The following is a 57,671-nucleotide window of genomic DNA, read 5'->3' as shown; positions in this document are numbered from 1 at the left end:
GCTTTTTCTTTACCAGACTTGTATTCTTCAACCATTTTTTCATTGGCTGCAAGTACTTCTTTAATGATTGCTTCAATTGCCCCAGTGTCAGTTTCTTGCTTCAAGCCTTTTTCCGCAATAATGTCATCGGCAGATTTACCTTCCGATTCCCACATAAAGCCAAAGACTTGTTTCGCAATCTTACCGCTAATAGTGTTGTCGATAATACGCGCAATCATGCCGCCAAGCTGTTCAGCAGAAATAGGAGAGTCAGCCAAATCTAGGTTTGCTTTGTTTAACGCGCCTGAGAATTCGCCCATCACCCAGTTTGCAGATACTTTACCTTGTGCAGCACCGCCCGCAGCAGCCACAACAGCTTCATAGAAGTCTGCCATTTCGCGTGAGAGCGTAAGTACATGTGCATCGTACTCAGTTACGCCAAAGTCTGCGATAAAGCGTGCACGGCGTGCAGCAGGTAGCTCTGGAAGTGCAGCACGAGCAGCTTCAATTTGCTCATCTGCAATAATCACTGGTAACAAGTCTGGATCTGGGAAGTAGCGGTAGTCATTCGCTTCTTCTTTAGAACGCATTGAACGCGTTTCCATTTTGTTTGGATCGAACAAACGTGTTTCTTGGTCGATGCTTCCGCCGTATTCCAAAATTTCCATTTGGCGTTCAATTTCAACATTGATCGCTTGTTCAATGAAACGGAATGAGTTGAGGTTTTTCAACTCACAGCGTGTACCAAATGGCTGTCCCGGACGACGTAAAGACACGTTACAGTCGGCACGGAATGAACCTTCTGCCATGTTGCCGTCAGAAATACCTAACCAACGTACGAGCGTGTGAATTGATTTGATATATGCTACAGCTTCTTCAACCGAACGCATGTCAGGTTCAGACACGATTTCAAGTAAAGGCGTACCAGCACGGTTTAAATCGATACCTGACATACCTTCAAATTGGTCATGGATCGATTTACCTGCATCTTCTTCAAGATGAGCACGAGTCACGCCAATGCGTTTTATAGTGCCATCTTCAAGTTGAATGTCGATATGACCCAGGCCGACAATCGGATTGTCCATCTGGCTGATCTGGTAGCCTTTTGGAGAATCAGGATAGAAGTAGTTCTTACGTGCGAATACAGAGGCTTGATCGATATAGGCATCGATACCCAAACCAAAGCGAATCGCAAGATCAACCACTTCTTCGTTCAAAACAGGCAACACGCCCGGCATTGCCAAATCAACAAGACTGGCTTGTGTATTCGGGTCTTGACCAAATTCAGTCGATGAACCTGAGAAGATTTTAGATTTTGTTGCAAGCTGAGTGTGGATTTCAATCCCGATAACGACTTCCCAACCGTCAATAAGCTTTAACTTTTGAGCTTCAGTCATTATGCATTCTCCTCAGCAATTGCCGCACGTTTGGTATGCCAGTCTGTGTTTTGTTGATATTGATGCACAATCGACAACAATTGTGATTCTGACCAATAGTTACCAATCAACTGTAAGCCCACTGGCAAGCTGTCTTTGTCAAAACCAACAGGTGCATTGATTGCTGGTAGACCTGCCAAGTTCACAGCAAGGGTATAGATATCACCTAAATACATTTCAGTCGGGCTGAGATTCGCTCCGATCTTATAGGCTGTGGTTGGAGCAGATGGAGCAGCAATCACATCAACATTTTCAAATGCTTTCAAGAAGTCTTGCTGAATTAAACGACGTACTTTTTGTGCTTTGACATAATAGGCATCGTAATAACCTGCAGAAAGGGCATAAGTACCAATCAAAATACGACGTTGTACTTCTGCACCAAAACCTTCTGAACGTGAACGTTTATACAAGTCCATCAAGTCCACAGGATTTTCACAACGGTAGCCGTAACGCACGCCATCAAAACGTGACAGGTTTGAAGATGCTTCTGCAGGTGCGATCAAGTAGTAAGTTGGTACATAGGCTTCAGTCATGTTGAGATCAATCTCAACCAAAGTTGCACCCATTTCTTCCAACTTTTTCAATGACTCTTCAACGCGTGCTTTTACATCAGCATCTAAACCAGCCACATTGAAGTATTGCTTTGGAATACCAATGCGTAAGCCTTTCACTGCTGTACTGTTCAAGTTAGCCACGTAGTCATCAACTTCTTTATTGACTGAAGTTGAGTCTTTGGCATCATGACCCGCGATCACATTCATTAAATATGCACAGTCTTCTGCAGAACGTGCCATTGGACCACCCTGATCCAGTGATGATGCATACGCAATCATACCGAAGCGAGAAACGCGACCATAAGTCGGTTTTAAGCCAGTTAAGCCACAGAATGAAGCTGGTTGGCGAATTGAACCACCTGTGTCTGTACCCGTCGCAATCGGTGCTAAATCAGCAGCGACAGCCGCAGCCGAACCACCTGATGAACCACCTGGTACATGATCAAGTGCCCAAGGGTTGCCCGTTGCGCCGACATAAGAGCTCTCAGAGGTTGAACCCATTGCGAATTCATCCATGTTCACTTTACCCAGCGTTACAAGACCAGCTGCTTTGGCTTTTGCCACAACAGTTGCATCGTAAGGTGAAATAAAGTTGTCGAGTATTTTTGAACCAGCAGTGGTTTTAATCCCTTTGGTACAAAAAATATCTTTATGCGCAAGTGGAATACCTGCAAGTGCATGTGCATTGCCTGCTTTAAGCGCAGTATCAGCAGCATCGGCTTCAGCTAATGCTTGTTCTGCTGTAACCGTCACATAACTCTTTACTTTTGCGTCAATTTTGGCAATACGTTTTAAATAATGTTCAGTCAATTCGCGTGATGAAAATTGGGCTTGTTTTAAGCCTTCAGAGAGCTCACGGATGGATAAACGATGTAAATCTGTCATATGAAAAATTTCTTTACATTCTAAATATAAAATATGAGTTAATTGAATAAAAATTATTCAATTACGCGAGGTACGAGGTATAAACCTGCTTCTGTAGCAGGGGCTACCGCCTGATATTCATCACGGTGATTGTTTTCAGTCACCACGTCTGCGCGTAAAGGCTGAGGGTTGTCAAATGGGCTCTTTAAAGGCTCAACATCATCGGTATTAATGCCTTTTAAGCTTTCCATCATGCCAAGGATTTTATTTAAACTTTCAGCATATTCAGCTGATTGCGCCTCGTTTAAAGATAAACGAGCAAGGTGTGCAATCGCTGAAACGGTCTGTGCATTTAAGTCCGTTGTCTGCTGAGCATCTGATGATGTAGACATAACTTTACCTAATTCAGTATCAAAAAATTGCAAAATATCGTGCGTTATAATAAGCGATTGACTTGTTCAAAGCATCACATTTCGTTAAAGTTGCCACCTTGCATCCATACAAAGTTTAATTGGGAACGTCCCCGTGATTCTAAAACGACTAATTGGCCTGTTTTCGCCGGATTTAGCCATTGATTTAGGTACTGCAAATACGCTTATTTATGCACCAGGCCGTGGCATTATATTAAATGAACCTACTGTTGTGGCGATTCGTCATAGTGGTTCGCAAAAAATTGTTGCTGCTGTAGGTCTTGATGCTAAACAAATGTTAGGTCGTACACCAGCGAATATCTCTGCAATTCGTCCGATGAAAGACGGTGTGATTGCTGATTTCGAAGTAACTGAGACCATGTTGAATCAGTTCATCGGCAAAGTACATGAAAAGCGTTTGTTCCCGCCAGCGCCGCGTGTTGTAGTTTGTGTACCATGTAAATCGACTTTGGTTGAGCGCCGTGCTATTCGTGAAGCCGTATTTAATGCTGGCGCACGCGATGTCCGCTTAATCGAAGAACCTATGGCTGCTGCGATTGGTGCTGGTATGCCAGTTGAACAAGCGTGTGGTTCGATGGTTGTTGATGTTGGTGGCGGTACCACTGAAATTGCAATCATTTCATTACAAGGTTGTGTATACGCTGATTCTTTACGTATCGGTGGTGATGTATTTGATGAACAAATCATTAACTACGTTCGTAAAGCACACGGTTGTGTTATTGGGGAAACCACAGCTGAAGTGATCAAAAAAGAAGTAGGTATGGCTGTTAACGACGGTAAAACACTTGAAATCGAAGTGCGTGGTCGTAACTTGGCAGAAGGTGTACCTCGTGCAATTACTGTGACTTCTGACGAAATTACCCAAGCGATTGCTGACCCATTACAAAGCATCGTAAGCGCTGTTAAATCAGCACTTGAACAAACACCTCCTGAGCTATCTTCAGATATCGCTGAACGTGGTATCGTGTTGACAGGTGGTGGTGCATTACTTCGTAACTTGGATAAGTTACTCGCACAAGAAACTGGTTTACCAGTGATTGTTGCTGATGATCCTTTAACTTGTGTCACTCGTGGTGGCGGTAAAGTTTTAGAATTCTTTGACAACCCAAATCACGACATGCTTTTTGTTGGTTAAATCATAAGGACTAGGCGGTGCAACCGAATCTTTTTTCAAGACAACCGCCATCTTTTCGCTCATTTGTCATTGCGGTCATTACATGCTTGGTTGTGCTTTTCTTTGATTGGCGCATGCCTTATGTAGTCAAACCAGCAAGGGATGTGCTTTATGCAGCGTATAATCCAATTTATGCGCTTGCGAGCTATCCTGTACTGTCGCGAGAATGGCTCAACCAACAAACCAAATCAGAAGCTCAATTGCGCCGTGAAAACACCGCAATGCAAGCTGAGCTATTACAAGCACAAGTCCGTTTACAAAAGCTTTCTGAGCTTTCAGCTGAGAACAATCGCTTAAGAGGTTTATTAGATACGCCATTAATTATCGATGGTCGTATGCAAATTGCCGAAGTGATTGGAACGGATGCTGATCCATTACGCCATATCATTATTATCAACCGCGGTGCAGTCGATCACTTAAAAGTGGGGCAAACTGTACTGGACGATAAAGGGATCATGGGGCAATTGGTTGATGTTTACCCGCATAGTTCTCGTGTCATGCTTCTTTCGGACAAAGAACACTCTCTATCTGTACGGTTAGAACGAACTGGAATGCGCGCTATTGTTTCTGGAACAGGTGATCTAGGTCAGCTGAAGATGGATTATGTTGCAACCAGCGCCAACGTCAAAGTGGGCGATAAAGTTTATAGCTCAGGTCTAGGTGAACATTTTCCAGCTGGTTATTTAGTGGGTACAGTGTCTAAAGTGAGTCGCCATACTTCAGGTGAGTTTGCTGAAATTGATGTTAAACCTGCGGCACAACTTGCCAGTGGTCATCATGTTGTCGTGTTATTCTCAGAGTCTTTAGCGCAGGAGCAACCTTATGCCGATCGCTAAATTAAACTACGAGAAACGTAAAGATCCATTATTGATGATCATTATATCGATCATAGCAGGGTCTGTGCTGATGGTGTACCCAGTGTCATATGAGACAGCGGGTTGGCGGCCTTCTTTCATGTTAATGATCTTATTGTTCTGGATACTTTACCAGCCTATTTGGTGTGGTGTCTGGTTTGCATTTGGTATGGGTATCTTTGTTGATCTACTTTTGGATGCACCATTAGGGTTAAATGCGCTGAGTTTTGTACTCATTACCTTTGCAACACGTTATTTTATTCGTGAGCGACGAATTTTGACTTTTGGTAATTCTTGGGTGATTGCTGCATTGGCTGTCATCGCACACATTTTATTTTTATGGGTGAGTCAAACCATTGCCGGTACTCATTTTTCGATTGCGCGACATTGGCAACCCGTGATGAGCAGTGTATTAGCATGGCCATTGGTTTATTATTGTTTACATAAATGGCGCATATAATTTTAGCTTCGAGTTCACCTCGTCGCAAAGAACTCCTTAAACAATTAGGGCTAGTATTCGAAACCTTTAGTCCTGATGTAGATGAGTCTGTTTTAGTGGGTGAATCTGTTGAAATTTATGTTGAGCGTTTAGCACGTCTTAAAGCTGAAACTGTGTTAGAAAGTTACCCTGATGCTATTGTGATTGCTGCTGATACAAGTTTAAGCTTTGCTGGACAGATTATTGGGAAGCCTGAATCAAAACAACATGCTTTTGATATTTGGAGACAATTGTCAGGACAATGGCACGATGTTTTTTCAGGTGTTTGTGTTGCAACAACGACGGAAAGACGAAGCATTGTCGTTCAAACACAAGTACAGATGATGCAATTAAGCCCAATAGAAATGGAAAAGTATTGGGCAACAGGTGAGCCAGTCGGAAAGGCTGGTGCATATGCGATACAAGGAATAGCGGGGCAATTTATTCCTCAAATTCGGGGGAGCTACAGCAATGTTGTTGGCTTGCCTTTGTATGAGACAGCACAGTTATTAGAAAGCGTTAAAGCATCAAGCTGACACTTTCGGGTATAAGAATTTTTATAAAGTTTTGAGTTTGTTATGGCAGAAGAGTTGCTGATTAACGTCACGCCGATGGAATGTCGTGTGGCTTTGATTGAAAATGGTACGGTCAATGAACTATTTGTTGAGCGGACTGTAAAACGTGGTTTAGTGGGAAATATTTACAAAGGTAAAGTTGTACGCGTACTGCCGGGTATGCAAGCTGCTTTTGTTGATATTGGTTTATCTCGGACAGCTTTTCTGCATATTAATGATATGGTGTGGCCACGTTCGCAGCCCACGCCGAATGTTTTTGAACTCCTGCATCCGGGGCAGACGCTCACCGTTCAAGTCATGAAAGACATGCTAGGAACGAAAGGGGCTCGGCTTAGTACAGATCTTTCAATTCCTTCTCGTTATCTTGTATTGATGCCTTATGGTAATCATATTGGTGTTTCTCAGCGTATTGAACAAGAAGAAGAGCGTGATCGTCTCCGTGGCATCATTGAGCGTATTCAGTCTGAACATAATTTACCGGGCAGTGTCATTGTTCGTACTGCTGCTGAAGGTGTGGATGAAGCATCTATTGAACAAGATATGTGCTATCTCAGTAAGCTTTGGGAGTTTATTCAGCGTAAGCAAAAAGAAGTTGCAACACCTGAATTAATTTTTGAAGAATTGCCTTTACCTCAGCGTATAGTTCGTGATCTTGCGAGTAATGAAACTGCGAAAATTTATGTCGATTCACGTGAAATTCACGGAAAATTAAGCGAATTTGTGGATGAGTTTGTCCCAACAATACAAAATCGTTTAATCCATTATCCGGGTGAAAAACCACTTTTCGATTTATATAACGTCGAAGAAGATATTCAAAAAGCTTTACAAACACGAGTTGCGCTCAAGTCTGGTGGCTATCTGATGATAGACCAGACTGAGGCGATGACGACGATTGATGTCAATACTGGCTCTTACGTCGGCGGGCGTAGCTTAGAAGACACTGTATTTAAAACCAATATGGAAGCAACTCAAGTGATTGCGAGACAACTACGTCTACGTAACTTGGGTGGAATCATTATTATTGATTTTATTGACATGCAGGAAGCTGAGCATCGTGAAGAGGTGATGCGTCAGTTTGAAAAAATGCTTGAACGAGATCATGCGAAAACTAAAATCACTCAGGTTTCTGAGCTTGGTTTAGTGGAAATGACACGTAAAAGAACGCGTGAATCATTGGAACATTTGCTTTGTGAATCATGTCCGACCTGTCAAGGACGTGGTTATGTCAAAACAGCAGAGACAGTATGTTACGAGATATTTCGAGAAATCTTACGATATGCGCGCGCATTTGATTCCAAGGGTGGCTTTACTGTCGTTGCTCATCCAGCAGTGATTGATCGCCTATTAACAGCAGAAGCCCCAGCTGTCGCGGATTTAGAACATTTCATCAATCGTGTGATTAAATTCCAAGTGGAAAATCTGTATACGCAAGAGCAATACGATATCATTTTAAGCTAAAGTTGTAACAAGATTTCGCTTAAGCCTTGTTACAACTGAAATTTTACTTTCTATCACGAATTTTAAATACTAGATCTATAGAATTAGCCACAGACATCTTTTGAGTGTCTTAGCGAAAATATAATGAGGTATATAATTATGAATGTTAGTGAAAGATTAGTGAATCACGGTTTTAAACATGTGTTGGACAGCAACCCTGTGAATACATGTTATATGGTTGATAGCCAAGGTAAAGAAGTTCAAATTACCACTGCAATGATTCGCTCTGCATGTCATCAGCTCTTACAGCGTTGTCGTACAATTAAGAAGTAAGGGGCTAACGAAAGCCCCTTAATTTTTTCTCTATCAATTTGCTACTTTTTCTCGTGGCAATTCAGAGATAGCAAGTTCAAAACGTTGAATCTCTTCTTCCAAGTGTGTCAGTAAGTTTTGCATCTTTGGTAAAGCATTACGACATGCAATCAAACCGACTTCTAACTTGTCCAAATAACTAGTCATCGTGATATTCAATGCCTGACCGTCCATTACGATAGAGGCAGGATAGAGTGCATCTAGCTTCGCACCATTCCAGTACAGGGGTTCACGCGGGCCAGGAACATTTGAAATGACAAGGTTAAATGCTTGACGCTTAGGTAACATACCTGACGCAATATTCAATCCCGCTGGTCCATAAACAACTGCACTGTAGTTGAGAATTTCATTTGCAGTCATTCGGCTAAAACGTTGCTTCGAGTTTTGCACGCTACGACGAATAATCTCTAAACGTTCAATAGGATCTTCAATGTGAGTTGCTAGATTTGCCAGAATCATAGTAATACGGTTGCTGACATCAGAATCATCAGTACGTAAGGAAGCAGGTACCATCGCGATTAACGGTTTTTTCGGCAGACTATCTTGATTGATAAGATATTCACGTAATGCACCAGAACAAACTGCTAATACAACGTCATTAAGTGTTACGCCAAGTGTTTTAGCGATTAGACGAAAACGTTCCAACTCAAAAGATTGTGCTGCAAAACGGCGAGATGAACTAACACGTTGATTTAAAATTGAAGGTGGTGCTTGGAAGGTAGAAACATAATCAGGGTTTTTACCAATTTCTTTGAAGATGGTCTGAGATAGTTCTTGCATGACTTTAGGTGCAACTTCAAGCTGAGACTTGATACCATCCATAATGCCTTTGATTTTACTTACTGTTGGCGGCTTTGGTGCTTTTAAACGTTTGCCACGTTTTCCTTCTACACACCACAACGGTACAACGTGTTTTTCATTTGGATCTTTTGAGAGAGACTTTTCAATCAGGCGCATACCTGCAACGCCATCTACCATCGCATGATGGATTTTAAAATACATCGCAAAACGATTGCCTTCGATACCTTCAATGATATCGCAAGTCCACAATGGTTTTGCACGGTCAATTAGAGAGCTATGTTGTTGAGAAATATAGACTAATAATTCACGAATACGCCCTGGATTCGGTAATGCAATATGACGAAAATGATGATCAATATCAAACTCTTCGTCTTCTCCCCAAAAGAGGCCGTTGAGTTGATTATTAAATGGAGGAACAGGAATACTTTTAGATTGGCGAATATCCTGAACGAGATCATGTACGAACGTTGATGATGCATTTTCTGGAATCTCGAATAAAAACAAGCCACCTACATGCATAGGTTGTTGCCTTTTCTCTAAAGACAGAAAAATAAAATCAATAGGGTGTAAAGGGCGCATAGCAGATATAGCCTCTCATTGCATTTTTTATAAGATACTTGTAGGGTCTGATGACGTTTCAACTATGCCTTGCGTTATAGGCTAAAACCACACAAATGAGGCATGAAATGCAGGCAATGGCGATTCCCTTGTCAAATTTCATAACGAAGTTTGGGGCAGTTTTAGCCATAACCCTATGGGACAGGGATATTTTTTGCCGCTACTGCGTTATGTCTTGCTCATTTAGAATGGTTAAATTTCGCAAAACATGCCTTGTATCGTCTAAAAATATCCTCTGTCGCAAGCATCTGTGAAATGTCAGCAGACCCTATAATTCTTATTAGAATTATTGAACCGTGCTTAGAAGTATATACGGTTTAGTCTGGTTAAAATATGGCTTTGTACACAGCAGTCAGGAAAAATAAAACCACTGATGTTTCAGTGGTTTTTAAATATTAAAGTAATAATCTATTATTTTTTTAGGTTTCCAACGTGCAATCCGCATTCCTTATGCGTCGCTTCTTCCCACCACCAGCGACCTTCACGCTCATGCTGATTTGGTAGGACTGGACGTGTGCAAGGCTCACAGCCAATTGAAATAAAACCACGCTCATGCAAAGGGTTATATGGAATTTCCATCATGCGGATATAGCTCCATACATCTGCGCTACTCCAGTTTGCTAGCGGATTGTATTTGATTAGTTGCTTACCTTCACCTGAAAACCCTACATCAGCTTGTACGACTGGCACATCGCTACGCGTTGGGCTTTGGTCTTTACGTTGACCTGTAATCCAGCCATCAAGTGTTGCAAGTTTTTTGCGTAAAGGTTGTACTTTTCGAATACCGCAACACTCTTGATGACCATCTTCAAAGAAACTGAACAAACCTTTTTCATTTACAAATTGTTGAACGGCGGCAGACTCGGGGAAGCAAATTTCGATATTGATCTTGTAGTGCTTACGAACTGTTTCGATAAATTGATAAGTTTCAGCATGTAACCGACCTGTATCTAAACTAAATACACGAAAAGGTTTACCGATGCGAGATGCAATATCAATGAGTACAACATCTTCTGCACCTGAGAATGAAATTGCAATTTCTCCCTCTTGATTGAGTGCGAGTTCTAAAATTTCTCGTGGTGATTTGTCTGCATATTCAGCAGCGAGTGCATCTACATGGTCAATAGTCGGAATAACAGTCATGGATGTTCCTGGCGATAGGCTTGGGCACAATTTTAAATCATTCTAAGCAAATCAGTTTGCTTGTTCTTGATTTTAATCTTGCAGAATAAAATGATTTTATTCAACAATAGCGCAAAAATTGAATAATCTTAGTGCTATGATACAGCAATTTTTAACCAACATTGGAAGCATTCATGGAAATCGTATGCCTAGATCTTGAAGGGGTGTTAGTTCCAGAAATCTGGATTAATTTTGCTAAAAAAACAGGAATTAAAGAACTCGAAGCGACTACACGTGATATTCCTGATTACGATGTGCTAATGACACAGCGCTTAAATATCTTGAAAGAGCATGGTTTAGGGTTAAACGATATTCAAGCGGTGATCGCTGATATGGGGCCATTTGAAGGTGCTAAAGAGTTTGTGAATTGGGTTCGCACGCACTTTCAATTGATTATTCTTTCTGATACGTTTTATGAGTTTGCTCATCCGTTGATGCAGCAATTAGGTCAACCAACGATTTTCTGTCATAAGCTTGAGACAGATGAAAATGGCATGATTACGGCTTATAAACTACGTCAACCAGATCAAAAGCGTCAGGCAGTAAAAGCATTACATGGTTTAAATTTCCGTGTGATTGCAGCAGGTGATTCTTATAATGATACAACGATGCTCGGGGAAGCGGATCATGGTTTTCTGTTTGATGCACCAGATAATGTGATTGCAGAATTCCCGCAGTTTCCAGCATTGCATGGCTATGAAGTATTAAAACAAGCGATCCGCTCTGTTTCTCAGCGTAATATTCCAGAATAATGAGTTTTCCCTAGCTTTCTCGTAAGAGAATGAATGGGAAATTAAAAATAAAAGGCGCTTGTAGCGCCTTTTATTTTTAGATGAAAATTAGAATTTATATCCAATTTTCAAACCATAAGCGATCGCATCATTATTTTTGAATTCGGCAACATGCTCTGGTGTATTAAACTGAGACCCAGACTGAGCTTTCGCATCTCCTAGCCAGAAGTACTTTACACCACCCGCAATAAAGTAGTTTGGCGCAGGGCTATATTGCACGCCAACACCAACATTCCAATAACCTTCTGTTGGACCAAGTGTTGTAACAGGGTTGCCAGCACCAGAATCCCAACCTACAGATATATTACCGGCCCAATGATCATTGACCTTACGACCTACACCTGCAGTGACTGAATATTGATCGTCAGTATAAGCTACAAGGTCAAAACCGTCTTTTTTCCCTGTTTTATTAACGATAGGAGGTAGAACGGAAGCGGCGCCAAACTTATAAGGACGAATTGCAAAGTCTTTCCAGTTCACCCACCGAACGTTTGCGAACGCAACAGTATTTCCCATGATTCCCGTTTGAAAATCGAGGTTAACCGATTGAGGTGTGGTGATTTCAGTTGTACCTTGAGCATTGTTAATTTGATTTAACATCGCATCAAAAACGGGACTGCCTGTAAAACCTGTAATTCCATGATTTTCATATGCATTCATTTCATGCTTGATTTTGGCACGGTAAGTTAAAGAGGTTTTTAGTGCAATTTCAGGAATTTGATAAGCAATACCTGCTAACCAGCCAACTGCTTCGTCCCGACCTGTTTTAAAATCGTAACCACTATAAGCACTATAGCTTTCACCACGTAATAATACTGTTGCATCAAGTGTTTGATAAACTGCACCTGCATATAGGTTCCAGTTTTGATTTGGTTGATAACCAAAAAGCAAGTTTAGGTTTTCAGTATCAACAGTTACAGAAGTTCCACCTTGAAAGGGCAACGGTCTGCTTTCAATAAAGTTACTTTGACCCCTGTATTGAGCATCTGCACCGTATGGTTGGTCGTAAATAAGGCCGATAGAAAAATGTTCCGTGGCTTGAATTTTTAAGGCTGCATTTGGTGAGTAATAGTGATTTGCCATATCACCTGTGTTGTTTTGAGAGATGTCTTTACCAGAAACATTTGGATCAAGTACGGTAATACCTGCTTCAAAATAGTTGTTTGGCTGCAAGAATGCTGCAATTGATTGTCCTGAGCGATCCAGTGCTGCGGCAAACGTTGTCGTTGTTGGAACTAAGCTAAGTAGAAGAGCCGTTTGAATAGCATTCAGCTTCATTAATATGTTCTCTCAAATCACTTTGTAACAAGATTGGCGCGAAAAGTAACATAATTTTTATTCGCTTAAATATTTTACAAATGTCAATAAATGAACTGATGAAGTCACGAAAAATGCTTGAGTGATAGGTGTTTATATTGAACGTATGGGAAATTAAGGATGAAAGGATATAAATATTCAGATTCTAATGCTATTCAAAAAATCTAAAGGTAATTAGGTACTTTGAACATAAAAAAAGACCATCAAATGATGGTCTTTTTTGGAAAGCTTTACTTAGAAGCGATAACCAAGTTTCAGACCGTATGCAATTGCATTGTTGTCTTCAAAATTAGCTACATATTGATTGCTGCCTGCTTGAGCACCAGTTTGAGCTTTGGCATCACCTAACCAAAAGTACTTCACGCCACCAGCGATGAATGTTGCTGGAGTTGGGCTGTATTGAACACCTACACCAACGTTCCAATAACCTTCTGTAGGGCCGAGTGTTGTCACTGGGTTACCAGCACCTGAGTCCCAACCAACTGACACATTACCAGCCCATTGCTCATTCAACTTGCGGCCTACACCAGCATTTACAGACCATTGGTCATCAGAATATTCAACCAAGTTGAAACCATTTGGACGACCAATCAAGCCACCAACTTGTTTTGACAACACACCGAATTTGTACGGTTGAATTGAGAAATCTTTCCAATTTACCCAACGTACGTTTGCGAAAGCAACTGTGTTTGCCATGATGCCAGTTTGGAAATCAAGGTTTACAGATTGTGGTGTAGTGATTTTTGTTTTCTTATCTTGTGCAAGACCTGCTGCAAGTTGATTTGGATCTAAACCTAAACCAGCTAGTACTGCTGGTAGCGCAGGGAATGCTAATAATGAAAGATCTTCTTGAGCTTTAACGTCGTGATCAATTTCAGAACGGTACGTCAACGATGCTTTCAGTGCAATCTCTGGAATTTGATATGCAGCACCTGCTAACCAGCCTACACCAGTCGTTTCTTTGATTTTTGCATCATAACCGTTATAAACGCTATAGGCCTCACCGCGAAGACTTACATTACCTTTAATGGTCTGAATTGCTGGACCAGCGTAAAAGTTAAAGTTTTCAGTTGGTTGGTAACCAAAAACTAAAGATAGGTTTTGAGTATCTACTTCTACCTGAGTGTTATTTGAACCAGTACTAGAGCCTAAGAACGGTTTGGCCGCATTTAAAGCGCCAGCTAATTGTTGGAATTGAGCACTTCCTTGAACTTGAGCTTTTGCTATAGCAAGTGATTCTTCTGTTACAGGAGTGTTACTAGCTTCTAATGCTTGAATTGCGCGTTGTGTTACGATTCCATCAATAGATTTTGCTGACAAAACACCATCATTTGAGTTTGCAACAAAAACATTGTCTCCTGAGTATTTTGCATCAGCACCAAAAGGTTGATCGTATAGTAAACCAAAAGAAATTTTATCAGTAAGTTGAAGTTTTAAAGCTGCGCTTGGGAACATATAGTCATCGCCCATATCGCCGATTTTGCGTTGAGTCGCAGTATCACCAGCCTCTTGACCTTCAACTGTAGGATCTAGAACCGAAAGACCAGCTTCAAAATAGTTACCTGGTTGTAAAAAAGCAGACATAGATTGACCTGAACGGTCTAACGCTGCTGCAAAAACTCCAGTTGCAGGTAGCGTTGCTAAGATCATGGCAGTGCTAAGATGTTTTAATTTCATTTTAAATCTTTCCTTGAACTTCAAGATTTTTTAAGTGAAGAAGCTACGATTGGCTTGCCAAACTGATTATTAAATGTATTTGGCTATAACTTCATGTAACAAAAATACCATAATTAAAATAAGAGTAAATGTTCTAAATGAACTATTCAGTACGATTGATTACATGAAAATGACTAAAAAAAATGCTATAAATATTTATATACATATGTGTTTTTATTGGTAAAATAATGAAAAATATAAATTATTAATTTAAAAGCCGAGATGGTTTTTTTGGCTTTTTTGTAGAAAATAATTTTTTTAGGGTCAAAGATTTTTTGTAAAAAATGAGATTTTTTCCTCAATTATTTGCACAAAGTAATAATTAGGTACTTATGCGGTCTATCTTTTAATCCATTGGTTATATTTTATTTATGCATACTTTTAGCAAGAAACATCAACGGTTTTAAATTTTTATTCTTACATTCAAGAGATTTGAGAAAGGATAGAGAGTTTTTATCTCTATCCTGATGTACCTATCTTATTTTAGGTTTGGATCGCCTTTCTTCAAGAAGAAACTCAATGCGAGTTTTTGTACCCATGTGCCGTAAGGAGGGTAAAATAATTGTGTTGGGAAGAAACGGTGGCGAATAAATACTGTTTTTGCATGAGATAGCTCTTTAAAGCCTTCTTCTCCGTGGTAAGTGCCCATACCTGAGTTGCCAATTCCGCCAAATGGCGCATCGTGATTAACAACATGCCATCCCCAGTCATTGATTGTGACGCCACCTGAATGTGTTTGTTTTAAAATGTAATCACGTTCATTGCTGTCATGGGTAAAGCAATAAAGTGCCAATGGTCGTTCACCATTCTGAATATAAGCAATTGCGTCATCTAGGCTGTCATATGCAACCACTGGAAGTACTGGACCGAATAATTCTTCTTTTAAAATTCGCATTTCTGGGGTGCAGTTGAGAACGATGTGCACAGGCATGCGACGTGCATCTTGTTCAATATCATATTTTCCACAAGGGATAACCACAGCACCTTTTTGTTCAGCGTCCTCAAGTATTTCAAGCAGACGCTTAAAATGTCGATCATTCACAATAGAAGTGTAGTTATTATTTGAATGGATATTTTGACCATACATCGCAGTGAAATTGGTTTTACATGCTTCTGCAAATTCACTCACTTTTTCTTTTGGAACAAGTGCATAATCAGGTGCTACGCAAATTTGACCACAGTTGGTCGCTTTGCCATGTAAGATTCGCTTAGCCGCATCTGCAAGTGGGTAGTTTCGACTTACAAGAGCAGGCGATTTACCGCCTAGTTCTAGTGTAACAGGTGTAAGATTTTCAGCGGCAGCACGCATTACCACGCGACCGACTGCGGGTGATCCTGTAAATACAATATGGTTAAAGGGTAAAGTGGTAAACAATGATGGATCAGTAATTTCTTCTCCAAAGACGGCAACTTCATCTTCTTTAAAGACTTCAGCAAGCATTCTTTTGATCACGGCATTGGTTGCAGGTGTGATTTCTGGAAGTTTAATCATCACTCTATTGCCTGCCGCAAGTGCAGCTACCAATGGCCCTAAAGCGAGATAAACAGGAAAATTCCAAGGCACGACAATGCCTACTACACCTTTTGGTTGATATTGAACGCGAAGGCGGTTAGATAAAAATAATAATTCAGTGCTGCGTTTGCTTGGACGCATCCATTTGCGCAAATGGCGAATAGCATGTTCAGCCTCCAAAACAGATCCAAGTAAATCGAGAAGTTTTGATTCATCAATTGACCGTGAGCTAAAATCGGTATTGATTGCTGCTGCGATGACATCTTGATAGCGAATAATTTGTTTTTTTAGATTAAAAAGTTTGCTTCTTCTTGAGTCCAAATCAGGGTAAGGCAGTGCATTGAAGGCGGCACGTTGCTGATTGAAGATAGTCTGTAAAGATTCACTTTCTACTTTTTCAAATTCTGTGGAGTGTGGATAATTCATTTTTCATTCCTTCCATGCTTTCTGTAACTTGATTTTTCTTGAGTTAAGGATGAGATCACAATCAATTATGACATAAGGTCTAATCTAAGCAGAGTATGTCGAACAATTTTCTTAATGATATTGAAAAAATGTAAATAATTCAGGTGCTTTTTGAGTGTTTATTTAAATATGGGAATCCTGAATTATAAAAATATATGAATTTCATATTATGTTTATTTTTTAGTCTTTATCTTGAGGTGATTTATTTTAATTATCTTGATCGCTATTTTCTAATGAATAATATTTTCAAAATTAAGAAGATTTTAAAGTTTAATAAATAATAATCATTATATTTTTATATTTATTTTTCTAATTATATATATTGATTTAAGTATTTAATTCTAGTTTTTGCTACAAAAATAAGCGTTTTTTGCACCATGATATTGCATTGTTCTTATAAATATATGGCATTTTTTTACGTGATTTTAACTTATATTTTATCTTTTGGTCTAAGTGTATACATACTATATTCATATAAATCATTTGGTTGTCAGTGTTGTTGTGATTTCTTAAAATTGTTTCATTTTTCATGTGAATGGTTTTTGTGATTATTATAATTAAATTAAATGAATTAATTAATTTTAAATCGCATAGAATCTCGGCTGGGTTAGGAATTAACCAGTCTTAAAATATTATGCTAAGGATTGCTTAAAATGCTTACTTTTTTAGGTATTAGCATGATCATGTGCTTTATGTACTTGATTATGTCGAAACGTCTTAGTGCATTAGTTGCATTAATTTTAATCCCATTTTTATTTGCAATCATCGCTTGGGGATTAGGTTTTTATTTCGATAGTTTGAGCCATATTCAATTAGCTGAACTCGGAAATACCATGCTTGATGGTATTAAAAAACTTGCTCCGACTGGCGTCATGTTGCTGTTTGCAATTTTATATTTTGCATTAATGATTGATACAGGGTTGTTTGACCCGTCTGTAAGATGGATCTTAAAGAAAGTAAAAGGTGATCCACTTAAAATTACTCTAGGAACAGTCTTCCTTACTTTGCTTGTCTCTTTGGATGGTGATGGTTCTACAACTTACATGATTTGTGTAGCGGCGATGATGCCTTTATACAAACGAGTCGGGATGAATCCATTGATCATGACTTGTTTGATGTTGCTATGTAGTGGCGTGATGAATTTAACCCCTTGGGGAGGTCCAACAGCGCGTGCTGCAAGTGCATTACAAGTTGATGCGAGTGAAGTCTTTATTCCGATGATTCCCTCTATGGTGATGGCAGCTGCTTGGTTATTTTTCTTGGCATATTTATATGGCATGTATGAGCGTAAACGTTTAGGTGTAATTGAGCTTATTGATATTAGTCATGCGGATGATATTTCGATTTCTAAAGATCCAGAGGCGCAACGTCCACATCTGCGTTGGTTTAACGGTATTTTAACTGTCGTGTTGATGGCATCTTTGGTAAAAGGGATTTTACCGATGTCGATCTTATTCATGCTGGGTTTCTGTATTGCTTTAGTGGTGAACTATCCATGTGTGAATATGCAGAAGAAGCGTATCGCAATGCATGCGGATAGCGTATTAGCTGTTGTGGGTGTAATTTTCGCGGCAGGTGTATTCACAGGTATCTTGTCTGGCACAGGTATGGTTGAAGCCATGTCTAAAGGCTTCGTGGCTGTGATCCCACAAAGTATGGGACCTTATTTAGCACCCATCACTGGTCTATTGAGTATGCCTTTGACGTTCTTTATGTCTAATGATGCATTCTATTTCGGTGTGTTGCCAATTTTAGCAGAAGCCGCTTCTCATTATGGTATTCCTGCGGTTGAGATTGCGCGTGCATCAATTATTGGACAGCCAGTTCATTTGCTATCTCCTTTAGTACCTTCAACCTACTTGCTCTGCGGTCTTGCTGCAGTAGATATGGGCGATCATCAGAAATTTACATTGAAGTGGGCATTTATCACATGCTGTGTACTCATGGGTAGTGCATTAGTGTTCGGTGTTTTTCCATTTTATAGCATGTAAATCAAATTATTACGGTGCTTTTGCATAATTTAAGAATGTAAAAGTACCCGTATCTTTGTTCAATTTAATACACATTTTTAATTTCTGCTTTAACCAGCAGGGAGTTTCTTTTTTTAATTTTTAGATGGTTAGGATGACTAAAATGAAGATGAAAATTGCATTGGCAACTATGTTAAGTATTGCGACAGCTTCTACCTTTGCGGCACCAAAGTTTTATGGAGAAATTGATGCAAGCTTGGATTATTTACCTGAAATAAATGCAAATTCAGCCAATCATGATGTTTGGAAGGTAAATAGTAATAGTTCTTATCTTGGAATTAAGGGGGAAGAAAAATTAACCGAACATTTAAGTGCAGTCTATTTAGCAGAATGGGCATTTTACGCGGATGGAGACAAAACAGATTGGTCGCAACGAAATCGTTTTATTGGTTTGAAAGATGAGCGATTCGGTACGGTGAAGCTGGGTAAGCACAATACACCGTTAAAAGAATTATCAAGTCCTGTAGATGGCTTTAATAATTACATCAGTAATAAAGCCGATATTACCAGCATCATGGCGGGTGAAAATCGGGTCAATAATGTTGTGGTCTATGATTCACCAGAGTTTCACTTGAATGGTGGAAACTTAGAAGCAACAGTATTGCTCGCATCTGGTGAGAGTCAAGGTATAAAGGATGATGGGCATGGTGGTGTTAATGTTGCTGGCCGTGGTTTAGGTGATGCTTGGTCGGCTGCTTTAAGTTATACGCATCCGTTATTTTTGATTGGTTTGGGTTATGACAAAGCGATTCCAAGTGATTTCTTGGGAGATGGTTTACTGAATTCTAAAGATCGAGAAACACAGGTGGATGAGGTTTTTGCTGCTGCAAATACAGTTCGATTAATTGGTCGTCTGAAGCCGATGCAAGGCTTAACTTTAAAAGCATTATTTCAAAATTCAAAAGTTGCGGACAAGCAGGGGAATGATCAAGGCGCAGCAAATATTGATGATTCACAAGGTTGGTTAATTGGTGCAGAGTATAAACTTCCTCAGCATGCGAAATGGACCGTTAAAGCCCAATATAGTCAGAACTCGACGAGCTTTAAAAATGATGATGCTGATTATGATGCGAAGCAGTTAATGGTTGGTACGGATTACGCATTTAACAAACAAGTGAAGCTGTATGGATACGCTGGTTATTCAACCTTTGAACAAGCAAATGCTAAAGATAAGCAGCCTGTTGTTGGTAGTGGGTTAGAATTTAAGTTTTAAGCGCACAGTTGATTATCTCCGTAAATAGAGGAAATATGCTCTATTTACGGAAAGATTTTGTAATTTTTTCAATGTTTAATACAAATTTTGGTGTAAGAAAATAATAGGAAAATTAATATATTATAAATTCATAAAGTTTTAATCTTTCTTACCTAGATTGTTAGCAATGAACTCGTCCTAGGGAAAAGGGATAAAGCTGATGAGCTTTGAAGATTTAAATATTTATTTATTCCATAGCGTTAACTCCTTTGCAACACACTCATTAGCTTTTGATAAAGTAATGATATTCCTCGCAAATGACCTGAATACTGTTTTTATTAGTTTTCTGGTGTTTCTATTGGTTATTCAATGGAAAACGTATCGCTTATTGTTTGCTAAAACCTTATTTATCGTTTTGTTATCAATTGCTTTTAGTGATCTGATTGAGATGTTCTATCACCATCCACGTCCGTTTCAGTTGGATTTGGGGCATAAGCTGATTGGTCACGGGTCAAGCTCTTCTTTTCCTAGTCAGCATACCCTCACAATTGCCGTGATTGCATTTACTTATCTGATAGCTGGTTATAGGGCGATTGGTATTGTGGGGCTATTTGTTGGTGTGATTGTTGGATTGGCTAGGGTTTATGTAGGTGTGCATTTTCCTTTCGATGTGATTGGATCTTTTTTGATCGGTTTCTTACTGGTTGTATCTACCAATTATGTCATCAAAGGCTTATTACTTAGACGACGTAGAATTAATTTGGCGGTTGAATAAGGTTTTATTATTCGGAGAGTGATCAATGAAATCTTTTGAAATCTAGTGCTACTATTTTTTAGGGAAAATGCTGTAGTTCAAAATTATCTTGATCAGATTGTTTGGAGTTAATACTCTAAAGTGTATTGACAGTATGCGTGTGTAGGCTATAACTTACTATTAGTTTTAATTTGGAACTTACTTAAGTCTATATGTGAATTTCATAGTTTAGGCGATTGTTTGATTGCCAATAATGCGAAATATGAGACTTGGTCTGTGAGCAAGTTACAATGATATTGTAATCGCGTGCTAAAGTTTTATCAGTAAGGAAAGCCATGATGTCAAAACAAGTGAATACGATTACTGTGCGTCAAACGCAATTCAAACCTGAGAAAATTAAAGCGCATTATACTGAATCGACTTTGATGTCTCATTTTCTCACAGCATTATCAATGAGCTTTCCACAAGGTGAGCGATTTTTTGTAGAAACTGTTCGAAATGTACGTGATCAAGTGAGTGATGAACAACTTCAAAAAGACATTTCAGGTTTTATTGGTCAAGAGGCGCATCATGCACGTGCCCATGAACAATTCAATCAACTGGTACAAAACAGCGAATATCATCTAAAAAAATTTGAAAAAGCGTATGAGCAGGAAATGATTCGTTTGCGAGGGCTGAGCCAGCGTCGCCAATTGGCTGCAACCGTTGCTTTGGAACATTTTACTGCGATGATGGCGGGGTATATGCTTAAGTATCCTGATGTTATGTTCAAAGGTTTATCTGAAAATATGAAAAATCTTTGGCTTTGGCATGCTGTTGAAGAAATTGAACATAAACATGTGGCATTTGATGTATATCAACAGGTTTTTGATAATCTAGCTCAGCGCCGTCGAAGCATGAGAACCATTACCTTAGGGTTTATCAGTAGTACTGTAATTATGACAAGTCATCTAGTATGGCAAGATCGTCGAAATACACTGTATCGGCCAAAACAAATTATAAAGAATGCGCAAACGCTAGTCGGTCTAACACAAATGATGTGGCGTTTATTACCTGATTATTTGGCATTTTATAAAGCTAGTTTCCATCCCTTAGAGATTGATCAACAGGACTTGTTGAGCAAAGCGAGAGAATTGTTGGTGGTTTAATGTTTAAATAACACATTTTTAGAAAGTAATTAAAATCTCCTACTTACAGTGAATGTGATTATTTTAAAAAAATTAGATTCGAATTAACTTGTTAAAGTGATTTTATATATATTTGATATATAAAAATTATTCTAATAAAAGTAATATGGTACTGATTGAAAATAGTAATAAGATAAATGAAAGTCCGAGAATCATTTCTTTTTTCATGTTGTTAATTAACCTTTTCATTTTGTGCTCTACTAGATGTATTTTTTATAAAATGTTCAATTTGTACATATTAATTTGTATATATATTGCATGTCAAGTTGCGAGCCAATTCTAATAAAAATATATTTAAAAATTAGTATATTAGTAAAAATAAATTTATATGTGTGTTGAAGATTATGCAATTCAAAGTGGTAATACCAAGTCAAAAAACCGAACGCTCTTAATTGTTAGTTTAGAATTGTGAAAAATTTAACGTATGGTCTAGGTTTTTATGATTTTTAACTTAATTATTTGATTTGTATTGGATTTTTTTAAGTTTTGATGATAGGGGTGTCATGAAATTTAAGTTTTTTAAAAAAAAGGCTACAATCATAATTATAGGCGCTTATAAATTCAGTTAGAATAATCAGGATGTTATTTAAAATTGTTGTGCAGTTGAATATTGTGGAGTAGATATGGGGAAAGACACATTAGCTCTAAATGCTTCGGGTGAGAAACTATTGTCTCATGATACCGAAACGACGTTAGAGCATGTCGTCAATATTATGCCCCAGTTGATTGGTTGGCTGATCAAATCTGGTATTGGCTACAACGAATTTACCAGTGCCCTTAAAGTTTTATTTTATAATGAAGCTCTCAAAGAGTTGGATGCCATCAAGCAAAAGAAAACTGATTCTGCAATTAGTTTATTGGCAGGGCTGAATCGTCGTGATGTAAGAAGTTTTTGCCAAACTTATGGTGAATACACCCTTATTGACCAGTTTAATCTACAGTTGCCGATTAGTGTCCCTGCGCGAGTGGTCGGGATGTGGATCAATCAAAAACTACCTCAACAAATTCCTTTTCAAGGTGAGGAAAATAGTTTTGAAAGCTTGGTTAAGCAAATTTCATCAGAAAAACACCCTAAGTCAATTTTATTAGAATTAAAGCGTTTGGGAATTGTCATAGAGAAAGAAGACCAAATTATTTTGCAAAATTCTAGTTTTACACCAAATCCACAAGCTGATGAAAGTAAACAGCTTTTTACGCAAAACATTTCAGATCATATGTCTGCAGGTATAAGTAACTTAACCAACAGCACAAATTTTTTAGAGCAAGCTATTTTTGCAGATGAATTGAGTCAAGAATCTATTGAGAAATTAAATCAACTGAGTGTAGATTTATGGAACTTGATGTCTAAAGCAATTGTTTCAGCTGCAATCGACTATTGTAAAAATGATGAGGGTGATGCTGATGCAAATAAACGCTTTAGATTAGGTGTGTATCAATATAATCAATAACAAATTAAAGTCATTGTATTTAGCTATTCTGTTTTTTTATTCTTCCAATTTTGCTTAAACCTCGCCAAAGTATTGAATACGAAATCTTATAACCAAACTTTTGCTCAAATGGTTCGAGCAAATCTTGAATGTGTTTATAAGGTGTTGTGTCGACAAACTCCTCAAAACTTTTTAAATCCTTGATTGTAAAAGGTCGACCATTGCGAACTGCTGGTAAGGGCCTGAGATCTTTTGTTTTTTTTTCTAATGAAATCCATTCGTCCAAGGTGGATCTTGCAATATTAAATTGCTTGCAAACTTTAGATTTATTTTTGGTCTGTAAGTATGCTGCCATGACTTTCTTTCGAAGATCTAATGAATATGCTCGCATAAAATTTACTTGCTATTTCCTTTTCGAGAACTGGTAAGTATTACGTATCAAAAAATAATTTAAGTTCCTATCAAATCGTATGGCTTTTGATACGGTTTCAATTAGCCGATTCAGACTTTGACAGGCGAAATGTATCACTAAAATCAAATAATGTACATATTGAACATATTTATAAAATATTTTTATTTCAAATCAAACAGTTTTTACGTGGTTTTTATTAGAATATTTAAATTAATCAGTTATTTATTGTTATTTTTAAAGATGTAAATCTAACGTTGTGAACTATTGCACAGCCAATAACTATATGTTAGCTTTTTAAATATGTGCAAAATACACATTAAATATTTATTTTAATGAAGCATACCACAGAATACATAAATTCAACTTTTATATTGTTAAAAAACCTATTTTTATCAACAAGTAATGAGTTTTAAAAAGGACGATGTAATGAAAAAAACTTTTCAATTATCAGTAATTGCAACGGCATTATTGACTGCAAATGCATATGCGGCAGTAACAAATATTGGGACAGGAAATACTGCGACTGGACCAGATACGACGGTTGTTGGTACTAATAACGCTGCTGCGAATACAACAGTAGTAGGTACAGACAACAAAGGAACAGGCACGGAAGGCTTTGTGGGAGGGGTAGGTAATACTGTAGACGGTTTTGGTTCTGCCGTCATCGGTAATAACAATACGACCAATGATCAGTATGCTGTTGCTGTGGGGAGTAATAATGAGGTGACAGGCGCTGGTGGTACGGCTGTAGGTAATAATATTACGATTCATGATAGCCAAGCTACAGCAGTTGGTGGAAATATTGATGTTAAAGGGCAGTATGCTAGTGCATTTGGAGACTCTGTTACGGTCGATGGTACGGGTGCAACGGCAGTCGGTTCTACATCGCAAGCCACAGGTCAGTATGCAACAAGCCTTGGTTATGGTGCGCAAGCAACTGCTGATAATGCAATTGCAACAGGAAGCAATTCAGTTGCGAGTGGTTTGAACTCAATTGCAATTGGTAATAATGCTGAAGCGAGTGTAGAAGGTGCTATTGCATTGGGGAATGGCGCAAAAGCAACGGCAAAAAACTCAGTTGCAATTGGCGCCAACACTGTGGCTGATGAAGAAAATACTGTAGCAATGGGTGATCGCCGTGTGACTTGGGTTGCTGATGGTATTGGCGATAATGATGCAGTGAATGTCAAACAATTAAAAGATGCACTTGCGAGTGTTGATACTGCACCAAGCCAAGCAGACCTAGATGCGATTAATGATAAAATTACTGCCGAAAAAGCAGCACGTGAAGCAGGTGATGCAGATCAAGCCAATAAATTAGCGGCAGAAAAAACTGCGCGTGAAGCTGGTGATGCAGACTTGCAAGCGAAGATTGATAACGAAGCACAAATTCGTGCGCAAGCTGATGCCGACGAAACAGCTGCGCGTACTGCTGCAATTAATAATGAAGCTCAAATTCGCGCAAATGCAGATGCAACTGAAAAAACAGAACGTATTGCTGGAGACGAAGCTGAAGCGACAGCGCGTATTGCAGGTGATGAAGCTGAAAAAGCAGCGCGTATTCTAGCGATTAATACAGAAAAAGATGCGCGTATTGCGGGTGATGCTGCCGAAGCTCAAGCGCGTGCAAATGCAGATATTGCTTTAGGTAATCGCATTGATACTGAAACAGCAACACGAATTTCAGAAGTAAGTCGTTTAGATCGTCGTGTTGACCAATTAAATACGCGTTTAGATCATGTTGAAACTACTGCAAATCGTGGTATCGCAATTTCTTTAGCAACTCAACAAGCCATTCCAAGCATTCAACCAGGGCAAGTCGCAGTCTTTGGCGGTATGGGTTATTACGAGGGTGAAGCCGCAGGTGCATTCGGCGTCGTAACATCGTTCAGTGATCGTTTCTCTGGAAGTGGCGCAGTTGGTGTTGCTGATGGCGGAAAATTTGGTGGTCGTGCGGGTGTCGCTTATGTCATCGGAGGGAACTAAGTTGGACTTAGCAGGTTTAAAAACTGAGTCAAATTTAGTCACAATAAGAAGGATGATGTAATGAAAAAAACTTTTCAACTATCAGTAGTCGCAGTTGCCTTAATGGCAAGTCATGCGTATGCCGCACCTGTATGGGAAGGTCCAACGGGAACAGGTACGGGTCTCAGTAATGCAATGGGGGGACAAGGGAATTATGCAAATGTTGACCCCTCAGCCAATGGTATTATTTTAGGTCAACTTAATGATGTTGATAATACCAGCATTGGGATAGGTTATAACAGCAATGCCATGGGAGCAGGAAGTTTTTCTGCTGGGTCAGCAAATGATGCCACAGGTGATTCCTCTGTTGCTGTAGGCCGTGTCACGAATGCCAATGGAGATAATAGTATTGCGCTTGGTGCCACAGTTACAGCAGGAGGTACAGATAGTGTAGCTGTGGGTAATAGTCAAACAGTTAACGGCGATAATGCAACAGCGGTTGGTCGTGGCAGTCTCGTTAATGGTAGCCAAGCTAGCTCTTTGGGACACGTTGCTTGGACGGGTGGTGATGGAGCAACTGCGATCGGTAGTGAAACATGGGCAAATGCTAACAATGCAACGACGTTAGGTTTTAATGCAGAAACAGGAGGTGAAAATGCACTTCGTATAGGCGCTCAATCTTCTGGTTCAGGTTTGAATTCTGTGGTGATCGGTAGTCATGCAACTGGTACGGCTGAAGATGTGGTATTACTCGGTTCAGGCGGTATGACAGATCCGAGAAATGTTGGAACAGCAATTGCTGATGACAAAAACTCAGTTGCGATAGGCTATGGTTCTGACACACAAGGTCAGGCTGGCGGTAATGAAAATACAGTGAGTGTTGGTGGTTTGCTTGGTGGTGCAATTCGTCGTATTACGCAGGTGAATAACGGGGTGAATGACCAAGATGCTATTAATGTATCTCAGCTCAATGATGCTGTTGGTAGCCTGACCTCAGGTGCTGAATTGATTGCACACGCAGATGGATTACTGACGATAGAAAAAGATCAACGTATTGCAGCAGATGCAGCGGCATTCAATGCAATTGCCGCGGAGGCTACAGCACGTGCAGCGGGTGATGCAGCTTTGCAAAATGCATTAAATGATGAAGCTCAAAAACGAGCGCAGGCAGATGCTGATCAAGTGGTTGCTCGTACAGCAGCAATTGATAATGAAGCACAACTTCGTGCTGCGGCAGACGCAACTGAAAAAGCAGCGCGTATTGCAGGTGATGAAGCTGAAGCTACAGCACGTATTGCAGGTGATGCAGCCGAAAAAGCAGAACGTACGACAGCGATTAATGCTGAAGCGCAAGCGCGTATCGCGGGTGATGTAGCAGAGGCGGCAGCTCGAGCTGATGCAGACCTTGCTTTATCAAATCGTATAAATGTAGAAGCAGCAACACGCACAAGTGAAGTGAATCGATTAGATGGTCGTCTTGATCAAGCAAGTCGTCGTTTAGATGATTTTGAGAAAAGTGCTTATCGTGGTGTAGCGATTGCATTAGCAGCACAACAAGCTGTTCCGAACATTCGTTCAGGTCAAGTTGCATTATTTGCAGGTGTTGGTCATTACGAAGGTGAAACAGCAGGTTCTGTCGGTGTAGTGACTTCATTTATTGCCAATCGTATTTCTTTGAGCGGTGCTGTAGGTTTCGCTAGTGGAAATGAAGTTGGTGGACGAGTTGGTATCAGTTATTCATTCTAGATGATTCATGGTTCGAATAAAGATTTAAAATAAGAGCGTTTAAGATTTAGATTGGCAAAGTTTTGACTTAAATGCTCTTAGATTAAAGCTCCTCTTGGGTTACCTTTTTTCAGCATGGAGGTAACCTTTTTTTGATTGAATCAATAAATTTAATTTATAGATTTGATATATCTGAGTAATTTAGTTGGTTTATTTGTCTGTTAAAATAATAGGGTGGAGTAATTCAAACAGGTGATAGGAAATCATTTGTTAAATATAAAAAACTTATCGGGGTAGTATGAATGACATATTTACATTCTAGACTTTACTTAATTTTATTAGGGACTTTAGTTTTTACTGGGTGCGAGGACGAAAATGGTAATTTCAATGTTGGAGTAAGTTTGGGTGGGACTGGAACCGGTGGAATTTCAGTGGGAACGGAAAGCCCTGTACCAAAACCACAACCTGATATTAATCCAGAAAGACTAGAGGAAGATGGTTTGTTATATGCTGTAGCATATCCTAATCCTATCATCCAAAACTGTAATGGAGTGGAACGAAGCATCCAATTTGTTCGCCACTACTTCCCACACACTCCAATGATGATGGGAGATCGAGTCGATCTATTTGGAATGAAGGATTCATTCCGAATACGTTTTAAGCTTCAAGTTGTCGTTAAAAATACTAATCTTTTCCCAGTTTACGAATATATAAATAGTTGTAAATCAGCTTTTCAGATAACTGGATCGAAAACCGCTAAGACAACACAAACAGATTATTGTTTAAATGATGAAACTGTAAGTGTCTATCAACCAAATGAATCAAAGACTTTCTTTTATACCTTCAATTTGCCAAATATTTTGCAAAATTGGACTGCAAGTTATAATGCTGAATATTCAAAAAAATTCTATGCAGAGAGTTTGGGTTCAATATATGATGATGAAAGTATTAAAGAAAGAACACAATGTGCTCCTCTTAGTACAAAGTTACTAATTGATGAGTATCCATCAATTAAAGATGGTTTACCACCAACTTCAAACAATCAAAATGGAAATAGTACAGATTCTAATAATGACGAGCCAACTGACTCTTCAGAACCACCAATTTTTGGAGGCTTTGATTTAGAGGAGAATGATACAGATTCTCCTATGGTTGGTAATTTCGGTTTATAAAATAGCTATCATACTTTTGAATTTTAGAAACCATCTACTGATGGTTTTTATTTATAGTGAATTATAATTTTTCTAAATTGAATATTTATAATATATTAATGCTGATAATTGGTACGCCCTGCGGGACTCGAACCCACGTCGGTCGCTTAGGAGGCAACTGCTCTATCCAGTTAAGCTAAGGGCGTATAATTTAATGATTATAAACAAAAAAGTGATTGCCTTAGCAATCACTTTTTAATAAATCGATCAATTATTTAGTCAGTTTTCTTTTTATTTAAAACATTAAATAAAATAAACATGAGCACAATCCAGATCGGAATCATCAGTACAGATTCTTTAAAGCCTTGCTGCCACATGATGTATAGAACAACTGCAATAAATGCTAAAACTAAATAGTTACTCAAAGGAGACCATAATGCAGGGAAACTGGTTTTTAAACCTTTCTCTTTCGTCATTGCTTTGAATTTTAAGTGCGTTAAGCTGATCATCGCCCAGTTCAGAACTAGAGCACCCACCACGATATACATCAAATGACCAAGAGCATCTTCTGGAACAAAGTAGTTCAATAACACACAACCAAAAATCAATAATGCAGAAAGCAAGACAGCTGGTACAGGAACACCTTGCTTATTTACTTTTGCAAAAACTTTCGGTGCGTTACCTTGTTCAGCTAAACCAAACAGCATACGGCTATTAGCATACATACCACTGTTATAAACCGAGAGTGCAGCTGTTAGAATAATAAAGTTAAGTAAATGCGCAGCCCAACCAATCCCCATTTGACTGAAGATCATCACGAATGGGCTCTTGTCTAAACCACCTAAATCAAGCTGATTCCAAGGCACAAGCGATAATAAAATTGCGAGTGAACCGACATAGAAAATTAAAATACGAACAACAACTTGGTTAATCGCTTTTGGAATTGTTTTCTTTGGATCATTCGCTTCAGCTGCTGCCATACCAATTAGCTCAATACCACCAAAGGCGAACATGAGGAAGGCAAGCATATAGAATAGCCCATCAAAGCCATTCGGGAAGAAACCGCCGTGTGACCATAAGTTGCTAAATGACGCTGTTGAGTTTGCATCTGCGGTAAACAATAAATACAAACCAAAAAGAATCATAGCAACGACAGCCGTGACTTTAATGATTGCTAACCAAAACTCAGATTCACCGTAGAATTTCACATTGGTGAGGTTGATCGCAGTAATGATGACAAAGAAGAATAATACTGACTGCCAAGCCGCAATATGAGGCCACCAGTAGTTGATATATTTCGCTACCGCCGTGAGCTCACTCATGGCAACGAGAATATATAAAACCCAATAATTCCAACCTGATAAGAAACCAGGAAATTTACCCCAATATTGATAGGCGAAATGGCTAAATGAACCTGCTACAGGTTCTTCAACGATCATTTCACCGAGTTGACGCATGATTAGAAAAGCAATCAAGCCGCCAATCGCATAACCCAAAATAATAGATGGTCCAGCAGACTGGATGACTTGCGCAGAACCTAAAAATAAGCCCGTACCAATAGCCCCACCCATCGCGATGAGTTGGATATGGCGGTTTTTTAGTCCACGCTGAAGTTTAGAAGAATCGTTGTTCAAAGGACTGAGCTCGACGAGGAATAAGTGGATTATTCTAATAGATTGAAAGATTTTCGCCTAGTAAAAGTACAGATGAGCTATGACTGGAAAGTTGTTTTTAAAATTCATTTAAAATCTTATATTTGAGTGAATAGTAAACTAAGGGCTGTATTTTATTTATACACTTAAATGAGGGCTTTGTTTAATTAACCTTGTTTAGTCGTTTAAACGCCATTGTTAAATTTACAGAATAGACTCAATATCAAAGACATATTTTGTTCACGATCGATGATCTAAAATCAATTGGTCGTATGGCATTTTCGATTGCTGTGCAGTAATTTAGACTCAAAATTTATTTGCACCAAGTACATGATAGAAGGATGAAATTGACATGAGCTCAGTACCGCAAATTAAAGTCTCTGCAACCTATATGCGTGGTGGCACAAGTAAAGGTGTATTTTTCAAATTAGATGATTTACCTGAAGCGGCACAAGTAGCAGGCAAAGCTCGTGATCAACTTTTACTTCGTGTAATTGGCAGTCCTGATCCTTATGGTAAACAAATTGATGGAATGGGCGGTGCAACCTCTAGTACCAGTAAGACGGTGATTTTGGCAAAAAGCACGCAGCCAGAACACGATGTTGACTATCTTTTTGGGCAAGTTTCAATTGATCAGCCGTTTGTCGATTGGAGTGGAAACTGCGGTAACTTAACTGCTGCAGTGGGTTCATTTGCGATTTCTAATGGTTTAGTTGATGCTGATCGTATTCCAGAAAATGGCATTTGTACGGTGCGTATTTGGCAGAAGAATATTCAAAAAACCATTATCGCGCATGTACCAATAACCAATGGGCAAGTACAAGAAACAGGTGATTTTGAGCTTGACGGTGTGACATTCCCAGCAGCAGAAGTTCAAATTGAGTTTTTAGATCCAGCAGATGATGGCGAAGAGGGTGGCGATATGTTCCCTACCGGTAATGTCGTCGATCAGCTTGAAGTGCCTGAAGTTGGTTCATTCCAAGCCACCTTTATTAATGCAGGCATTCCAACGATTTTCTTGAATGCTGAAGATATTGGTTATCAAGGTACAGAATTACAAGACCATATCAATGGTGATTCGGTGGCATTAGCGCGTTTTGAAAAAATTCGTGCTTATGGCGCAGTGCAAATGGGCTTGATTAAAGATATTTCTGAAGCAGCAGCACGTCAACATACACCTAAAATTGCATTTGTTTCAAAACCAAAATCATATACATCTTCAAGTGGAAAAGCTGTTGACGCTACAGATGTTGATTTACTGGTTCGTGCGCTTTCAATGGGTAAATTACACCATGCTATGATGGGCACAGCTGCAGTTGCAATTGGAACGGCAGCAGCGATTCCCGGAACTCTCGTTAATTTGGCTGCTGGCGGTGGCGAACGTGAAGCTGTTCGTTTTGGTCATCCATCTGGAACGTTACGTGTAGGCGCTCAGGCTGACTTGATTGATGGCAAATGGTCAGTGAAAAAAGCCATTATGAGCCGTAGTGCGCGGGTATTGATGGAAGGTTGGGTACGCGTACCGGGTGATACGTTCTAATCAAGATTTATAGTCGATAAAACCTCCTTTTTAGGAGGTTTTATTATTTTGAATGGATTAAAAATACAAACACAATTTAGTGAGATAAATAGTGTTATGATGTCGCCACTTTGGCAAGTTCTGTCATTTATTCTTCCATTTAAATTCCAGAGGCAATCGTGTCATCTATTTCTCAAGTTAATGCGGATGTTTTAAAACAAGCTCAACAACGTATTCAACAAGATTTATTGACAGCATTGGCTGCATTTTCGATTCCAGAACCCTTAAAAGCCGCAGTACACCACGCGGTAATGTTAGGTGGAAAGCGAATCCGTCCAGCACTGTGTTATGCCGCAGCTGCATTAAAACCAAATCCTCATTTTGCTGCTGCTCGACGTGCTGCGGTTGCAGTTGAATTGATTCATTGTTATTCACTGGCACATGATGATTTGCCTTGTATGGATAATGACTTGCTGCGTCGTGGTCAGCCGACTTGTCACGTTGCTTTTGGCGAAGATACCGCTTTATTGGCGGGTGATATTCTGCAATCCATGGCGTTTGAGATTCTAGGTAGCCGTTTATTCGATGAACAAGGGCAGGGCACTGATCCTGCAATTGTACTAAAGCAGATGCAAATTTTAGCGACAGCCAGTTCAAAAATGGTTTGTGGACAGGTTTTGGATTTACAAGCTGAAGGCAAACAGGTCGATCAAGCCGAACTTGAAAATATCCATCGCAATAAAACAGGTGCATTAATCCAAGCGGCAATTATGATGGGTGCAGTCACGGTTTTCGCTGGAACTGATCAAGCAATTCCAAAGCTACGCCAGTTTGGGCAAAGTATTGGCTTAGCGTTCCAAGTTCAAGATGACATTTTAGATATTACGGCAAGCACCGAAACACTCGGAAAAACTGCGGGTAAAGATGAACAGGTGCAAAAATCTACCTATCCTGCGTTAATGGGATTAGCGCAAGCACAAGCTTATGCGCAAACATTACATGATCAAGCCTTTGAAGCTTTGGCATTCTTTGGTGAAGACGCAAAAGATCTCACTGCAATCTCTCAATTTTTATTGGCACGTCAAAGTTAATTTAAGGCATGTTATGAATATTCAATCTTTACGTATTGTTGGCACACTTGAAGGTATTTCATTTTTACTTTTACTCGGCATCGCAATGCCAATTAAATATATTTGGGGAAATCCAATTTTCGTAAAATATATTGGTATGGGGCATGGTGTTTTGTTTATTTTGTTCCTCGTGATGTTGTTTGTGGTATGTCATCGCATGAAATGGTCTTTATCAGCCTTTAATATGGGGTTGATTGCGGCTGTATTACCATTTGGCCCATTTGTATTTGATCGCAAGATTAAGCAGCTTGCTGATCAGAATTAAATTAAAGCGACCTATTTAAAAATCTAGAGAATAAAAAAGCCATGGAGAACCATGGCTTTTTGCATACAGAACGATAATTAAAATTAACGTCCCATAATTCCGCGAATCGTGTTGAGTACATCGGCAGGGAGTACGACAGTCTTGGCATTGTTTGATTTTGCCATATCTTGCATTGCTTTCACGTATTGTTCACCGAGTAAGTAAGCAACTGGAATTTCTTTATCGCCTACCGCACTTGTAACCATTTCAATGGCACGTTGTGAAGACTCGGCGAGAACAACTTGTGCTTCTGCATCACGACGAGACGCTTCAAGACGACCATCTGCTTCCAGAATCGCTGCTTGTTTTTCACCATCGGCTTTGGTCACAGTCGCACGGCGCTGACGTTCAGCAGCAGCTTGTGCTTCCATCGCAGCCTGCATGGTGTGTGATGGTTGAATATCCTGAATTTCAACTGTTTTAAGGGTAATCCCCCAGTCTGAGATATCATCAGAAATGGCAGCTTTAAGTTTAGCTTTGATGTGATCACGAGATGAAAGTGCATCATCCAAGTCCATTTCACCTACGATAGAACGCAATGAAGTTTGAACAAGGTTTTGAATTGCCCAAGTATAGTTCTCGATCCCGTACACTGCTTTTTCTGGTGTCGTGATATTAATATACGCTACAGCATTGGCAATAATGACGGCATTGTCACGAGTAATCACTTCTTGAGAAGGAATATCTAAAACAATATCTTTGGTTGTGATTTTATAAGCAACTTCATCAATATACGGAATGACAAAGTTAAGACCTGGACGTAAGGTAGTATGGTATTTACCTAAGCGTTGTACAATCCATTTATAACCTTGGGGAACAATACGCACCCCTTTAAAAATAGTTGTACCAATAAAAGCGAAAAGCGCTAATACAACAATAGTACCGACAGACATTGAAAACCCTCTTTGTGTTTATGCGGAGCTATGCGGTTGAACGACTAAATCATTACCCAAAATATCAATAACTTGAACGCGATCCCCAACTTTTACTTCGGCTGTTGAACGGCAGTTCCATTCATCAGAGCCCAAGACAGGCATCGGAAAGCGTACAATAATTTGACCATGATCGAGTCCAGTATGGATGACCATGCCAACTTGTCCAATGGTTGATTCACGAGACAAACCAGCTTTGGTTTTATCGATTGAAAGTGGTTTTATAAACTTAAACCAAAGAATCGTGCATAAAATAGATAAAATTCCCCAAGTAATTACTTGGGTTGTAAATCCCATCATCGGGAAAAGCCACAACAAAATGCAGACCATAACGGCTGCAATGCCAAACCATAAAGCGGCAAAAGCTGGCAAAATTAACTCTGAAAGAATGAGTAAAATCCCTAATACAAACCAGTGCCAAGGCTCAACTACAAATTCCATAGATTTGCTCGTGTGATTAAAGTGAGTAGAGGTGAATAAATATTCACCTCTTGCACTCTATCAGATCATTATCTTTATGAATATACAAAGATTGTTTTTTTAGAATTTTGCTCTTGGGGCAGGCTTAAATGCTGCTGGAGATTTCTTAAAATTAGTAATTGCGCTTTGAATTGCTGTGATTTTTGCTTGCGCAGCTTTCTCACCTTCTAGAATGGCTTCATTACTTGATTTAAGGTCGAGCACACCTAAATGTCCGACTTTAGGTTGAATCACAATCGTCGCTTGGTTGAGTTCTTCATTAATACTTTGTTGTCCCATAATATTAATGGTTTGATCGAGTAATCCCCACATACTCAGTGGTTTGTCACCTGTTGGACGTGCTGAAATATCGACAGCGATTACAATATCAGCGCCCATATCTTTTGCCGTTTTTACAGGAATTGGACTTACTAAGCCGCCATCAACGTATTTAGTGCTGCCAATCACAGTTGGAACAAACACATTTGGGATGCTGCATGATGCTCTAACTGCTTGTCCTGCATTACCTTTGATGAATTCAGCCTTTCTACCATTATCTAATCGGGTTGCGACTGCTGCAAAACGAATTGGAAATTTCTCAATCGGCTTATTGCCAACCTGAGCATTGACATAGTTTTGTAGTTTTTGTCCGAGGATGAAGCCTTGGCTATTCAAAGTAAGATCGCGGATATCCGACTCTTGGAGTTTGAGCGCTAGATTTTGCATTTGATAGGGTGTTTGACCACTTGCATAAATGCTCCCGACAAAGCTACCTGCACTCGTGCCTGTTACAATTTTTGCTTTAATGCCATGAGACTCTAATACTTTGATCACGCCAATGTGAGAGAACCCTTTCGCACCACCACCACCTAAAGCCAATGCAATCACTGGTTCACGTGCTTTTAATGTCGTTGTGGGCGGTATTTTTTTCGTTGCTTGATCACAGCCGAATAAAGCAAGGCTAAGCAGTGCCAAACAAGAAAGTCGAGCAATTTTCATAACATTTGAAGATAAAATAGACAGAGGAGATGGGCACATCAGATCAGATTTGCCCTTAACTTTCTAGTTTTTTTTCACAAGTTTTTGTAATGGTTCAGCCAGCCAATGTGGGTTTTTCGGCGAAAAATGACCTTCATAAAGACTCATAATTTTTTCTAAATCTTGTTGATAATGGCCTGTTGGGGTAAAAGCCCCTAAGCTATAAATCGTTTTATGGTCGTAATCGAAAGAGAACATCACGATTGGAATACCCGCTGCATGAGCAATATGGTAGAAACCACTTTTCATTTTCTCTGCTTTTTTACGTGTTCCTTCAGGTGCCATACCCACCCAAATTCGATCATATTTTTGAATGGTTGCGACAACTTGCTCAGTTAGCCCATTGGTACTGTCACGGTGAACAGGAATCAGTCCAGCCCAGTCTAAAAGTGGTTTGAAAGGTGGTTTAAATAACGTATCTTTGCCTAAAACTGTGATTTTCAACCCTAAGCCACCAATCGCTAGAAAACCATACCATCCATCGATATTTGAGGTGTGTGGTGAAATAATTGCAACTGCTTTAGGTAGGTTGGGAATATCGCCCACAACTTTCCAGCCTTGGCTTAAAAAGATTTTTTTACACAAAGCCCGACTATAATGAGTTCCACGTTGAGGAACTAATGGTGGTAAATCTGGAAAATGTTGTGGCATAAGTAAAGCTAAATAATGACAACTATAATTATCTTAAACGCTGAGGAGATACTCTGCATTGGCAAAAAATGAGAAAATATCGTCAAGATTTTGAGAGGATTAGATACTTTTGAACTTACTAAGCACTTGTCGAGGAAATTGATACATGCCTAATTTACGGCAAGTTTATGTCTTATTATTTTCACTGTATTGGGCTCAAGGTCTACCTGTTGGCTTTATGACACATGCTTTGCCGGTCATTTTGAGAGCGCAAGGTGTTTCACTGGCACATATCGGCGGTTTTGGTTTGTTGATGCTGCCGTGGTCAATCAAAATATTTTGGGCTGCCTATGTTGATCGTTATGCCATACCTTATCCATCCGTTTTCGGCAGGGAAAGAAATGGGAGTGTTAATATTGGGCATTATCGAAGCTGGATTATTCCTACACAGCTTTGCAGTGTTTTGATTTTAATTTTACTTTCATTTTTCCCCATTCATGCTTTGAATCAACCCAGTTACTTGTTGATCTTTTTTGTTCTATTGCTACTGAGCAATTTAACAGGCGCAACGCAAGATATTGCAACAGATGGTTTGGCAGTTAATTTACTTAAAACTGATCAACAACATTGGGGCAATACCTTCCAAGTGATTGGTTCAAGACTTGGCTTTATTGTCGGTGGTGGTGCTGTGTTATGGAGTCTGGACTGGTTGCAATGGCAGGCAACTTTTCTATTACTGGCTGCGATTGTCTTTTTAAATACATTAGCGATCTTATTTTATAAAGAGCCTGTTCATCCTAAAGCTTCTACTGATATTGCAAAAATACAGACATCACTACTTCAGGCCGTTCGACAATATCTTGCTTACTTTAGTTCATCTGTAGAGTTAAAAGCTTGGTTAATGGTATTAATCAGCTTCAAAATCGCTGATGGGCTTGCAGGGCCACTTTTAAAACCGTTAATGGTCGATATGGGGCTAAGTTTTTCGCAAATCGGAATTTACATTACCATGCTTGGTGCAATCGCAGCATTGATTGGTGCAGGTATAGCAGGACTATTGCTTAGATATTTTTCTAGATCATCGGCTTTGATTTTATTTTCAATATCAAAAATATTCAGCCTTATCGCTTACGGTTATCTTGCTTATGCGTTTGAGCATCACTCTTCGATTGCGCCGATATGGTTGTATGCCGTCAATGCATTTGAAGATGCGTGTTCGGCAATGCTTTTGGTCGTGATGCTGACTTTAGTGATGCAATATAGCCGTAAAAACTTTGCTGGTACAGACTTTACCTTTCAGGTTTCGGTGATGGCGACGATCAGTGGTTTGCTGTATTTAATGAGTGGGATAATAGGGGATTGGCTAGGGTACACTCGTTATTTAACTGTGATTTGTATGATTGCAGTGATTTGCTTATGGCCGATTTATTACTGGTTGAAAAAGGCAAGACAACATTAGATATTTATTACAAAATTAATTTTTTGTTATTGTAAGTTGAAATATTGAATGGGCGTGTACAAGGATAAAAAGAGATGAACACTCTATTTCAATAAAATCAAAAAAATGCCTACCAAGATTTGAATCGCCTTAAATTAAAGAATTAGTTGTTTTTATAAGATATTGATAATAAATAATATTGTTGAATATTTTTTATTTTTAACGATAAGTGATCATCGTGTATAAAAATTAAACTTTAGTCGAAAATAGAATAAATAAATAAGATTTTAATTGTTTTGTCATATAAAGTTAATGTGTAGGATTTGTTACAAATTAACTAGGATGTCAACAATGAAAATCAAAATTGTAACAGCAGCAGTGCTCAGTTTACTTGCAACATCAACTTTTGCAGCGCCAACAATCTACGGTGAGATTGATGCTAGCGTTGACTATTTACCAGAAAAAAATGCAACTAAATCGAATAAAGATGTTTGGGAAATTAGTTCAAACAGTTCGTTTATCGGCGTAAAGGGTGATGAAAAACTGACTGACCGTTTAAGTGCTGTATATGCTGCTGAATGGGGGTTTAGTGCTGATGGTGATAGTAGTGACTGGACTCAACGTAACCGTTATGTAGGTTTAAAAGACAGTCAATTGGGTACTGTTAAAATCGGTAAGCATGATACGCCGTTGAAACAATTATCAAGTGTAGTAGATACCTTCAATAACTATGTCGCAAATAAAGCGGATGTAACAGGGATTTTCACAGGCGAAAACCGTATTGATAATGTGGTGGTATATGAATCACCAGCAGTGAAACTTTTAGACGGTGGTTTCAAATTCAACGCATTACTTGCAACAGGCGAATCTTCTGGGATTAAAAAATCCAGTGGTGGTGCTAAAGTTTCTGGTCGTGGTTTAGGTGATGCATGGTCAGCTTCTGTTGTATATGAAAACCCAATGGTTGTTGCAGCTTTAGCCTATGACAAAGCAATTCCAAGTAATTTCTTAGGACGTGGCATGTTAAATGCCGCTGAACCTGATATTGATGTTGGATCTTTATTTGCAGCAGCCAATACTGTTCGTGCCATTGGTCGTGTGAATCCAATTGATGGTTTGGCGTTAAAAGCAATGTACCAAACATCAGAAGTAGAAGCTGTTGCTGGAAATGATGCGGGTTCTGAGAATATTGATGATGCACAAGGTTGGTTAATCGGCGCTGAATATAATATTCCTCAAGCGAAAAACTGGACGGTAAAAGGTCAGTACAGCCAAAATGATACGAGCTTTAAAGATAACTCATCCGATTTTAAAGCGAAGCAAATTATCGCTGGTGCAGACTATGCTTTTAACAAACAAGTTAAAACTTATGGTTATGCGGGTTATTTGACACTTGAACAAGCAAGTAAGAAAGACAAGCAACCTGTTGCAGGTTTAGGTTTAGAGTTCAAGTTCTAATACTTTAGCTTAAAACAACACCCTTAAGCGCTGCTTATAGGGTGTTTTTTTATTTCAATTTTTCTTCATTACACTATAATCGCCTTATCCACTGGATGGCTTGTTAACAATAAAATAATACGATGTTTGGAATGATCGGGTATAAGGAAATTATTGTTTTCATATAAATAATTTTTAGCGTCATGATACGAGTTTTAGCGTTCAATCAGCAGTATTGTGAAACATCAAGTATTTAGTTTAAGTCATTTTTAAGTTTCAATTTTTATCTTAGCGAAGCTAAGAATTTTCTTTTTAGATTGTGATGATTATGCTGCTACAAAAACTCAAGATCAGGCCGATTTCACTGCTTACTTTTAACTTATTGCTCGCAATTTGGTTAGGGGTTTTCCTGAATATCGCTTTTTATGAAAAGCTTCAATCCCTTACTCCTTATACAGGCATCAAAGCAGGTCTATTTGTTGCGGCTTCGGTTTTGGTTGTTGTTGCACTGTATAACTTTATTTTTCAGTTATTCAACTGGAAGTGGACGGCTAAGCCAATTGCAATTGCACTCGTTTTTATTGGTGGATTTGCTTCATATGCAGTGAGCACTTTAGGTGTCTTGATTACTTCTGATCAAGTGCAAAATCTGATGCAAACAGATATGGCAGAGGCACGTGATACTTGGTCTTGGCATTTGGTTGTCTGGACTTTAGGGATGACGGTTTTACCGATCATTGCGATCTTAATGGTAAAACTAAAATCTGAACCTATCGTTGGTCAGTTGCTTAAGAAAGTAATTGCTTCTGTTGTTTCTTTAGCAATGGTAGGTGGTCTACTTTTTGTTTTTTATGTTGATTTTGCAGCAATCTTCCGTGAAAACCGTGATTTGAAAGGTATGATCTCACCACAAAATATGATTGCATCTTTTGCATCTTATTATAAAAAGAAAGCACCTAAAGAAAACTTACCGCTCGTAACCTATGGTGAAGATGCAACGATGCAAAAAACTGATGCATCCAAGTTGCCTAAATTAATGGTTCTAGTCGTTGGTGAAACTGCGCGTGCAGAAAATTTCTCTTTAAATGGCTATAGCAAGAACACCAACCCTAAATTATCGAAACAAGACATTATCAATTTTTCTCAAGTGAGTTCATGTGGAACGGCAACGGCAGTTTCGGTGCCGTGTATGTTCTCAGGTATGCCACGCGAAGATTATGATGAAAGTCTAGCAAATCATCGCGAAGGATTGCTAGATATTGCGAAGCGAGCTGGGTATCAAGTGACATGGATTGATAACAATTCTGGTTGTAAAGGAACGTGTGACCGTGTTGAAGAGTTCAAAATTCCAGAACCAATTCAAAAGAAATGGTGTAAAGATGAAGAATGTTTTGATGATATTTTAATTGATAGTTTCAAAGCATACATAGCGACGATTCCGAAGGATGATACACGTCCGCATTTAGTGGTATTACATCAGATGGGAAGTCATGGGCCTGCATATTACAAACGAGTTCCACCGCAATATAAAGTCTTTAAACCAACGTGTGATACCAATGCGATTCAAGGTTGTTCTCGTGATGAATTATTAAATAGTTACGACAATACTTTGCTCTACACAGATTATGTTTTAGATTCTTTAATTGAAACGCTAAAGACAGCAACCCAATATGAAACAGGTTTGTGGTATTTGTCTGATCACGGTGAGTCGACGGGTGAAAGTGGCATGTATTTACATGGCGCGCCTTACGCAATTGCACCATCTCAGCAAACACATGTGCCGATGTTAATGTGGTTCTCTGATACGTGGAAACAACAGGCGCAGAAACAAATGAGTTGTTTGTCGCAACAACGTCAAAAGGAATTAAGCCAAGATAACTTATTCCCAACGATGTTGAGTTTGTTAGACGTAAAAACCAAAGTAATTGACCCTAAAAATGACATGTTAGCTACATGCTCAAATCCATAAGTGAGATGAAATCATGACCAAAATCTTGATGATCGAAGATGATTTTATGATTGCAGAGTCGACATTGACGTTATTGCGATATCATCAATTTGACGTGGAGTGGGTGAATAACGGTGTAGATGGATTGACGCTTTTATCAAAGCAAGATTTTGATTTGGTGTTACTCGATCTTGGTTTGCCATTGATGGATGGTATGCAGATTTTGCGTCAAATTCGTCAACGTAGCGCATTGCCTGTGTTGATTATTTCGGCGCGAGACCAACTGCAAAATCGTGTTGAAGGTTTAAATCAGGGAGCAGATGACTATTTGATTAAACCTTATGAATTTGATGAATTACTCGCACGTATCAATGCATTGTTACGCCGTGGCAATACAGCAATGACGCAGTTAAAAAATAATTCACAACTGTTAAAAAGTGGCGATTTAGTCTTGGATGTAGAACAGCATTTAGCAACTTTTAAAGGTCAGCAAATCGAGTTGTCAAATCGTGAGTGGGCGATTCTTATTCCAATGGTAACGCATCCGAATAAGATTTTTTCCAAAGCAAATCTTGAAGATAAGTTGTATGATTTTGATAGTGAAGTCACGAGTAATACAATCGAAGTGTATGTCCACCATTTGCGTGCAAAATTAGGTAAAGACTTCATTCGTACGATTCGTGGATTAGGCTATCGACTGGGACAACCCTAAGACTTATGAAAACACCCAAGCAATATTCGCTAAAAAAACGGCTCATTTGGGGCACATCAATCTTTAGTTTATTGCTTGGATGCTTATTGATTTTTACTGCTTATAAAATTGCCTTGCATGAAGTAGATGAAATTCTTGATACGCAAATGCAATATATGGCAGAACGTTCAACAACTCAGCCTCTAACGCCCGTTGCAAGTAAGGTTGAGTTGCATCGCACCTATCATGAAGAAGACCTACTTGTCGATATCTGGGCGTACAAGGATCAAAGCCATTTATGGCATCAAACCCATTTGCTGATCCCACCTGTACAACAGGCAGGTTTCTATACTCAAGAAACACCACAAGGCAAATGGCGCGTTTATGTTATTCCGCTAAAAGATTATCAAATTCAAGTCAGTCAACAGGAGCAAGTCCGTAAAAGCTTCGCATGGGAACTTGCTGGGAGTATGTTTATTCCTTATGTGTTGCTACTACCATTTGCGATCATTATATTGGCTTTTATTATTAGCCTGAGTCTCAAACCTCTAGATGATTTTAAAGCTGAATTACAGCAACGTGATTCGGATGGTCTAGCACCGATTGATAGTCAGGAATATCCTAAAGAACTTATCCCAACCATTGAGGAAATGAACCATCTATTCGAGCGAATTCAACATGCTCAGGCGGAACAAAAGCAGTTTATTGCAGATGCAGCACATGAACTTCGTACGCCAGTAACTGCATTGAATCTACAGACTAAGATTTTGATGAGTCAGTTCCCAGAACATGAGTCCTTAAAGAATCTAAGTAAGGGACTGGCACGTATTCAGCATTTGGTCACTCAACTCTTGGCTTTGGCAAAACAAGATGTCGGTTTGATGTTGATCGAGCCGAATACGCTATTCCGTTTGAATGATGTTGCTTTGAACTGTGTTGAGCAACTGGTCAATCTTGCTATGCAGAAAGAAATTGATCTTGGCTTTGAACGAAATGATGTGATTGAGATGCAAAGTCTTGAGTCGACGGTGCATTCAATCATTTTCAATCTGATTGATAATGCAATCAAATACACGCCAAGTCAGGGCATCATTAACATCTCAGTTTATAATGAGAATGAGGATTATGCTTGTATTCAAATTGAAGACAGTGGTTCAGGAATTGCCCCAGAAAACTATGACAAAGTTTTAAAGCGCTTTTACCGTGTTCATCATCATCTTGAAGTGGGCAGTGGTTTAGGGCTTTCTATTGTTGATAAAGCGACTCAGCGACTCGGTGGAACGTTGCAATTGGGACGTAGTATTGATTTGGGCGGATTGTTAGTGACGGTTCGCTTGCCTAAAAAGCTTGAGCGTCACGGATAAGCTGCTAGCAAGTTAATATGTGATCATCATTTAACTTCGCCATGTTCTCTTAAATAGCGTAAAAACAGCACGCATTTTTGGATGCGTTTGCCATCATTGCCAACACGACTGACATTTAAACGTAAAACCCAATTTAAGCGCTTACCCACTTTGCAAATGTCTTTATAGACTTGCGGCTCTGCGAGTAATGCTTGATATAGAATTTGACTGGCTTCAGAAAGCTGTTCAAACTCGAAGTGATAAGCAGTAGAGAAAATATACAACAACCAATCACGAACATAGCAATCATGTAGGCTTAGCACAGATGCTGGATCTGTTTCAAAATCAATAAAACTAAAATGAGTATCTTTGTCTACCAGAATGTTGCGAGCAAAAGCTTCACTTAAATATCCGCCTTGCAAATGTACATGCTGGATCGCTTGAATCGCTTGAGTAAACAAGCTTAACTTGGCTGCAATATCATCTTTGCAACGTGCTAAGGATTGGTCTAATTGCTTTACCTTACTTTGACGTTGCGAACCAAGATCTTCTAAGAGTATGCCTTTTTTGGAAAGCGCTAGAACATTTGGGGTTGATACTCCCAATGCTTTGAGCTGTTGGATACGATTGTATTCACATTGAATCGCTGCCGAACCACCTTGATTCGGAACAGGCATGATTGCACCCAAGTTAAAAATTTTGGCCAACCATTTTAGAGGCGTGTATAACCACAAACCATGACGTTCAGACGCTTTCTTTAACCACACTTTACCAGAGTCTAAGGTGTACGCTTTAATTGATTCTTGTTGAGTAACTAAAGCGGTTTCTAGAAATTCTTGAAAGTCATCCATTCGCAACAAACTATACCTAAGTGATTATTACCGTTCCATTAGGAGGTCACTTTACCACATCAAGCTTAGATTGAGGTATGGAAATGGTCGTACTATTTGCAAGATGGCGTTTGTAGGTGATTGCATAAACAACAAAGTTAATTGCAAGGCAGATCCACCCCGTCCAAAGGTTATGACTTAAGAAATGCGCGCCACGCATCATTTGTGCCCAACCCATTGCAAAGCCTAAAATGACACTCGCAAATAAGTAAAACCATGCACGACCTTTTTGATCGAGTCGATAAACAAAATAGCCTGTAATGAGTGCAAAGCCAGTACTTGCATGTCCACCTGGGAAACAATGACCTGCGGTAGCTGAAAAATCCCATACAAATCCTGTCGCAGTTTCATGTGTCATTGCCCAAGGGCAAGCATGTGCTGAATGAGCTTTTATAAAGCCAACGATACAAGTACATAGCATGCTGACCCAAAACATATAGCCATATTGCCAACGTTTCGCTTTGAATTTTTCGACTTTAAAAGACAGTGCCCATAAAATAAAAAAGGTCACATACACAACGGTAATGATCTGTTTTACATAGCTATGATTTAGCTTTGCTAGATACCAATCACCTTTGAGCGCAAAGTCTCCAAACGTACCGACCCACGGTTGGATGAGATATAAGTCAATTGATCCACCCACAGGAAAAACCCAGAGTAAAATGAAAAAACTAATTAGCAGAAGAAAACTCATCTGTATAAAAAAAGGTGTTTTCAGGTGCATAGGCGGCACAATTCAAATGAAGACAATATATTTTTTATTAAACTGTTCTAATCTTAAGCAACTCTTAAATAAGCATAAAAAAAGCGGCTTTTTAGCCGCTTTAACTTACTGAAAAATTAGAACATCGACTCTTCGGAGTTGGCTGAAATTTTATGAATGGAAAGGTCAGCACCACGATATTCATCCTCTTGAGAAAGACGGATACCTAAAGTTGCTTTCAAGATGCCATATACCACAAAGCCACCTACAAGTGCAATCGCAATTCCTAAACCTGTACCTATGATTTGAGACATAAGCGAAACCCCACCTAAACCTCCAAGCATTTTTTGACCAAAAATACCCGCAGCGATACCACCAAATGCACCACATACGCCATGTAATGGCCATACACCAAGTACATCATCCACTTTTAATTTATTTTGTGTATAAGTGAATAGGTAAACAAATAGTGCACCCGCAACGCCACCAATCAATAATGCACCAATTGGATGCACAATGTCTGAGCCTGCGCAGATTGCAACTAAGCCAGCCAATGGGCCATTGTGTAAGAAACCAGGGTCATTTTTGCCCATAAAATTCGCTGCTAAAGTACCGCCAACCATTGCCATTAAAGAGTTGATTGCCACCAATCCAGAAATCGCTTCAACACGTTGCGCACTCATCACATTAAAGCCAAACCAACCTACGATCAAAATCCATGAACCTAAAGCGAGAAATGGAATTGATGAGGGTGGATGCGCACTGACGCGACCATCTTTCTTATAACGACCATGACGAGCACCGAGTAAAATCACGGCTGCTAAAGCAATCCATCCACCCATTGCATGTACAACGACAGAGCCAGCAAAGTCATGGAAACTTGCGCCGAATGTACTTTCTAACCATGTTTGTACACCATAGTTACCGTTCCAGATCATGCCTTCATAGAATGGATAAATCAGTGCAACTAACAGCAAGGTTGCGATGGCTTGTGGGCGCATTTTCGCGCGTTCAGCAATACCTCCCGAAACAATAGCAGGGATCGCAGCAGCAAATGTCAGTAAGAAGAAGCAGCGCATCAAGTTATAGCCATGATCTTCTGCAAGGACAGCCCCCATATGGAAAAAGTTTTGTCCATATGCAATCCAATACCCCACAAAGAAGTATGCAATTGCTGAAATCGCAAAGTCTGTGAGGATTTTACTGAGAGCATTGACTTGGTTTTTATGGCGTACTGTGCCAAGTTCCAAGAATGCAAAGCCAGCATGCATTGCCAATACAAGTACTGCACCGAGCAGTAAGAAAAATAAATCTACGTTTTGCATAGTGGCGCTCAAAAAAAGTGCTAAATCTGGTTTTGGTGTAAATGTTTGATTCGTTTTTTGCACCAAAATAGATTTAGTAAATCTAAAAACTCAAGTTATACGAGTACAACTCAATTTAATGGAAATTATTATGCAAAAAACGCACCAATTTAGAATTTAGTTATGGGTTTTGGTGAAAAGTGGTGCATTTTTCTTAAAAATAGCACAGCTTTATGGATATTGTAGAGCTAAAAAAGAAAACGGTCGATATCCTAGCCTGAACCATAATAAGAATGCCATTCGCCGTGCAGACCAATGTTTATATCGAGCGAAACAGCAGGGGCGTAATCGGGTAATTTCTTTAATTACAGATGCTACGGATTGTCTTGCTTAGTTGCTCCTTTGCTTTTTCAGGTCGATTTGCTTAACTGTTAAAAGGACAGAGCGCTACTTTTAGCCTTTGATTATTGCTACACTTTTTCTTTTCAGGTGGATGAGTGATGTCCTTCGATCTTAAAGTCACCTTACAGCAAAGGGCAGAACAGTCACCACAGCAGAGAAAACTCAATCGTCTGATTGATAAAATTGAACAGCAAAAAATCAGCCTTGCTATATGGCAAAATGCCCAAGACGAAATTCAACAACACACACGACAAAAACTCCTTCCTATCTATAACGAACTGCATGGTGTTCTGTTTCAGCAGTTAGAACAACTTTGGAATATGTTACACAATTACGAGTTTTCCAAAGCCGATATGCAGCAACTGGATGAAAGCATTGCTCAGCGTGCGCGCATGCTCAAGCATTCCAAAATGCTTTCCAACGAACAGCTACAACTTGTCGATCAGATTGATACTTTTTATCAGCAACATGCTCAGCAGTCCGCCAAGAAAAGCAAAAAAGTGCAGCAAGTAAAAGTCGATCAGCCTGAACGTGATGAGCAAATAACATCGTATGAAGATGACTTTGAACAACATGCAGCCGAGCAGCAACAGGCGCGTGAACAAGCCAAACAGCAAAGACAGCAACAAAAGCGAGAACAAGCGGAGCAGATGGCAGCCCAGTCACTGAAAACGGTGTATTTAAAAATTGCTGCGATGATTCACCCAGACCGTGAACAAGATGAGAGTAAGAAAGAAGAAAAAACAGAGTTATTTCAACAAGCCAGTCAGGCGTATGAACAGCAGGATTTATTTTATTTGCTGAAACTTCAGTTACAGCTTGAACAGAACAAGGGCGTTGGGGCGAAAGAATTATCTGCGGAGCAAGTGAAGTTTTATAAACTGGCTTTGGATGCGCAAAGTCAGCAGCTTGAGAGTCAAATTGAAGAGATTTTAGATTCTTTTCAGTTGGCGAAAAAGGTGAAAGCGGAGCATGTGCATATTGGTGATGTGTATAAAGCGATAGATGCAGACTGTGCTGAGTTAAAGCAGCAGTTGAAGTGGGAAAAGGAACATTTAAAGCATATGAAAAAGGTGAGTGGGGTGGAGATGTTGTTGGAGCATGGGGTGCTTTGATTTTCCCTCACCCCCTTGCGGAACGGTGTTCCTCATCCCATACGGAGAGGGAGTAGCAATTGATTTTATGGTGGTGTGTAATTAGATGAGATTCCCTCTCCTTTAAGGAGAGGGCTAGGGAGGGGTAATAATAAAAAATGAAACTAGACCCGCAATTATTAGAATTCGCCAAAACTATGCGAAGCAATGCCACAGATGCAGAAAATCTGATGTGGCAACTACTTCGTGCCAAGCGTTTTATGAATCTGAAATTCCGCAGGCAGCATGTGATTGCGCCTTATATTGTGGATTTTTACTGTCACGAAATTGGTTTGATTGAGTTGGATGGTAGTCAGCACAATACCGAAGATGGTCGAGCTTATGATGCTGAACGTACCGCGCTTTTAGAAACTTTAGATCTGAGGGTGGTGTGGTATTGGAATCATAATGTGTTGAATTGGACGGATCTATTGTTGGAGGATTTTTTGCAAAGATATCATGAGCTGAAAGGTAAGATATAATGAAATATCCTTCTCCCTAAGGGGAGAAGGTAGAGGTATTTTAAAATCAAAGCACCTATCATTAAAGTATTTTAATAAAATTTTAGTATTAAATATTAACTTGAACTTAAAGATATTCATAATAGGCAACTAGATCAGATGCAAATTTTTTTTTAGTGGAAATTTTTCTATATTGTCCCAAATCTTTTTGAAAATCACGACTAAAATATTGGATTTGCAAATTATTAAAAGGAAATGTTTTCTTTTTTTCTATCTTCCATAGGTGATAAAAAAGAATAAGTTGATATTGTCCGATATGATTTTTTAGTAAATATTCATCAATTGTTTCTACAATTTTGAAAATAAGAATTTGATATTTTATAAGTCTTTCAAAAGTCATTCTTGGTAATGCATAATTGTTTACAACTTCATAATTTTCTGTATCTTTTATACTTCGCCCAAAAGCATGCGCAACGTTGTTTCTAGTATTTCGGATACGTTCAAGATGCTTCAAATTATTTCTAATAATTGGAAAGTTAGTATTAAATATCTTTTCTAAATTATTAATTCTGCTTAGCCATGTACCTTTAACACATCCTGTTACATATTCATTATGATCAATTTTATGCTTTTTATGTTTTTTTAAAAGCATTCCATCAACGGATTTAGATGCTCCAATAATTGTACCTGGATCTGAATCTAATGATATTTTAATAATTGAAGATAAATAAATTTCAAGATTTGATGTTAAAGATACCAAGGCATTTAAATAGGTCCATGTGCTGAATTCATTATGCGTATTCGACCAATCTCCAAGAGTTTTAAATGTCCCAACGTGTCTATGATCTTTGAAATTAAAATAATCATCAGCTTTAAGAGAAAAATTTGCACCACTTGCTGTCAAAGTTTTATAGGTATAGCTTTGGGAGGCATTAAATGAAATTAACATAGTAGTCAGTTCTTTATTATATTGTCTAAATATTTCAAATTGCCAACTACGATGTTCTTGACTGACCCATCTTTCGAATTTGGTATAACTTCTCATAATGTAAAATAATAAAGGGCTGAATAATCAGCCCTTTATACTACAAATTAGATCAAATTATCAACACATCAAAGCGCAGCAATCTGCTCCATATTCGCTTTAATCTTCGCTAACTGATCAGCAAACTCAGCCAACTTCGCTTTTTCACCTTCAACCACAGCTGCAGGTGCTTTTGCCACAAAACCTTCATTGCCCAGTTTAGTCGCAATTTGGTCATGCTGCTTTTGCACTTTGTCCAAGTCTTTTTGTAGGCGACCGAGTTCCGCTTTCGGGTCAATTAAACCTTTCATAGGAACAAATACAGATACGTGACCCACAACAGAAGAAGAAGACAATGGTGGTTGTTCAGCATCCGCCAAAAACGTAATGCTTTCCACTTTTGCCAAAGCCTTAAACAACGCTTCAATGCGGGTGATCTGTGCTTTTTCAGCATCAGTGGTGTTTTGAAGTAAAACTGGTAATAAACGTGCATTACCCAATCCCATTTCACCACGGATGTTACGCACTGCACCAATCAAGCCTTGTAACCACTGCATGTCCGCTTCAGCTTGCTCATTAATTTTCTCTTGAGCAGGCACAGGGTATGCCGCAGTCATAATAGTTTCGCCTTGAATACCGAGCATTGGCGCAAGCGTTTGCCAAATTTCTTCAGTTAAGTACGGCATAATTGGGTGAGCCAAACGTAAAGATGCTTCCATCACCGCCAACAACACACGACGAACTTCCGCTTTGCGCTCTTCAGACACCTCTGCATCGTTTAATACTGGCTTAGTCAATTCGACATACCAGTCGCAGTATTCATTCCAGATGAAGTCATAAATCGCTTGTGCAGCCAAGTCTAAACGATAAGTTGCAAAGGCTTGTTGAACTGCAGTTTCCGCTTTTTGTAAACGGCTGATAATCCACTGTTCAGGCAATTCCCAAAGATCAGGACGCGCAGTTTGACCAACGGTTTGACCTTCAACATTCATCAACACGAAACGAGTCGCGTTCCAAATCTTGTTACAGAAGTTACGGTAACCTTCAACACGTTTCATGTCGAACTTGATGTCACGACCTGTGTTGGCAAGCGCACAGAACGTGAAACGCACAGCATCTGTACCGTAAGCTTGAATACCTTCTGGGAATTCTTTACGGGTTGATTTTTCAATCTTCGCTGCTTGTTTCGGGTTCATCAAACCAGTGGTACGTTTTTGTACCAAGGTTTCAAGGTCTACACCGTCAATCAAGTCGAGTGGGTCAAGTACGTTACCTTTCGACTTAGACATCTTCTGACCTTCGCCATCACGTACTAAACCATGTACATACACCGTTTTGAACGGAACTTGTGGCGTACCATCTTCATTCTTCATGAAGTGCATGGTCATCATGATCATGCGTGCAACCCAGAAGAAGATAATGTCAAAACCTGTCACCAACACATCAGTCGGGTGGAAGGTATTGAGGAAATAATTTTCCGCATCTTTAGCTTTGTCGCCAGTCCAACCTAATGTTGAGAACGTCCACAGTGCAGAAGAGAACCATGTATCCAATACGTCTTCATCTTGGTTCAATGCAACATCAGCAGGGATGTTGTTGTTGGCACGTACTTCTGCTTCGTCACGACCAACGAAGACATTACCTTCAGCATCGTACCAAGCTGGAATACGGTGACCCCACCAAAGCTGACGTGAAATACACCAGTCTTGAATGTTGTTCATCCATGCCATGTACATGTTGCTGTACTGCTCAGGTACAAATTTGATGTCACCATCTTTTACCGCTTTAATAGCTGGCTCAGCAAGTGGTGCAATTTTCACATACCATTGGTCAGTCAATAATGGCTCAACGATCACACCTGAACGGTCACCACGCGGTGGCTTCAAGGTATAGGGTTGAATTTGATCTAACCAGCCTTCCGCTTCAGCTTGTTCAACCAGTTTTTTACGTGCCGCAAAACGCTCTAAACCAATATAGTCTGATGGCGCAGCGATGATTTTAGAAATTTGCTCGCCCGCTTTGGCAATGTATTCAAACTCAGCCAACACTTCCGCATTTTTGTTGAAGATGTTGATGATTGGCAATTCGCAGCGTTTGCCCACTTCGTAGTCGTTGAAGTCGTGCGCAGGGGTGATTTTTACACAGCCTGTCCCGAATTCTTTATCAACATATTCATCTTTAACGATTGGAACAGCGCGACCTGTAATCGGCAGAATGATGTTCTGACCGACAAGATGCGTATAGCGCTCATCATCTAGTGCGACTGCAACCGCTGTATCACCGAGTAATGTTTCTGGACGTGTAGTTGCCACCACGATGTGATCTTTACCATCGTGCGTGCGCAGTGATTTGTCTTCAAAGAAGTATTTGAAGTGCCACAGTGAACCGGCTTCTTCTTTATCTGATTCAACTTCAAGGTCTGAAAGCGCCGTTTGCAGTTTCGGGTCCCAGTTAACCAGGCGTTTACCACGGTAAATCAAACCATCTTCATGCAGTTTAACAAAGACTTCTTTCACCGCATTGGATAAACCTTCATCCATAGTAAAGCGTTCACGAGACCAGTCTACAGAAGAGCCTAAGCGACGGATTTGACGAGTAATCGTACCGCCAGATTGTTCTTTCCATTCCCAGATTTTTTCAATGAACTTTTCACGCCCCATGTCATGACGGCTAATATTTTGTGCACCAAGCTGACGCTCTACAACCATCTGAGTTGCAATACCTGCGTGGTCTGTACCCGGTTGCCATAAGGTATTTTTGCCAGACATACGGTTATAGCGGGTGAGAGCATCCATGATGGCATTGTTAAAACCATGCCCCATGTGCAAACTACCCGTGACGTTTGGCGGTGGAATCATAATACAAAATGAATCACCTTGACCTGATGGCTTAAAGTAGCCTTTGTCTTCCCAGATTTGATACCACTTTTTTTCGATCTCAGTTGGATCGTAGGTTGTTGCAATATTTTGAGCAGATTGAGCGTCGGTCATAATACAGAAGATTAAAAATGAATAAAAAATTGGATCTATTGTAGCAAAAATTCTATCAATTTTTTCATCTAAAAAAACCGACGAAATGCGTTGGTTTTTTATGTGAAAAAAGCTAAATTTATGTCTATTGGATCACATATTTAATAAATGTAGATGCATAAAACAACAAAATAAAAATGCGAAAATTAAAAAAAGGATGCTTCTTATGAGTTATTCAATTCTATTGAAAATTAATGAAGTGACACATGGACAGTTTGAGACGATCCGCCAACAGTTGAATTCAGGGACTCAAGAAAGCCAGTCACGCATTTTGGGTGAAGTACTATCAGAAATTGCCTGTGATATCGTGGAGCAAGTATTTTCAGTGCTGCTGATTCAAAATCGGCAACCAATCTATCTCACACAAAAGAGTACGACAGAATCTGAAAAAGTGATTCAGCAGATTATTGCAGCAGTTCGAAAATATATGCCGTGGTCGATTGCATTATTTGGCAATGAACGGTTATGTCCTTTTGTGAATTATTTTTCAGATATGATCAAATATCACGATGAACAAGTGTATGTGTCATATCCAATTGATCGAAACTTAGTTCAACAGGCTCATGCATTGGTCAATAAGTTAAAAAACAATGAGATTCAAGATATGGTGGATGTGTTCCAAACGTTGATTGAAATTGTTGATCTTGGGGTGACAAGTCTTATCCGTGAGCCTAAAAAATGTTTGAATTTCAATAAAGTGGTCGATAAGACTTTAAACGGTGTGATTAATATGACCGCGCATTTAAGCTATAAGCCTTTAGAGAAAATGGGCAATCAGGTGGATTCAAATGCAGCGACTGATTGTGTAAATCATTTTTTGGCATTTATGCATGTTGATACTGAATAGAATATGTTAAATTCGGGGTGCAGAAAGCCAAAAATGATACAAAAACAGATTGATGGATAAAAAGGGGCTGATAAAAAAGCCTCTTTTTTATGGGTCTAAAAATTAGGGTTAAGAAAATGAACACCGCCGTTTTTTTGAATATTCATGCGGATACATACGCAAGATTTGCGCATATTCGAACGCAGTTAATGCAAGGAAGTAAAGATAGTCAGGCCAATGCTTTGGGGAGTGTATTGTCTGAAATGGCTTGTGAGGTCATCGAACAAGTTTTTATCGTGCTATTACAAGAAAATCAGCACTATTCACAAACGGGTGAATCTGAAAAAGTGATTCAGCAAATCTTAGAAGCAGTGCGTAAATATATGCCGTGGTCAGTCTCATTTTTTAGCAATGATCGTTTAGTACCGCTTGTTGAATACTTGTCTAAGACACTGCAAATTGAAGATGAAACTATTTACATGACTTATCCGATTGATCAGAAATTGGCTCAAAGGGTAGAAACATCAAGTCAAAATCTAGCTGCTGATGATCAACAAGAAATCTCAAATGCATTACGACTGTTAACAGAAGTGATTGATGTGGGTGTGACACACTTAATTCGTGAACCTAAAAAATGTTTAAAGTTCAATTTTGTGGTAGATAAAACTTTAAATGGCGTGATTACGATGACGACCCATTTAGGATATAAGCGTTTAGAGAAATTAGGCACTCAACTCGATCATCAAGTTGCATCAACTTATATTGATTATTTCCTTAAGTTTATGCGTCATCAAGCATAGAGGGAACAGGTTATGGCAAAGCTAAAAAGTCTTGAAAACAAAGTGGTATGGATCACAGGAGCATCTTCAGGTTTGGGTAAAGCCTTGGCGCGTGAATGTGCCTTGCAAGGTGCACAAGTTGTACTGACATCTCGCCGTTATGATGAGTTAGAAGCGGTACGGGTTGGATTACTCAAGCCAGAACAGCATCTTTCGATTGCTGCCGACATTACCGATGAAGCTCAAGTCCGCCATGCACATGAGCAAGTTTTAGCATGTAAAGGCCGTGTGGATTGGTTGATTAATAATGCTGGTTTGAGTCAGCGTGCATTGATTCAAGACACGACCATGCAAACTGAACGTGCCATCATGGAAGTTGATTATTTCTCACAAGTTTTCTTTACTAAAACAGTTTTGCCAACTTTTCTTAAACAAAAATCTGGTCGAGTGGTCTTTGTTTCAAGTGTAGCAGGGTTGTTAGGCACTCAGTATCGCGCAAGTTATTCTGCTGCAAAAGCTGCAATTCATATGTGGGCGAATAGTTTACGCGCTGAGGTTGCCAAAGACGGTGTTGAGGTTTCTGTGGTTTTCCCTGGTTTTGTGAAAACCAATGTTTCTTTTAATGCCTTAAATGGTGAAGGGAAGCCGCAAGGTCATCAAGATGAAGCAATTGAAAATGGTTTAGATGCAGGTGTATTTGCTGAACGTGTGGTCGAATCGTTGATGGCAGGCGAGGAATATATTGTTGTTGGTGGGAAAAAGGAACAACTCGGTGTTTTAGTCTCTCGCTTATCGCCAAGCTTGTTGTATAAAATGATTCGTAAAACACGAGTTAAATGATAGTGAACATCCGTAAGAAAGCCGTTTTTAATTGGAGCGGTGGTAAAGATTCTGCTTTAGCACTACATACTGTATTAGAGCAAAATGAATTTGAAGTTGTTGCTTTACTAACAACGGTGAATGAAGAAACAGAATTATCATCAATGCATGCGATCCCGTATGCATTGCTTGAGAAGCAAGCCGAAAGTATTGGTATCCCACTTTATCCTGTATTTCTTCCTAAAAATCTTCCTGCTTATGAACAACGCATGTTAGACGCGGCTAATCATTTTAAAGCCCTAGGCGTTGAGCACTTTATATTTGGTGATATTTATCTATCCGACGTACGCAAATATCGAGAAGATCGTCTACATCCTCTAGGCATTGAAGTCGTTGAACCAATCTGGAATTTAAGTTCGGCAGAAGTGATGCAAAGCTTTTTGGATTCGGGAATTAAAACCAAGATCATCGTAACTGATGCTAGTAAATTAGATGCGTCTTTTATCGGACAAGATATTGATGCTGCACTCATTGCAAGAATGCCGAGTGACGTCGATGTCTGTGGTGAAAATGGTGAATACCACACTTTTGCTTATGCGGGTGCTTTATTTAAAAAGCCTGTTGAGTTTGAAATTATTGAGACGCGAAAAATGTCTTATGATTTTAAACTTGATAATGGGGAAGAGAAAACCTACCACTATTGGCAAGCGATTTTTGCCGACTAGCGTTTTTGTCCTGTTATTTTCGAGATGACAGGACAAGTTTTTAATGATGATTGACGATCGCCGTTCCATAAGCAAATACTTCAACCATACCGCCTTGCATCCCTAATTCAGTGGTACTCATCCGAACACCCATAATATGATTTGCACCTATTCGATGTGCTTCCTGCTTGAGGCGAAGCATCGCTTCACGACGTGCGCGTTCAACCACACTCTCATAACTGGTCAGGCGACCACCGAAAAAGTTTTGAATATTGGCAAGTATATATTTAAAGTAATCGTGAGAAATAACGACGTTGCTACTAACCATTTGCCCATGCGCTATGGTTTGCTCAAAGCGATTGGTATCAACTCGAATATGTGCAAACTGCTTTTCTTTTTCATCCAATTCACGGAGATGTTTTTGTTCGATATGACGACCAAAACCCCAACCCACTGAAAAAAGAATTAGAAACAGGGCAATCTGAAAAATTAATCCATCCATATGTTTGCCTACGCACCAAATGGATCGGGGAGTTTAGGTGTAACAGGCTGAACGACAACTGCTGTTCCATAAACAAAAAGTTCAGATGCGCCCTGCGCAATATTTGAGGTAGAAAAACGAATCCCTACGATCGCATTTGCACCTAAAGCACGTGCTTTATCAATCATCCGTTGGGTTGCTTCTTGGCGAGATTCTTCCAATAGTTCGGTATAGCCAGTGAGTTCGCCACCGACAATATTTTTAAGACCTGCCATGAGGTCACGACCAACGTGTTTACTACGAACGGTACTGCCGTATACCACATCAAATTGACGCAAAATTTCATGTCCAGGAACGGACTCTAAACTACTTAATAACATCGTATTTTCTAATCTTTAAAATTTCATATTGAAGATAAGAAATATTCGCAATTGTTGCAATAAAAAAAGCTCACCGAAGTGAGCTTTTTATTCGCAAAAGTTAATGATTATTTTGCGTAATGCTTTTCTGAACTAGATGGTTGATGCGCTACAGTTTCGCTGCTTGTCGCTTTCACACCGCCACCAAGTGTTTTGTATAATTCAACTTGGTTGTTTAAGTCCGCTTGTTGTAACAACAAGAGACCTTGTTCAGCTGAATAAGCAGAACGTTGAGCATCCAATACGGTTAAATAACTATCAATACCTGCACGGAAACGCGCATTTGATAATTTATAGGTTGTATTGGTTGCATCAACTAAACGTCGTTGAGCTGTCAAACGATCACCGATGTTTGCGCGTGTAGCTAAAGCATCGTTTACTTCGCGGAACGCTGATTGAACTGACTTCTCATAGTTCGCTAGTGCAATCTTCTGATCTGTCTCAGAGATTTTTACATTCGCGCGGCGAGTGCCCCAATCAAAGATTGGCATATTGATGCTTGGTCCAATAGACCATAAACCATTTGCTGATTTAAACAAATCACTCAGGTCAGTTGATGCATAGCCTGCTGAACCAGTAAGGCTAATAGTTGGGAATAACTGAGCTTTAGCAGCACCGATATTCGCACCAGCCGCACTTAACTGATATTCAGCAACTTTGACATCAGGACGGTTGTTTAACAAATCACTTGGTAAGCCCGCCGTTAACACACCTTTTTGTGTGATACGAGCAACTTGTTGGCTCGGCAATAAGTTGTTTGGAACTGATTGACCTACCAATAAATTCAACAAGTTTTGAGCTTGAGCAATTTGTGTTTTGTAATTTGCAACATCATTACGTGCAGTTTCAACTGAAATCTGTGCCTGACGAACAGGGATTTCACTATCAATACCCACATCGAAACGTTTTTTGTTTAAGTTAAACGAGTCTAATTGAGCTTTTAATGTCTGATCAGCCAGTTTAAGTTGTGCACTGGCAAATGAATAATTTAACCAAGCTTGAGTAACTTGACCAATCAGACTGATTTGCGTTGCATCACGTGAACTTTGAGTAGCTAAGTAGTTGTCTAATGCAGCATCTTTTAAGCTGCGAACACGACCCCAAAAATCTAACTCATAAGAAGTTAAGCCTAAGCCCACTTGGTAAGTTGAGTAAGGATTATTTGGGTTGCTGCTTGGCGATACTTGACGAACCGCACTACCACTTGCCCCAATGGTTGGCAACTGATTGTTTTCCGAGATTTGGTATTGTTGTTGCGCTTTTTGAATATTCAACGCAGCAGTACGCAAATCACGGTTGTTAGCAAGCGCCATATCAATCACTTGTAGCAGGCGAGGGTCAGCAAAGAAATCTTTGTAACCTTGTTCTGCGATTGATGTTCCAGAAGCATTACTATACGACGCATAGCCTTCAGGAATATCTGTGTTCACAACAGGCTCTGGCCCGCGCATGCTTTGGCAGGCAGCCAAAGAAAGCGCGAGTGCAGAAATTGCGATGCCACGACTAGAAATAGACCATACAGTTTGCATCACGATTAATGCTCCTGAGTATTTAAAGTTTTAGGTTTGTACTTAAAGATACTACGAATCCACACGAAGAACACAGGGATGAAGAAGATACCTAAAAGTGTTGAAGAAATTACACCACCAAGTACACCATAACCAACTGAGTGTTGGCTACCAGCACCAGCACCGCTTGCAAGAGCTAATGGTAATACACCGAAACCAAATGCAAGTGTTGTCATGATAATTGGACGTAAACGCATTTTTGCAGCAT

Annotated in this window: 53 protein-coding genes and 1 tRNA gene (2 of these 54 cut by a window edge); 30 read left to right on the top strand and 24 right to left on the bottom strand. The window is 39.4% G+C overall.

Annotation, left to right across the window (positions count from 1 at the left end; translation table 11 throughout):
• The 3 genes in view from gatB to gatC are tightly spaced (at most 53 nt apart) and all read right to left on the bottom strand, a layout consistent with a single transcriptional unit that may run on beyond the window.
• Nucleotides 1-1,376, bottom strand: the 5' portion of a protein-coding gene (gatB, locus tag ACF8D3_RS12065) for an Asp-tRNA(Asn)/Glu-tRNA(Gln) amidotransferase subunit GatB (protein ID WP_312106090.1). It extends 94 nt beyond the left edge of the window; only the first 1,376 of its 1,470 coding nucleotides appear in the window; it begins with the start codon at nucleotides 1,374-1,376; its stop codon lies beyond the left edge, outside the window.
• Complete coding sequence (gene gatA, locus ACF8D3_RS12060; RefSeq protein WP_312106088.1) at nucleotides 1,376-2,854, bottom strand: Asp-tRNA(Asn)/Glu-tRNA(Gln) amidotransferase subunit GatA; 1,479 nt, start codon at nucleotides 2,852-2,854, stop codon at nucleotides 1,376-1,378. Before gatA ends, gatB begins: the two co-directional genes overlap by 1 nt.
• Before the next feature lie 53 nt (nucleotides 2,855-2,907).
• Nucleotides 2,908-3,225 carry an Asp-tRNA(Asn)/Glu-tRNA(Gln) amidotransferase subunit GatC gene (gene gatC, locus ACF8D3_RS12055; protein WP_312106086.1) on the bottom strand — a complete coding sequence of 106 codons (318 nt, stop codon included), beginning with the start codon at nucleotides 3,223-3,225 and terminating at the stop codon, nucleotides 2,908-2,910.
• A 133-nt stretch (nucleotides 3,226-3,358) separates the two neighbouring features.
• On the opposite strand from gatC, the gene ACF8D3_RS12050 reads away from it, so the two are divergent.
• The 6 genes from ACF8D3_RS12050 to ACF8D3_RS12025 all read left to right on the top strand — a co-directional run bounded on the left by ACF8D3_RS12050 (nucleotide 3,359) and on the right by ACF8D3_RS12025 (nucleotide 8,115).
• The gene (locus ACF8D3_RS12050) at nucleotides 3,359-4,399 is read left to right on the top strand and encodes a rod shape-determining protein (protein ID WP_004877105.1); all 1,041 of its coding nucleotides are present in this window, start codon (nucleotides 3,359-3,361) and stop codon (nucleotides 4,397-4,399) included.
• 17 nt (nucleotides 4,400-4,416) lie between these two features.
• Complete coding sequence (gene mreC, locus ACF8D3_RS12045; RefSeq protein ID WP_004877103.1) at nucleotides 4,417-5,274, top strand: rod shape-determining protein MreC; 858 nt, start codon at nucleotides 4,417-4,419, stop codon at nucleotides 5,272-5,274.
• The gene (gene mreD, locus ACF8D3_RS12040; protein ID WP_004877100.1) at nucleotides 5,261-5,752 is read left to right on the top strand and encodes a rod shape-determining protein MreD; all 492 of its coding nucleotides are present in this window, start codon (nucleotides 5,261-5,263) and stop codon (nucleotides 5,750-5,752) included. Before mreC ends, mreD begins: the two co-directional genes overlap by 14 nt.
• Entirely contained in the window at nucleotides 5,740-6,306 is a 567-nt protein-coding gene (locus ACF8D3_RS12035; protein WP_312106082.1) for a Maf family nucleotide pyrophosphatase, read from the top strand. The genes mreD and ACF8D3_RS12035 overlap by 13 nt, the downstream gene beginning before the upstream one ends.
• 42 nt (nucleotides 6,307-6,348) lie before the next feature.
• Nucleotides 6,349-7,803, top strand: coding sequence for a ribonuclease G (gene rng / locus ACF8D3_RS12030; protein ID WP_004877097.1), 1,455 nt, complete (start codon nucleotides 6,349-6,351; stop codon nucleotides 7,801-7,803).
• A 138-nt stretch (nucleotides 7,804-7,941) separates the two neighbouring features.
• Nucleotides 7,942-8,115, top strand: coding sequence for a PA1571 family protein (locus ACF8D3_RS12025; protein WP_004775299.1), 174 nt, complete (start codon nucleotides 7,942-7,944; stop codon nucleotides 8,113-8,115).
• 33 nt (nucleotides 8,116-8,148) lie between these two features.
• On the opposite strand, the gene ACF8D3_RS12020 is transcribed toward ACF8D3_RS12025, so the two are convergent.
• Nucleotides 8,149-9,534 carry a wax ester/triacylglycerol synthase family O-acyltransferase gene (locus ACF8D3_RS12020; RefSeq protein WP_004877095.1) on the bottom strand — a complete coding sequence of 462 codons (1,386 nt, stop codon included), beginning with the start codon at nucleotides 9,532-9,534 and terminating at the stop codon, nucleotides 8,149-8,151.
• A 450-nt stretch (nucleotides 9,535-9,984) separates the two neighbouring features.
• The gene (locus tag ACF8D3_RS12015; RefSeq protein WP_392471665.1) at nucleotides 9,985-10,716 is read right to left on the bottom strand and encodes a phosphoadenylyl-sulfate reductase; all 732 of its coding nucleotides are present in this window, start codon (nucleotides 10,714-10,716) and stop codon (nucleotides 9,985-9,987) included.
• Between the two features lie 173 nt (nucleotides 10,717-10,889).
• On the opposite strand from ACF8D3_RS12015, the gene thrH reads away from it, so the two are divergent.
• The gene (gene thrH, locus ACF8D3_RS12010) at nucleotides 10,890-11,507 is read left to right on the top strand and encodes a bifunctional phosphoserine phosphatase/homoserine phosphotransferase ThrH (protein WP_392471663.1); all 618 of its coding nucleotides are present in this window, start codon (nucleotides 10,890-10,892) and stop codon (nucleotides 11,505-11,507) included.
• Between the two features lie 87 nt (nucleotides 11,508-11,594).
• Here thrH and ACF8D3_RS12005 read toward each other — a convergent pair whose 3' ends face one another.
• The 3 genes from ACF8D3_RS12005 to ACF8D3_RS11995 all read right to left on the bottom strand — a co-directional run bounded on the left by ACF8D3_RS12005 (nucleotide 11,595) and on the right by ACF8D3_RS11995 (nucleotide 16,518).
• Nucleotides 11,595-12,824, bottom strand: coding sequence for an OmpP1/FadL family transporter (locus tag ACF8D3_RS12005; RefSeq protein ID WP_392471662.1), 1,230 nt, complete (start codon nucleotides 12,822-12,824; stop codon nucleotides 11,595-11,597).
• A 273-nt stretch (nucleotides 12,825-13,097) separates the two neighbouring features.
• The gene (locus tag ACF8D3_RS12000; protein ID WP_392471661.1) at nucleotides 13,098-14,540 is read right to left on the bottom strand and encodes an OmpP1/FadL family transporter; all 1,443 of its coding nucleotides are present in this window, start codon (nucleotides 14,538-14,540) and stop codon (nucleotides 13,098-13,100) included.
• Between the two features lie 517 nt (nucleotides 14,541-15,057).
• Nucleotides 15,058-16,518, bottom strand: a complete 1,461-nt coding sequence (locus tag ACF8D3_RS11995) for a coniferyl aldehyde dehydrogenase (protein WP_392471660.1) — start codon at nucleotides 16,516-16,518, stop codon at nucleotides 15,058-15,060.
• Between the two features lie 692 nt (nucleotides 16,519-17,210).
• Between ACF8D3_RS11995 and ACF8D3_RS11990 the strand changes: the two genes are divergently transcribed.
• The 5 genes from ACF8D3_RS11990 (at nucleotide 17,211) to ACF8D3_RS11970 (ending at nucleotide 23,168) form a co-directional block, all read left to right on the top strand.
• Nucleotides 17,211-18,548 carry a CitMHS family transporter gene (locus ACF8D3_RS11990; protein ID WP_392471659.1) on the top strand — a complete coding sequence of 446 codons (1,338 nt, stop codon included), beginning with the start codon at nucleotides 17,211-17,213 and terminating at the stop codon, nucleotides 18,546-18,548.
• Nucleotides 18,549-18,690: 142 nt separating this feature from the next.
• Nucleotides 18,691-19,800: a porin gene (locus ACF8D3_RS11985; protein WP_392471658.1), complete on the top strand. Its 1,110-nt coding sequence runs from the start codon at nucleotides 18,691-18,693 to the stop codon at nucleotides 19,798-19,800.
• Nucleotides 19,801-19,999: 199 nt separating this feature from the next.
• Nucleotides 20,000-20,554 carry a phosphatase PAP2 family protein gene (locus ACF8D3_RS11980; protein ID WP_392471657.1) on the top strand — a complete coding sequence of 185 codons (555 nt, stop codon included), beginning with the start codon at nucleotides 20,000-20,002 and terminating at the stop codon, nucleotides 20,552-20,554.
• 317 nt (nucleotides 20,555-20,871) lie between these two features.
• Nucleotides 20,872-21,681, top strand: coding sequence for a metal-dependent hydrolase (locus ACF8D3_RS11975; protein ID WP_392471655.1), 810 nt, complete (start codon nucleotides 20,872-20,874; stop codon nucleotides 21,679-21,681).
• Nucleotides 21,682-22,343: 662 nt separating this feature from the next.
• Entirely contained in the window at nucleotides 22,344-23,168 is an 825-nt protein-coding gene (locus ACF8D3_RS11970) for a hypothetical protein (RefSeq protein WP_392471653.1), read from the top strand.
• 19 nt (nucleotides 23,169-23,187) lie between these two features.
• Here ACF8D3_RS11970 and ACF8D3_RS11965 read toward each other — a convergent pair whose 3' ends face one another.
• Nucleotides 23,188-23,538: an IS630 transposase-related protein gene (locus tag ACF8D3_RS11965; RefSeq protein WP_392471651.1), complete on the bottom strand. Its 351-nt coding sequence runs from the start codon at nucleotides 23,536-23,538 to the stop codon at nucleotides 23,188-23,190.
• Between the two features lie 447 nt (nucleotides 23,539-23,985).
• Between ACF8D3_RS11965 and ACF8D3_RS11960 the strand changes: the two genes are divergently transcribed.
• The 3 genes from ACF8D3_RS11960 to ACF8D3_RS11950 all read left to right on the top strand — a co-directional run bounded on the left by ACF8D3_RS11960 (nucleotide 23,986) and on the right by ACF8D3_RS11950 (nucleotide 28,421).
• On the top strand, nucleotides 23,986-25,545 hold the full coding sequence (locus ACF8D3_RS11960) for a YadA-like family protein (protein ID WP_392471650.1): 1,560 nt from the start codon (nucleotides 23,986-23,988) through the stop codon (nucleotides 25,543-25,545).
• A gap of 60 nt (nucleotides 25,546-25,605) precedes the next feature.
• The gene (locus tag ACF8D3_RS11955; protein ID WP_392471648.1) at nucleotides 25,606-27,270 is read left to right on the top strand and encodes a YadA-like family protein; all 1,665 of its coding nucleotides are present in this window, start codon (nucleotides 25,606-25,608) and stop codon (nucleotides 27,268-27,270) included.
• 281 nt (nucleotides 27,271-27,551) lie between these two features.
• Nucleotides 27,552-28,421 (top strand): hypothetical protein, encoded by an 870-nt coding sequence (locus ACF8D3_RS11950; RefSeq protein ID WP_392471646.1) that lies wholly within the window; start codon nucleotides 27,552-27,554, stop codon nucleotides 28,419-28,421.
• Nucleotides 28,422-28,530: 109 nt separating this feature from the next.
• Here the strand turns inward: ACF8D3_RS11950 and ACF8D3_RS11945 are convergent.
• Nucleotides 28,531-28,606: transfer RNA gene (locus tag ACF8D3_RS11945), tRNA-Arg, on the bottom strand.
• 69 nt (nucleotides 28,607-28,675) lie between these two features.
• Nucleotides 28,676-30,034 carry an amino acid permease gene (locus ACF8D3_RS11940; RefSeq protein ID WP_026094034.1) on the bottom strand — a complete coding sequence of 453 codons (1,359 nt, stop codon included), beginning with the start codon at nucleotides 30,032-30,034 and terminating at the stop codon, nucleotides 28,676-28,678.
• Nucleotides 30,035-30,404: 370 nt separating this feature from the next.
• Between ACF8D3_RS11940 and prpF the strand changes: the two genes are divergently transcribed.
• The 3 genes from prpF (at nucleotide 30,405) to ACF8D3_RS11925 (ending at nucleotide 32,966) form a co-directional block, all read left to right on the top strand.
• Nucleotides 30,405-31,592, top strand: a complete 1,188-nt coding sequence (prpF, locus tag ACF8D3_RS11935) for a 2-methylaconitate cis-trans isomerase PrpF (RefSeq protein ID WP_392471645.1) — start codon at nucleotides 30,405-30,407, stop codon at nucleotides 31,590-31,592.
• Nucleotides 31,593-31,750: 158 nt separating this feature from the next.
• Nucleotides 31,751-32,662, top strand: a complete 912-nt coding sequence (locus ACF8D3_RS11930; RefSeq protein WP_004877054.1) for a polyprenyl synthetase family protein — start codon at nucleotides 31,751-31,753, stop codon at nucleotides 32,660-32,662.
• 13 nt (nucleotides 32,663-32,675) lie between these two features.
• Complete coding sequence (locus ACF8D3_RS11925) at nucleotides 32,676-32,966, top strand: DUF3817 domain-containing protein (protein WP_392471644.1); 291 nt, start codon at nucleotides 32,676-32,678, stop codon at nucleotides 32,964-32,966.
• A gap of 83 nt (nucleotides 32,967-33,049) precedes the next feature.
• Here ACF8D3_RS11925 and ACF8D3_RS11920 read toward each other — a convergent pair whose 3' ends face one another.
• The 4 genes from ACF8D3_RS11920 to ACF8D3_RS11905 form a co-directional block, all read right to left on the bottom strand.
• Nucleotides 33,050-33,898, bottom strand: a complete 849-nt coding sequence (locus ACF8D3_RS11920) for an SPFH domain-containing protein (RefSeq protein ID WP_004877049.1) — start codon at nucleotides 33,896-33,898, stop codon at nucleotides 33,050-33,052.
• Between the two features lie 18 nt (nucleotides 33,899-33,916).
• Nucleotides 33,917-34,378: an NfeD family protein gene (locus ACF8D3_RS11915; RefSeq protein WP_004877046.1), complete on the bottom strand. Its 462-nt coding sequence runs from the start codon at nucleotides 34,376-34,378 to the stop codon at nucleotides 33,917-33,919.
• A gap of 99 nt (nucleotides 34,379-34,477) precedes the next feature.
• A complete protein-coding gene (locus ACF8D3_RS11910) occupies nucleotides 34,478-35,395 on the bottom strand; it encodes a patatin-like phospholipase family protein (RefSeq protein ID WP_029424891.1) in 918 nt (305 codons plus the stop codon).
• A 63-nt stretch (nucleotides 35,396-35,458) separates the two neighbouring features.
• A complete protein-coding gene (locus tag ACF8D3_RS11905; protein ID WP_061392490.1) occupies nucleotides 35,459-36,085 on the bottom strand; it encodes a lysophospholipid acyltransferase family protein in 627 nt (208 codons plus the stop codon).
• A 145-nt stretch (nucleotides 36,086-36,230) separates the two neighbouring features.
• Between ACF8D3_RS11905 and ACF8D3_RS11900 the strand changes: the two genes are divergently transcribed.
• From ACF8D3_RS11900 to ACF8D3_RS11880, 5 genes are all read left to right on the top strand, one after another.
• Nucleotides 36,231-37,523: an MFS transporter gene (locus ACF8D3_RS11900; protein ID WP_312104463.1), complete on the top strand. Its 1,293-nt coding sequence runs from the start codon at nucleotides 36,231-36,233 to the stop codon at nucleotides 37,521-37,523.
• A 330-nt stretch (nucleotides 37,524-37,853) separates the two neighbouring features.
• Complete coding sequence (locus tag ACF8D3_RS11895) at nucleotides 37,854-38,960, top strand: porin (RefSeq protein ID WP_392471642.1); 1,107 nt, start codon at nucleotides 37,854-37,856, stop codon at nucleotides 38,958-38,960.
• A 307-nt stretch (nucleotides 38,961-39,267) separates the two neighbouring features.
• On the top strand, nucleotides 39,268-40,908 hold the full coding sequence (locus ACF8D3_RS11890) for a phosphoethanolamine transferase (RefSeq protein WP_392471640.1): 1,641 nt from the start codon (nucleotides 39,268-39,270) through the stop codon (nucleotides 40,906-40,908).
• A gap of 13 nt (nucleotides 40,909-40,921) precedes the next feature.
• The gene (locus ACF8D3_RS11885) at nucleotides 40,922-41,599 is read left to right on the top strand and encodes a DNA-binding response regulator PmrA (RefSeq protein ID WP_004877031.1); all 678 of its coding nucleotides are present in this window, start codon (nucleotides 40,922-40,924) and stop codon (nucleotides 41,597-41,599) included.
• 5 nt (nucleotides 41,600-41,604) lie between these two features.
• Entirely contained in the window at nucleotides 41,605-42,942 is a 1,338-nt protein-coding gene (locus ACF8D3_RS11880; RefSeq protein ID WP_392471639.1) for a sensor histidine kinase, read from the top strand.
• A 26-nt stretch (nucleotides 42,943-42,968) separates the two neighbouring features.
• Here the strand turns inward: ACF8D3_RS11880 and ACF8D3_RS11875 are convergent, their stop codons facing one another.
• The 3 genes from ACF8D3_RS11875 to ACF8D3_RS11865 all read right to left on the bottom strand — a co-directional run bounded on the left by ACF8D3_RS11875 (nucleotide 42,969) and on the right by ACF8D3_RS11865 (nucleotide 45,839).
• A complete protein-coding gene (locus ACF8D3_RS11875; protein WP_312104453.1) occupies nucleotides 42,969-43,772 on the bottom strand; it encodes a serine/threonine protein kinase in 804 nt (267 codons plus the stop codon).
• Between the two features lie 46 nt (nucleotides 43,773-43,818).
• Nucleotides 43,819-44,535, bottom strand: coding sequence for a phosphatase PAP2 family protein (locus ACF8D3_RS11870; protein ID WP_312104450.1), 717 nt, complete (start codon nucleotides 44,533-44,535; stop codon nucleotides 43,819-43,821).
• Nucleotides 44,536-44,651: 116 nt separating this feature from the next.
• Entirely contained in the window at nucleotides 44,652-45,839 is a 1,188-nt protein-coding gene (locus tag ACF8D3_RS11865) for an ammonium transporter (RefSeq protein ID WP_312104447.1), read from the bottom strand.
• Nucleotides 45,840-46,011: 172 nt separating this feature from the next.
• On the opposite strand from ACF8D3_RS11865, the gene ACF8D3_RS11860 reads away from it, so the two are divergent.
• From ACF8D3_RS11860 to ACF8D3_RS11850, 3 genes are all read left to right on the top strand, one after another.
• Complete coding sequence (locus ACF8D3_RS11860) at nucleotides 46,012-46,212, top strand: hypothetical protein (protein WP_392471637.1); 201 nt, start codon at nucleotides 46,012-46,014, stop codon at nucleotides 46,210-46,212.
• Between the two features lie 106 nt (nucleotides 46,213-46,318).
• Entirely contained in the window at nucleotides 46,319-47,335 is a 1,017-nt protein-coding gene (locus ACF8D3_RS11855; protein WP_312104444.1) for a molecular chaperone DnaJ, read from the top strand.
• A 137-nt stretch (nucleotides 47,336-47,472) separates the two neighbouring features.
• Nucleotides 47,473-47,835, top strand: coding sequence for an endonuclease domain-containing protein (locus ACF8D3_RS11850; protein WP_312104441.1), 363 nt, complete (start codon nucleotides 47,473-47,475; stop codon nucleotides 47,833-47,835).
• 106 nt (nucleotides 47,836-47,941) lie between these two features.
• Here ACF8D3_RS11850 and ACF8D3_RS11845 read toward each other — a convergent pair whose 3' ends face one another.
• Together ACF8D3_RS11845 and ACF8D3_RS11840 are read right to left on the bottom strand one after the other, a co-directional pair.
• Nucleotides 47,942-48,763, bottom strand: a complete 822-nt coding sequence (locus ACF8D3_RS11845; RefSeq protein ID WP_312104438.1) for a hypothetical protein — start codon at nucleotides 48,761-48,763, stop codon at nucleotides 47,942-47,944.
• Nucleotides 48,764-48,927: 164 nt separating this feature from the next.
• Nucleotides 48,928-51,828: a valine--tRNA ligase gene (locus ACF8D3_RS11840; RefSeq protein ID WP_392471636.1), complete on the bottom strand. Its 2,901-nt coding sequence runs from the start codon at nucleotides 51,826-51,828 to the stop codon at nucleotides 48,928-48,930.
• A 205-nt stretch (nucleotides 51,829-52,033) separates the two neighbouring features.
• Here ACF8D3_RS11840 and ACF8D3_RS11835 point away from each other — a divergent pair, with 205 nt between their 5' ends.
• The 4 genes from ACF8D3_RS11835 to ACF8D3_RS11820 all read left to right on the top strand — a co-directional run bounded on the left by ACF8D3_RS11835 (nucleotide 52,034) and on the right by ACF8D3_RS11820 (nucleotide 55,016).
• Nucleotides 52,034-52,714: a hypothetical protein gene (locus tag ACF8D3_RS11835; protein ID WP_392471634.1), complete on the top strand. Its 681-nt coding sequence runs from the start codon at nucleotides 52,034-52,036 to the stop codon at nucleotides 52,712-52,714.
• Between the two features lie 116 nt (nucleotides 52,715-52,830).
• The gene (locus ACF8D3_RS11830; protein ID WP_312104429.1) at nucleotides 52,831-53,493 is read left to right on the top strand and encodes a hypothetical protein; all 663 of its coding nucleotides are present in this window, start codon (nucleotides 52,831-52,833) and stop codon (nucleotides 53,491-53,493) included.
• A gap of 12 nt (nucleotides 53,494-53,505) precedes the next feature.
• Nucleotides 53,506-54,312: an SDR family NAD(P)-dependent oxidoreductase gene (locus ACF8D3_RS11825; protein WP_019383875.1), complete on the top strand. Its 807-nt coding sequence runs from the start codon at nucleotides 53,506-53,508 to the stop codon at nucleotides 54,310-54,312.
• Nucleotides 54,309-55,016 carry an ATP-binding protein gene (locus tag ACF8D3_RS11820; protein ID WP_312104422.1) on the top strand — a complete coding sequence of 236 codons (708 nt, stop codon included), beginning with the start codon at nucleotides 54,309-54,311 and terminating at the stop codon, nucleotides 55,014-55,016. Before ACF8D3_RS11825 ends, ACF8D3_RS11820 begins: the two co-directional genes overlap by 4 nt.
• Nucleotides 55,017-55,056: 40 nt before the next feature.
• Here ACF8D3_RS11820 and ACF8D3_RS11815 read toward each other — a convergent pair whose 3' ends face one another.
• From ACF8D3_RS11815 to adeJ, 4 genes are all read right to left on the bottom strand, one after another.
• Complete coding sequence (locus tag ACF8D3_RS11815) at nucleotides 55,057-55,497, bottom strand: YbjQ family protein (protein WP_312104419.1); 441 nt, start codon at nucleotides 55,495-55,497, stop codon at nucleotides 55,057-55,059.
• An 8-nt stretch (nucleotides 55,498-55,505) separates the two neighbouring features.
• Nucleotides 55,506-55,856: a YbjQ family protein gene (locus ACF8D3_RS11810; RefSeq protein WP_004877005.1), complete on the bottom strand. Its 351-nt coding sequence runs from the start codon at nucleotides 55,854-55,856 to the stop codon at nucleotides 55,506-55,508.
• A 107-nt stretch (nucleotides 55,857-55,963) separates the two neighbouring features.
• Nucleotides 55,964-57,424, bottom strand: a complete 1,461-nt coding sequence (gene adeK / locus ACF8D3_RS11805; protein ID WP_004877003.1) for a multidrug efflux RND transporter AdeIJK outer membrane channel subunit AdeK — start codon at nucleotides 57,422-57,424, stop codon at nucleotides 55,964-55,966.
• Between the two features lie 5 nt (nucleotides 57,425-57,429).
• Nucleotides 57,430-57,671, bottom strand: the 3' portion of a protein-coding gene (adeJ, locus tag ACF8D3_RS11800; RefSeq protein WP_004877001.1) for a multidrug efflux RND transporter permease subunit AdeJ. 2,932 nt of this gene lie beyond the right edge of the window; the window shows 242 of its 3,174 coding nt (coding positions 2,933-3,174); its start codon lies beyond the right edge, outside the window — the gene reads right to left on this strand; it ends in the stop codon at nucleotides 57,430-57,432.

Source organism: Acinetobacter sp. YQ_14, from assembly GCF_043102985.1.
In the GTDB taxonomy this organism is placed as follows: domain Bacteria; phylum Pseudomonadota; class Gammaproteobacteria; order Pseudomonadales; family Moraxellaceae; genus Acinetobacter; species Acinetobacter venetianus.
The sequence above is the reverse complement of the archived record's forward strand: the minus strand, read 5'-3'. Positions and strand labels throughout refer to the sequence as shown.

Excerpts from the sequence above, each read along its gene's own strand:
- gatA (WP_312106088.1), bottom strand. The coding sequence starts at position 2,854 with ATGACAGATTTACATCGTTTATCCATCCGTGAGCTCTCTGAAGGCTTA.
- gatC (WP_312106086.1), bottom strand. The coding sequence starts at position 3,225 with ATGTCTACATCATCAGATGCTCAGCAGACAACGGACTTAAATGCACAG.
- mreD (WP_004877100.1), top strand. The coding sequence starts at position 5,261 with ATGCCGATCGCTAAATTAAACTACGAGAAACGTAAAGATCCATTATTG.
- ACF8D3_RS12035 (WP_312106082.1), top strand. The coding sequence starts at position 5,740 with ATGGCGCATATAATTTTAGCTTCGAGTTCACCTCGTCGCAAAGAACTC.
- rng (WP_004877097.1), top strand. The coding sequence starts at position 6,349 with ATGGCAGAAGAGTTGCTGATTAACGTCACGCCGATGGAATGTCGTGTG.
- ACF8D3_RS12025 (WP_004775299.1), top strand. The coding sequence starts at position 7,942 with ATGAATGTTAGTGAAAGATTAGTGAATCACGGTTTTAAACATGTGTTG.
- ACF8D3_RS12020 (WP_004877095.1), bottom strand. The coding sequence starts at position 9,534 with ATGCGCCCTTTACACCCTATTGATTTTATTTTTCTGTCTTTAGAGAAA.
- ACF8D3_RS12015 (WP_392471665.1), bottom strand. The coding sequence starts at position 10,716 with ATGACTGTTATTCCGACTATTGACCATGTAGATGCACTCGCTGCTGAA.
- thrH (WP_392471663.1), top strand. The coding sequence starts at position 10,890 with ATGGAAATCGTATGCCTAGATCTTGAAGGGGTGTTAGTTCCAGAAATC.
- ACF8D3_RS12005 (WP_392471662.1), bottom strand. The coding sequence starts at position 12,824 with ATGAAGCTGAATGCTATTCAAACGGCTCTTCTACTTAGCTTAGTTCCA.
- ACF8D3_RS12000 (WP_392471661.1), bottom strand. The coding sequence starts at position 14,540 with ATGAAATTAAAACATCTTAGCACTGCCATGATCTTAGCAACGCTACCT.
- ACF8D3_RS11995 (WP_392471660.1), bottom strand. The coding sequence starts at position 16,518 with ATGAATTATCCACACTCCACAGAATTTGAAAAAGTAGAAAGTGAATCT.
- ACF8D3_RS11990 (WP_392471659.1), top strand. The coding sequence starts at position 17,211 with ATGCTTACTTTTTTAGGTATTAGCATGATCATGTGCTTTATGTACTTG.
- ACF8D3_RS11985 (WP_392471658.1), top strand. The coding sequence starts at position 18,691 with ATGAAGATGAAAATTGCATTGGCAACTATGTTAAGTATTGCGACAGCT.
- ACF8D3_RS11980 (WP_392471657.1), top strand. The coding sequence starts at position 20,000 with ATGAGCTTTGAAGATTTAAATATTTATTTATTCCATAGCGTTAACTCC.
- ACF8D3_RS11975 (WP_392471655.1), top strand. The coding sequence starts at position 20,872 with ATGTCAAAACAAGTGAATACGATTACTGTGCGTCAAACGCAATTCAAA.
- ACF8D3_RS11970 (WP_392471653.1), top strand. The coding sequence starts at position 22,344 with ATGGGGAAAGACACATTAGCTCTAAATGCTTCGGGTGAGAAACTATTG.
- ACF8D3_RS11965 (WP_392471651.1), bottom strand. The coding sequence starts at position 23,538 with ATGCGAGCATATTCATTAGATCTTCGAAAGAAAGTCATGGCAGCATAC.
- ACF8D3_RS11960 (WP_392471650.1), top strand. The coding sequence starts at position 23,986 with ATGAAAAAAACTTTTCAATTATCAGTAATTGCAACGGCATTATTGACT.
- ACF8D3_RS11955 (WP_392471648.1), top strand. The coding sequence starts at position 25,606 with ATGAAAAAAACTTTTCAACTATCAGTAGTCGCAGTTGCCTTAATGGCA.
- ACF8D3_RS11950 (WP_392471646.1), top strand. The coding sequence starts at position 27,552 with ATGACATATTTACATTCTAGACTTTACTTAATTTTATTAGGGACTTTA.
- prpF (WP_392471645.1), top strand. The coding sequence starts at position 30,405 with ATGAGCTCAGTACCGCAAATTAAAGTCTCTGCAACCTATATGCGTGGT.
- ACF8D3_RS11925 (WP_392471644.1), top strand. The coding sequence starts at position 32,676 with ATGAATATTCAATCTTTACGTATTGTTGGCACACTTGAAGGTATTTCA.
- ACF8D3_RS11920 (WP_004877049.1), bottom strand. The coding sequence starts at position 33,898 with ATGTCTGTCGGTACTATTGTTGTATTAGCGCTTTTCGCTTTTATTGGT.
- ACF8D3_RS11915 (WP_004877046.1), bottom strand. The coding sequence starts at position 34,378 with ATGGAATTTGTAGTTGAGCCTTGGCACTGGTTTGTATTAGGGATTTTA.
- ACF8D3_RS11910 (WP_029424891.1), bottom strand. The coding sequence starts at position 35,395 with ATGAAAATTGCTCGACTTTCTTGTTTGGCACTGCTTAGCCTTGCTTTA.
- ACF8D3_RS11905 (WP_061392490.1), bottom strand. The coding sequence starts at position 36,085 with ATGCCACAACATTTTCCAGATTTACCACCATTAGTTCCTCAACGTGGA.
- ACF8D3_RS11900 (WP_312104463.1), top strand. The coding sequence starts at position 36,231 with ATGCCTAATTTACGGCAAGTTTATGTCTTATTATTTTCACTGTATTGG.
- ACF8D3_RS11895 (WP_392471642.1), top strand. The coding sequence starts at position 37,854 with ATGAAAATCAAAATTGTAACAGCAGCAGTGCTCAGTTTACTTGCAACA.
- ACF8D3_RS11890 (WP_392471640.1), top strand. The coding sequence starts at position 39,268 with ATGCTGCTACAAAAACTCAAGATCAGGCCGATTTCACTGCTTACTTTT.
- ACF8D3_RS11885 (WP_004877031.1), top strand. The coding sequence starts at position 40,922 with ATGACCAAAATCTTGATGATCGAAGATGATTTTATGATTGCAGAGTCG.
- ACF8D3_RS11880 (WP_392471639.1), top strand. The coding sequence starts at position 41,605 with ATGAAAACACCCAAGCAATATTCGCTAAAAAAACGGCTCATTTGGGGC.
- ACF8D3_RS11875 (WP_312104453.1), bottom strand. The coding sequence starts at position 43,772 with ATGGATGACTTTCAAGAATTTCTAGAAACCGCTTTAGTTACTCAACAA.
- ACF8D3_RS11870 (WP_312104450.1), bottom strand. The coding sequence starts at position 44,535 with ATGCACCTGAAAACACCTTTTTTTATACAGATGAGTTTTCTTCTGCTA.
- ACF8D3_RS11865 (WP_312104447.1), bottom strand. The coding sequence starts at position 45,839 with ATGCAAAACGTAGATTTATTTTTCTTACTGCTCGGTGCAGTACTTGTA.
- ACF8D3_RS11855 (WP_312104444.1), top strand. The coding sequence starts at position 46,319 with ATGTCCTTCGATCTTAAAGTCACCTTACAGCAAAGGGCAGAACAGTCA.
- ACF8D3_RS11850 (WP_312104441.1), top strand. The coding sequence starts at position 47,473 with ATGAAACTAGACCCGCAATTATTAGAATTCGCCAAAACTATGCGAAGC.
- ACF8D3_RS11845 (WP_312104438.1), bottom strand. The coding sequence starts at position 48,763 with ATGTTAATTTCATTTAATGCCTCCCAAAGCTATACCTATAAAACTTTG.
- ACF8D3_RS11840 (WP_392471636.1), bottom strand. The coding sequence starts at position 51,828 with ATGACCGACGCTCAATCTGCTCAAAATATTGCAACAACCTACGATCCA.
- ACF8D3_RS11835 (WP_392471634.1), top strand. The coding sequence starts at position 52,034 with ATGAGTTATTCAATTCTATTGAAAATTAATGAAGTGACACATGGACAG.
- ACF8D3_RS11830 (WP_312104429.1), top strand. The coding sequence starts at position 52,831 with ATGAACACCGCCGTTTTTTTGAATATTCATGCGGATACATACGCAAGA.
- ACF8D3_RS11825 (WP_019383875.1), top strand. The coding sequence starts at position 53,506 with ATGGCAAAGCTAAAAAGTCTTGAAAACAAAGTGGTATGGATCACAGGA.
- ACF8D3_RS11820 (WP_312104422.1), top strand. The coding sequence starts at position 54,309 with ATGATAGTGAACATCCGTAAGAAAGCCGTTTTTAATTGGAGCGGTGGT.
- ACF8D3_RS11815 (WP_312104419.1), bottom strand. The coding sequence starts at position 55,497 with ATGGATGGATTAATTTTTCAGATTGCCCTGTTTCTAATTCTTTTTTCA.
- ACF8D3_RS11810 (WP_004877005.1), bottom strand. The coding sequence starts at position 55,856 with ATGTTATTAAGTAGTTTAGAGTCCGTTCCTGGACATGAAATTTTGCGT.
- adeK (WP_004877003.1), bottom strand. The coding sequence starts at position 57,424 with ATGCAAACTGTATGGTCTATTTCTAGTCGTGGCATCGCAATTTCTGCA.